Source organism: Verrucomicrobiota bacterium (genome assembly GCA_027622555.1).
GTDB lineage: Bacteria > Verrucomicrobiota > Verrucomicrobiia > Opitutales > UBA2995 > UBA2995.
The window spans coordinates 1-46,290 of sequence record JAQBYJ010000035.1; the positions used below are offsets into that span (position 1 = coordinate 1).

Consider the following 46,290-nt stretch of genomic DNA (forward strand, 5'->3'; position numbering starts at 1 on the left):
AACTCCTCGGACTTGTTCAACAAAGGACATAGATCATGCTACGATGATCTACGATCCTTTAACTGTTAGCCTGTTCGTATGGTAGTACGGTGATCGGAGGAAGATTTAACTTCCTACGCGCTTCAGGAAAATCTCTCCATACCCTTTCATAATATTCTTTTGATTGATTTTCTCTTATCCATTCCATCCTACCTATCCAGTATTCTCGGTAAGTTCCCCAAGCAGGGGGACATGGAACTCCTTCTACTTCATCTTTTAAAATATCCGAAAACATTGAAATACTGATTTCCGCCGATGGGCCTCCTGGATGGGCGCTGGCGACATCAGTTCCGCTCACAGTATCTTGTGGGAGTATCCGCAACCATTCGCAACCTGCAAAAAATGTACAGATTGGAATCAATAGTAGGATGACTGGGATAGATCTGATCATTTTCGGCTAACGCTAAGCGTATGAAAGGAGTAAGCGAAGAATGAGCTTACGCAATTTCATACCGCGCCTTGTTGTGTTCCGGTTGCTTGGAGTGCATATAAAAGGAGGAATCCGAGGGATACTAGAAAAGCTAAGTAGAATACTCGGAAAACGAGTTTGTCGCTCTTCGAAAGAACTGGAATTGCAATGGCTTCTATTAGATCGGGATGAACGCCAGATCCTGCATTGGCAGCCACAAGCCGGCTTAATAATCTTTCGGAAACCACAGACTCTCGAAGCAAGAGTAGAGTCCCTAGAAACACACTCAAAAATAAAGAAATTAGACACGCCCGAAATGACCAGATCGGAGCACCTATAAAGTTGGAATGAAACGTAATCAACACAGTGAATGCTCCTATCGAAAGGCCGGTTACGTACCTGATCCAAGAGAACTTCGCTCTAAACGCTTCTCTTCCGACTGTGTTTATGGCATCGATCTCTTTCATTTTAATTCACACAACAGTTATATTAAGCGTAACTCAGCTACACATATTACGGTTGAGGGTAATCGAAATAAATAAGGTGTCATGACTGGGGTTGACTTAATGTAGGTCTCAAAAAAACGGCAAGTCGAAAGTGAGTTCACTTTAATAAGCAAGGGGTTATGAATTCCATTTCCGTCGACCGGTATGGAGAGGGCTGGAAAAAGAATCTTAAAAATGCTCTGACGCATCGCGAATATTGAACCGGAAAAAGCGTAACTCAGCGCGGGATCGAAACTGAGTTACGTATATTCCGGAGAGAAAAGGGGCAAATATAAGGACGAGATCCTGGGGATTTAAGCTCTATGCCTACTGGTTCCAATGATAATACGAACCGATTATAAGAATACGTTGATTGTTATGTCATTATTGATCTGCAGGTTAAGAAGAATAGTGAACATGCGTTCACTTTTTTATTGCCAATCAGACTTTTTAGGTTTGGTGTTTTTAGCGTTGTGAATATTAAAACCATGAAAAGCGAAAGTCGATTGTCCTTTCCAGAATGGGCGAATGCGTTGTTGGCCAGTGATCTGGAGGAAGGAAAGAAGAAAAGTTTTGGGATAACCATCCGCTGGTACCTGGGCTGGTGCAGGCGGAACAAGACGCAGGGGACGGTAATGGGGGACGGTAATGGGGTCAGTCCAATTATTCATGATTTTAAGGGAGTCAGAACAGGGTCAATGTTCATATCTCATATTGCGGCATAGATCCCAAATTAGAATGATCTCAAGGCAGGTTTCGGCCAACCGTTTTCTTCAAGGTTCCCTTGAACCGGGCGGTGGCGCCCTGATTGTGCATCCATTGGTCGAGCTCGACGCGGAATTGGGCCAGGGTGGTGAGAACGGCAATTGAGTCAGTCCAATTATTCATGATTTAAAGGTCTATTCTCGCCCTCATTTTTCCACCCGAATTTGCTTGGGAAACGATCAGTTATGGGACAAACAACAGCATTCCCATCATCAACCAACCAACGATCTATTTCTAAGAAGGAGTACTACAAAAAATGGGAAGACATCGCCAGGTTCTGGTAATTGCCCTTTCACTCGGTCGCCCGATTCTTTTCTGATTATAATGAATAATTGGGTGGCGCCATCGCTTCCCCCAGGAAGGCTGCATGCCTCACAAGAGTTCCGCACGGCAAGCGGAAGGCCCGCGTTCAAAATAGAATTACGCAGGTCATGCCGATGTAATTGCCTCTTGATTTTAGCTGGGTCGCTACCAAACTTTTCCATCATGGGATTTGCGGAAATCAAAGAAAACGCCAAGGGCCTTTCGGAAAAAGAGCGAAGAGAGTTGGTTGCTTTTTTGGTGCACCTTGAACAATCGACGGATCCCGATTACCTGGACAGAATTACCCGGAAAATAGACGAAACGGAAAAGTTTGTCTGGTGGGATGACGTCAAGGGTGAGTTTAACGAAGACTTATGGGGGTCCTTTGAACTGCTGGTCCATTTGGAAGCACTGGAGACTCTTCGAAAGATACGAGGGGAAAATCGAAAACAAATCCGCCGATTCCTTTCCATACTGCCCACCAATCTCTATCTCCAGCCTGATACGACATTCGAGGACCGCAAGGGAAGGATCGTAAGTAAGGTACGTATTCGTAATTACATCCTTGAGTATATCATCGATGATCCCGTGCGGGAAATAATTTTGCAGATCAGGTTTATTTGCCTATATCACTTGGCAATCGTAAAGTGAGAACTGGCGGTCATCCGTTACAATCGGAATCCCACGGGCTTTGCTTTGAGCAATCAACATACGGTCAAAGGGGTCTCGATGATGGAATGGCAAATCTTTCAAAGCCACCGCATCCTGACAACTAAAGTCCAGCATTTCGAAACCACTTCCGGTTATTTGTTCCAAGGGGTCAAAATCTATAACGAGTTTACCCAAAGAAGCCTTGATCATCATCTCCACCACGCAAACGGAACTCACGTAAACAATGTTTGCCAACGACTCAATTTCCGCCCGTTTCTCCTTTGCAATACGCTGAGGATCGGACAATCCCCACAGAAAAATATGCGTATCGAGGATCAGCTTCATTTGTTTTTCCCATAAAACATTTCAAGAATATCCGGGTCTTCTTCAAAAAAATCCGCGGGCAAGGTGAACTTGCCTGCCAGCATGCCCAGCTTGCGCTTCCCCTTCGGTTTGTGAGGCACCAAATCCACAAGAGGAAGATTGTTTTTTGCAATCACCACTTCCTCTCCATGAAAGGCTTTATCGATGAGCTTCGATAGATTCGCTTTCGCTTCAGAAACATTGACTATCATGACTTCTCCTTTTGAAATATTATAGGTCTAATTAACCTTAGTTGGTCTAGTTGGTCAACTATATAAACGGTTTCGGAAAACTGTTAATTCCGGTGCCCTGGCCGTAGGGAACCCATGCTTGAGAAAGTCAGAACAAAAACAGGGCCAATGTTCATATCTCATATTGCTGTATTGATTACAAAACGGGCGCGATCTCAAGGTAGCTTTCCCTGAACCGTTTTCTTCAGGGTTCCTTTGAACCGGGCGGTGTCGCCCTGGTCGTGCATCCATTGATCGAGCTCGACGCGGAATTGACCCAGGGTGGCGGTATGGCGGGGATCGCCCGCCAGGTTGACCTGTTCTGCGGGATCTTCGGTCAGGTGATAGAGTTCCTCGGCGGGTCGCCAGTAATAGCGTTGCACCACGCGGGCCGCGCCGGGGTCGGATTGGGCCTTCTCCAGCCAACTGTCGAAATACTGGTCAGAGGTCACCTGGTCAATATGGGTGGTGTGGGCATGGCTGGGAAACAGGTTGCGGATATACTTCCATTCCTCCGTTCGCACTGACCGGATGGGATAGACATTGGCGTCGCCGGTTTTTTGCCCGGCATCCTCGGTATGGGTGGTAAAGATGCGGTCCCGATGGGACGTTTTTTCGCCCCGCAAGACCCCGGCGAATGAGGCCCCGTCCAGGTTTTGGGGTGGCGGTTCTCCGGCGACTTCCACCAAGGTGGGCAGGATGTCGGTCCAGTTGACGAAGGCATCGGTACGGGAGCCGGCCTTGATCTTCTCTTTCCAGACCACGATCATGGGAACATGAATGCCCTCATCATAAAGATTCCATTTCGCAAAGGGCCATTGGGCGCCATGGTCGGAGGTCTGCAAGATGAAGGTGTCGTCCCCCAGAACAGCGTCCACCGTGTCGAGCACCTTCCCGAAATCGCGGTCCATCTGGTCAACGGCCCCCAGATAATTGGCCCGCCAGGCCCGGGTCTCCGGCGTATCCACATGCTCGGGAGGAATTCTTATGTCGGCCGCCTGCCACCGGTGACCCTCCTGGGGCCAGGGCGTATGCGGCCAGTTGGTTCCGACGAACAAGGCCAGGGGCCGCTCGTCCCGCCGCCCGCGCAGCCAGTCAACCGCCGCATCGATACAGACATCGTCATGAAAGCCGGTGTGCTCAAAATGTTCGAATCCATAGAGCTTGGTCTGCAGATAATGCCCCACTTTTCCGAAGGCCACCACCTGGTAACCCAGCTCCTGCAAATACGATGGAAGCTTTCGAATATAGGCATGCGGAGCCTGATGGTTGGATTCCGCACCATGCCGGGCCGGCATCAACCCGGTGAGCAGGCTGGCCCGATCCGAGGCGCAGCTCGGCGAGGCCACAAAGGCCCGGTTAAAAGTCATGCCCGCCCGTGCCAGCCGGTCCATGTTCGGCGTCGGGACCTGTGAAGCGCTATAAACCGTACTGTCCCGCAGGCTGTGGTCATCGGACAGAAGCACCACGATATTGGGCCGGTCCGTCGCGCCCAGAAGCGCGCCCGTTTTCATAAAACCTGAGGCCACCATGAGAACGCCAACAAGGAAGGATATTTTTAACGGCCTAGCTGCAGAGGTGGGGGTCTTCCTACTTTGATTAAGTGTTCTTAGAGGACAACTAGGTTTCGTATCCTGCCCGCTTTTCTGCCTGACCTTTAGATTTTTAATCATGAATAATCGGATTGACCTCTGCTATGTGTGGAAGTCCGGGGAGACTTATCGCTTTTTCCAAATTTGCACGTCATCCACATAAGCGTTTTTGGCGACCAGCAATCGAAGAGGTCTTTTTGTTTTATGGTCGAATCCTTCGGAGCGGAAAGTTCCTGCAAGTTTCCCATCAATGGTACAGCTGAGCTCGTCGCCTTGGATCGTGGCGTGGACCTGATGCCAGTGATTGGTAGTCAGTTTGTAGGGAAAGATCTTCCTCTTTTTGGAGATGAGCTCCTTTTGGACTTCTGTGATTGAGTTGTCTTGCCTGGCGTTTCGGATTTCCAGGTTCATTTCACCGGTTTTTTGGTCGGTTATTTTTACGTCCTCTGTTCCTATTGTTGCTTTGAAAAGATGTCCGGCCCAGACCGTCTTTAAATCCATGTCGGCAAAGTTGAGCGTCAAAATATCGTTCTCATCCTCAAACATAAAACGGAGTCCCAGTATGCCGTCCTTGAATGCGAATGCGTGTCGAACCGAGGTGGCATGATTGGCTTCGGCATGGGTGTAGATATACATGTGTCCATCGCGCAGATCGACTTCCTTATAACTCTTGGCCGTCTTGTCGCTGCTGGTGGTCCATTCGTTTCCCGGTTCATCTTTGAGTTCCTGGGATTCGGTTCTTTCAAAGCTGTCTTCGAAAATCAACATTCCGAAATCGTTGCTGGATGCTTTGGCAGAGTTGAGGATTAACAAGGACAGAAATAAGAAATAGGGTTTTAGTGCTTTCATGAATGGGACGATCCGGGTGCAATTAAATTGAATAGCATGGCTGGTATTTACTGAAAGTCTCGCACTAAATAGGAAAGGGCGCATTTCGGAAATATTCATTATCGATAATTTTCAATATCATCTCCACCAACCAAATTGGAGAATATCTTTGCTGGATCGATTTTGAAATTAGTGTCTTGATACTAAGAGCATATGAAAATTCAGACGATAGAAACATTCCTGTTAGAGAGTTCAATTGATGAACCTTTTGCCTGGTCACAGGGTATGGCTGCGAAACGAGCTGCGCTAATCTGCAAGATTACCACCGACGATGGGTTGGTCGGTTGGGGTGAAGGAGGGGGCTCTCCGTCTCAAACGATTATCCACGATTATTTCGCTCCGCAGTTGCTCGGTGAGGATCCAGGCAATATTAACAAATTGTGGCACAAGTTATTTCACACGATTCACAACGATAATCAGGCAGGTGGATTCGGCGGCGGTGCGATTAGCTGTATTGATATCGCTCTGTGGGATCTCTTGGGTAAGTCCGTAGGTAAAAGTATCGCTGAGCTACTTGGCGGATCGGTAAGGGAGAAGGTCTCTGTTTACGCAACAGGACTCTATTATCGGGATGATGAAGGTTATGCCAAATTAACGGCGGAAGCTGAATCGTATGTCGAAGCTGGTTACCAAGGCATGAAGACAAAAATTGGAGGACTCAGCGTGTCCGATGATGTTAGGCGCGTAGCGGCCATTCGTGATGCGATAGGCGACGATCTCTTTTTAATGGTGGATGCGAATAAGGCCTACAATGTTTCGACCGCGATAGATATTGGAAACCGGTTGGCAGAATTGGATATCCATTGGTTTGAAGAACCTCTGATTGCGAATGATGTAGAAGGTTATTTGGATGTCAAAGCCGGGCAACCTCTGACCGTTGCCGGAGGTGAAGTTTGGTACAACCGTTTTGAGGCCAGGGACTTTCTGGCTCGCAGGGCACTTGATATTGCTCAGCCCGACGTTCGTTATATCGGCGGTATCACCGAGTTTCGAAATGTTGCCAGCACCGCTAATGCCATGGGAATTCAGGTCAACCCTCATGTATGGGGTTCGGCGATCATGATTTCCGCGAGCATCAGCCTGGCCTCGACTTTCGCTCCTTGTCCTTACGCCCGTATCCCCCGGCCCTATCAACAGGAGCCGGTGATGGAATTCGATCAGACCCCAAACCCCATTCGCAATGATTTGGCTTCGATTACGTTTGAGCAATCGGGAGGATTTGTGGAGATTCCACGAGGTCCGGGATTGGGTTTGGAGATAGATGAATTGGCCGTGAAGCGATTTTGCGTTCGACAAATGATCAGTAATTAACGGGAAATTTTATATCCCATTCAGACTTTAAGACATCAATCATGAAAGCAGCAGTTTATAAAGGTAATCGAACGGTAGGAGTAGGGGAGAGTGTTGTCATTCCTCCAGCAAAAGGTGAAGTGCGACTCGACGTCGCCTATTGTGGAATTTGTGGAACCGACATTCATATTTTCCATGGTCATATGGATCAACGGGTAAAAACCCCGCTACCAATCGGTCACGAAGTCTCTGCCGTTGTTGCAGAAGTGGGAGAAGGTGTTAGCAATGTGTCGGTGGGCGACCGGGTTGCTGTTCGACCGTTGTTATTTGGCGAAGCGTCGGACTTTGATAAGGGGCATGCTCATGTTGGAAAAAACCTGAAGTTTATCGGTATCGATTTGCCTGGCGGTATGCAGGCTTCCTGGACCGTACCTGCATACACCTTGCACAGTCTGCCTGACGATCTGAGCCTTGAGCATGGAGCCATGATCGAACCAGCCGCCGTGGCTTGTCATGATGTCCGCTTGGGAGAAGTGGTTGTCGGCGAAAACTGTGTGGTAATCGGCGGAGGACCCATCGGATTGCTTATCGCTTTGGTCGCGAAGGAAAAAGGTGCCCATGTCATTCTTTCGGAAGTAAATGAATCGCGTCTCAAGCTGGCCGCTTCGTTGGGGCTTGGTGCGGTTAACCCCCTTAAAACGAATTTGGTCGAGGCAGTTCGAGAAGCTACGAATGGTTCTATGGCTGACTGTGTATTTGAAGTTTCGGGATCCGGTCCCGGTGTTGAAGTGATGACTGAATTGCCCAATGTGCGGGGACGTATTGTGATGGTTGCCATCCACCCTCAACCCAAGCCGGTCAACCTGTTTAAGTTTTTCTGGTCGGAGTTGAAGTTGATTGGTGCCCGCCTCTATGAAGAGCGGGATTTTGACGAAGCCATAGCGCTTGCCGCTAGCGGAAAATTGCACCTCGAGAAGCTGATCACGCGGATTAGTCCAATTGATGTAGTTCAGGAAACGTTTGAAATCATTGAAGCGAATCCGGATGGCATCAAATACCTCATAGATTGCAGAAGTTAATTTCTATTAATCATGAGTATTCAAAACGGCTTTGATCTTTCGGGAAAAACGGCACTGGTTACCGGTTGCAAACGGGGAATCGGAAAATCCATGGCATTGGGATTGGCGGAGGCCGGTGCCGACATCATCGGTGTTTCAGCTACCCTCGAAACCAAGGGAAGCCAGATTGAAAAGGAGGTGACCGCCTTGGGCCGATCCTTTACAGGTTACCAGTGTGATTTTGCTGATCGTGGATCCGTCTATGCGTTTATCGAGTAGGGAAAAGGGGTCAGCCCTTGATGTTTGGTGTCGAGTTAACATGACGGCTGACGTTGCTTGGATCTCCCATGTTTAAGCGGCGGGCAATCCAGGGATTGCTTGCGCTGGTTTTACTTCTTAGTTCTTTTGCGAGTTCAATTTTCCAAGTGGCTGACTTCTTGTCTTGCGACACCTGCTGTTCTGTCTTTCGGTGCTTCCGAATCCATTTGGAAACCAGTGTTTCGTGGGTCAGTTCGTTCAACTCCCGGAGCTCCCTTCCTCCCCAGTCCTTGGCGGCTTCCATTTTTTTGAAATCTTTATGCAGTTCTTTCTTATAGTCCTCAGTCGCAATCGCCCAACCACGCAGGTATTTCTTTTGCATTTCAGTTTTTTTGCGCGGATCTCCTTCTTCCTGCAGATGTAGTAACTTTTCGTATTGGCGAATGCCTGAAAGGTTATCAGGCAAATTACATTCAGACAAAAACCCGCCGCGAACCAGTGGAGGCATGACGGAACGCTTGAATAATTTGGGATAGCTGGAGAGAGAAAATTGCTTCAACTGGTCGACGCCCAGAAGTTTGGCTCTTACCGGATTCAGGTGAATGTAGTTGACCAGTCCCAGCAAAGAACGTCCGGGCTCGACAAGAAGTGCTTTGTAGCGTCCCTGGAAAACATGGCCTTGCTCCCCTGTGAATTTATTAAATCGATTGCCGAAGGTGCCCTGAAGCCAACGCATACCTTCAACCAGGTTTCCAAGGGGAGTCTCCAGGGCCAAATGGTAGTGGTTGCTCATGATGACATAAGCGTGTAATTTCCACCCCCAACGCGCGCAGACTTCAAAGATCGCTTTTTCAAACTGCTCCCCAGTCTTCCCAATGGTAAACAGGTCCTTTCGATAGTTCCCTCTTGAGATCACATGATACAACGCTCCGCGGTATTGAATGCGAGGTTTACGAGCCATAACGCCAATCCAATCGAACTAGAGAAAGGCGTTAATACCAAACATCAAGGGCTGATCCTTTCCCCCTCGGCACTGCGCCGATAGATTGCGCGAGGGCGGCTGGGTGGCTTCTGCTTTCAGATCGCGATGCATGCGCTCATGGGAGCCGTTTTCATGCGGAGAGGCGGGTGTCATAAACTCCACTTGTATGCCCTGTTCTATCCACCATACGCTCAGCTGCGACAAGCCTCCCAAGGCGATGGAGGCAAATGGCGTGCCATTGTCCACGCGAATGATATCGGGCTGGCCATGGTGACGCATCAGCTTTTTACATAGGCGAAACGTGCCCTTGAATTGCTGGTTGGCGCAGGCATGACATCCAACCACATAACGACTGTAGCGGTCGCACACTGTAAACGGATCGCAGCGCTGGCCATCTTGCAGGATGAACCAGCCCTTGAAATCGAAAGTCCATACTTCGTTCGGCCGCGTCGGCTCGGTCAGATGCTCTGGGTGGACCCGATACACACCCGCCTTACGCTTGCGCTTCTGGCTCAGACCGTGGCGACTGAGGACCAAGGCAATGGTGCTTTCGTGGGGCGGGCGATCGATGCCATGAATCTTTATCAATAGATCGCGGAGCTTCTTCGGCCCCCAGGTCGGATGCTTCCGACGCTCCTTGAGTATCAGCTTCTCAACTCCATCAGCCGTCGTACTCGGACAATGCTTCGGACGGCGGCTGCGCTCCTTCAAGCCCTCCCGGCCTTCCGCTTCATAGCGCAATAGATACTTGTGACCGGTCTTTCGACTGATCCCAAAGTCCGTACATAAACTACTGATCGTAAAACGGCCCGTCTGGGCCAAGGTAACAAATCGCTCTTTTTCGGTCATCGGTTCGGTTTCTTTCCAAGGCATAAGTGCCAATAAAAAGTGTTACCGATGTCCTTAGAAGATCTGTTACCGATGTCCTCGGATCATACCCTCCATGACCCCATTGGCTCTCCCCCCATTGGCTCTCCATTGAGGCCAAGCTCAAATTGAAGGTGAACCAGGAAAAGAGCCAAGTGGTTAAAGCCCCCCAGCTCGAATTCCTAGGGTTTGCATTCAAAGGCAAACGAATCGTGTGGAGTGCCAAGTCACTGCACTCGTTCAAATACCGTATCCTTAAGCTAACGAGTCGAAGCTTGGGTGTATCCATGAAATGGCGACTAATGAAGCTTACGCAATACATGCGTGGGTGGATGGGTTACTATGGAATAAGTCACACCTACAAAGTGGTTCTTAGTCTGGATAGTTGGATACGGCGTCGTTTGCGTTGTTGTTATTGGAAGCAGTGGAAGACAATCAGTAACCGAATCCGCAATCTGATGAAACTGGGGATAGGTCGCAGAAATGCGACTCTCCATGGAGTCTCGGGTAAGGGTTGCTGGGTAATGTCTAAAACTCCTGTCATTAATGAAGCACTCTCCTCAGACTGGTTAAGCAACCAAGGATTATTATCTCTTAAAACATTGTGGATTCATATCCATTATCCAACTACGGTTCGATAGCGTTTCGGAACCGCCTAGTGCGGATCCGCATGCTAGGTGGTGTGGGGGCTGGGGGTTAGATTCCCTCAGCTACCCGATTTCTGATTTGATGCGGTCCGACAACCACATCTTCACGATGGATTGTCTGGTAACACCGACTCGTTTCGCTTCCTTGTCGAGTGTAGAAATCATCCAGACAGGAAGATCGACATTCATTCGTTTCTGCTCAAGTCCGGGACGCGTAGCTTTGCTCCAATCAAGGTATTTGCTTATGTCCTCTCCATCATCGAATCGTTGATCGAGTTCCTTAGCTGTTATGGTATCCTTCTTTTTCTTCATCTCTTGCCTTTCGTACCGATATTATTCTCAAGTTCGTTTCTCTCAGCGTGAATATGCACGTCCACAGACTCCCACGATAGCTCCCGATGAGGGCATAGCGCTCTTCGGTTGTGGATCGGGCAGGAACGATGAGGTGTCTTTCATCATCCCAGAGTGTTTGTGCTTCGTTGAAATCTATACCGTGCTTTTCACGATTCGATTCTGACTTTTCGGGGTCATACTCGAATTCCATTATGGTATAAAAAAGGAATAATTAAGGAATCGTCAACTTCTTTCTCAGAACGCTATATTAAGTAGCACTCAGTGCAACGTAACTTGGTTGAATGCCGAGATTATTTTGGAGTGTTTCATTCTTGAAACTCAATAAACATCGGGCGTGTAGGTAGAGCAAGGTGAAATATTTGCTCACTCCTTTTCCGTCGATTGTTGCAGTCACGTAGGTACTTTCCTCAAATTGCATCATATCCAGGTGAAAACAGTTGTTGATTACGGGAGAAAATCGCAGGATTTGGCGGTAATCGCATGCATTAATGTTTCAGTGAAATTGAAAAATTGAGTGCTCTAAACAACTGGTTTAAAGAAGTAATAAATGATAATGATATTATGTTCACTATTTTATTGCAAAGCTCAGAGTTTGCTTATGTGTATCTTACACTCTCATGAAGCAACACTTGGTTCGGGTAAAAGAGCTTTATAACAAGGATAGAGAAGCTGGTGTGCCTGGTGTGTATTTGCCTCCTGCCCTAGCCAGAAAATATCCGAAGGCGGGCGAGCAATGGATATGGCAGTGGGTGTTCCCAAGCCGTCAGCTTAGTAAAGATCCTCGGAGTGAGGTTGTGCGTCGGCATCATCTTACAAAAACGCCTTATCAAAGACAAATTACTAAAGCTGCCCGACGTGCTGGGATTAACAAGCGGGTGACATCACATACTCTGCGACATAGTTATGCCACGCACTTACTGGAAAACGGTGTGGACATAAGCCTGCAGTTTTCACCGGATGTGTCCAAACAGGTAATAAATATTTAAGATAATGTAGTTTAAATGTACAATCTGAATGCTACCTGTGGGTATATGGTTTAGACCCATCCTCGGGATGACATGCCGGTTGTTCCTCCCTCACGGCTGCGGTTACGCACAAAAGTGCGCGCCCTAACCTCTCCGTCGTCAAGCCCAACATCTCAACTCCGTGAAAACACCGGGCAGGAACGGTCCAGGAGCTACTCGGTCACAAATCCGTGGAGACTACCATGATCTACACTCACGTGATGGCCAAGCCGGGCATCGGAGTGCCCAGTCCGCTCGATGCGCTGGGATAACAGCCCCAAGGCAAAATATACAGAACCTGGAAGAATCGGGAGCCATTTCGACAAGCCAAGGAATACAAGCTCACTTCCTACAGTTCTGGTACCCGATTTTGAGTTTAAGTTTCCCAGCGGAAAGAAATAGCACGCAGGCGCGTACAGCCACCCTACCCTCCGGGTTGCAGGAGTTCATAAATTAAGCAGCCTGGTCGGAGAAGAGGCCGGGTACTCACCCACTTTTAGATACACCTTTAATCGGAAAATTGAAAAAAATTTGGTGGCAATCGAGCGCGAATCGGAAACAGTCTGTGTTTTCAGAAATTAATCCACTTATGAATATACATTTCTCACAACGGGTAGAAGCACTTGCTCCATCAGTCACGCTGGCCATCGATGCCAAGGCCAAGGAAATGAAGGCAGCCGGAATTGACGTGGTCGGCTTTGGAACGGGTCAGCCCGATTTCGACACTCCGGACTTTATTAAAGATGCCGCCAAGAAAGCCCTGGATGAAGGATTTACCAAATATACGGCTGCGGCCGGAATCCCCGAATTGCGCCAGGCGATCGCGGACAAATTCAAACGCGAAAACGGCCTAGATTATAAAGCGAGCCAGGTAGTGGTTTCCTGCGGTGGTAAGCACTCCATCTACAATGTGATGATGGTGCTCTGCGAAGAGGGCGATGAGGTAATCATTCCCGCACCCTATTGGTTGAGCTATCCCGAGATCGTAAAACTTGCCGGGGCAACTCCGGTTATTCTGGAGACGGGCGATGCAACGGATTTCAAAATAACACCCGATCAACTGCGGGAGGCTATAACTCCGAAGACCCGCTTGTTTATTCTGAACTCACCGAGTAATCCAACGGGAGCTGTTTATACACCCGACGAAATAAAAGTCCTGGGCGATATTTGTATCGAAAAAGAAGTGCTCATTATGAGTGATGAAATTTATGAACACCTTCTGTATGATGGAGCGGTTCATAAAAGCGTGGCCTCATTCTCCCAGGCCCACCAGGATCAAACCATTATTGTGCATGGATTCGCAAAAGCCTGGAGCATGACGGGATGGCGACTCGGTTTCATCGCCGCGCCTGAACCTATTGCCAAAAAAATTGCAGCTATCCAAAGCCACAGCACCAGCAATCCGACCTCCTTTGCTCAAAAAGGCGGAGTCGTTGCATTGGTCGAGCCGATGAACCATCTCGCTGGTTGGTTGGAAGCGTTTGCGGAACGAAGAGCCTACGCGTGCGATAAGCTTTCCTCGATTCCCGGGATGAGTTGCTACCGCAGCCAAGGTGCATTCTATCTGTTTCCCAATATTTCAAAATTCGGGCTCAACTCATCAGAATTTTGCAGCCGTTTGCTGGAAGAGGAAAGTGTTGCAGCTGTTCCCGGACTCGCATTCGGGGCGGACGAATACATTCGCATCAGTTATGCAACCAGCATGGAGCAAATCGTGAAAGGCCTGGATCGCATTGAACAGTTTTGCAGTAGGCTTGTTTGACCTTCACGGATATTTCGTCTTAGGTCCGAGATCCTGAAACAGAATCATCCTATGAATAGTGAATCCCCGAGAGACCACCTTCGCCCCAATTCTATAAAGGCGATAGAAGTGTTCACGATACCTCCCAGGTTTGCCCTGGTTCGGGTGATCACTGAGGAGGGTGAAAGCTATGGGGACATCACCCTGGAGAGCCATACCGTAACCGTCAGTGCGCTGGCTCGGGATATGGCTCCGTTCTTCGTGGGCAAAGATGCCAACCGTATTAGCGTGGTCCAGGATTTTCTCAGTCACGATTTTTACAGCAACAGTCCTGTTCAGCGAAGTGTGGCCGCAGGAATCGAAACGGCTCTGTGGGACATCCTGGGGCGTAGACTTCAAGTGCCGCTCTACCAATTGTTCGGCGGTTTGCTGCACACCAAAGGATTACCCTATTATCGATGGATCGGCGGAAATGTGCCGGAACCGGATTCGGCAGTGGAACAAGCTTTGAAAGTTATCGCGGAATCAAAGGTCTGTGCGCTAAAGCTCAACGCCTGCCCAGTCATGGGACCGGTGGATGTGCACGGTGGTATCAGACAGGCGACGGCAGTTGCCAAAGCATTATCGGAAGCGCTGCCTTCCTCCGTGTCGGTAGCCTACGATGGACACGGGCGTTTGAAACCGCCAACCGCACGTCGCCTCATCGATGCGCTTCGCCCTTACGCTCCCCTATTCATAGAAGAGCCTGTCGAGCCGGCTTACGAACATGAGCTGCCTGCGATTCGCCAGATGGCAGCCGGTATTTCCATAGCCACGGGAGAACGGATGTACTGCTCGAGTGACTTCTTTCGTTTAACAGCAAATAAAGGTGTAGACATCATTCAACCTGATATGGTCCACGTCGGTGGCATCACCAATTTACGCCGCATTGCTTCGATAGCAGATGCTGCCGGCATCGGGATCGCTCCCCATTGTCCTTTGTCTGCCATCGCGTTCATGGGTATTTATCAGGCGATGGTCACGAGTCGAAGTGCATTTCTTTTGGAGTGTGCCGATGGCATTCATTACAATGATCATGCAGCGCAGGAGCTCGGAGAGAACCCGTGGTTGTTTTACATCAGAAACAAAGAGATCTTTAAACTGCAGGACGATGGGTTAATGACACCCCCTACAGGTTCAGGCCTGGGAATTGATTTTGATACCGAGGCTCTTCAAAGAGGCAGCAAGATCCCTATTGTTTGGGAACGAAAGTCTCATTTTCTAAAGACTGGTTTGTTGGCCAGGTCTTGACTTTTACTTCAAACACCATCCCCCAAAAAGACGGTGGTGGGTCTGCCTATTATTTCTTGCTTACAAGCGCTGACACCTTTTTTCTCCACCTGTGCAAAATCTAATCAATGTGGCACATAGCTTCTTCAATAAAATGAAACACCCAAAGAAACCTACCTTACTGTTCTACTTTCTAATTTTTATTTGCGCGGCTTTTGTTGCATGCACGCCGTCAAAGGACTCCGCATCGGGGTCTTCGGGCGACGATCGAACGGTTATCGCGGCAATACCCAAAGCGACAGGGGGAGATTTTTGGGAAACCGTTGAAGTAGGCGCACGCAGGGCAGCAACTGAGCTGGACGTCGATTTAAAATGGGAAGGCACCGTTACAGAAACCGAGATCGCCGAGCAGACAAAGATTATCGAAAACATGATCAACCTGGGAGTCGATGCGATTGCTCTGGCACCACTCAACAACCAGGCACAAAGAAAGCCGGTCAAGTCTGCAGTGGATAACGGCATCCCCGTCGTCGTATTCGACTCAGATATAGACGGAGATGCCCATTCCAGTTTCGTTGCTACCGACAATGAACTGGGTGGCGCTTTGGCGGCACAATATATTTCCGAACGACTTTCCTCGAACGGTCGCATCATTGTTTTCCGTTACGTCCAGGGAACTGCCAGTACTACAAAACGCGCGGAAGGTTTTATAGCGTCAGCCAAAAAGGCGGGACATACGATTTTGGCCGATCCCTACTCTGAATCTGGTACGCTCGAAGGCTCAAAAAGCGTCGTCTCCAATACTTTTGAACGTTTCATTGAAAATGGCAAACTGGCAGTCGATGCTGTATTCGCCGCAAACCTGACCGCCACCCTGGGTGTTTCATCCGCAATCGACGATCTTAGAGATGGTGGTATCCAGGTGGACCTTACCTTTGTCGGATTTGACAGCTCCAAAAAACTGGTCGAAGAAGTTCAGTCCGGAAAGATTGACGCACTGATCGTACAGAGCCCGGAAAAGATGGGCTATCTTGCTGTCAAAACAGCCTATGCCGTTTCGAAGGGCCAACCAGTAGAACCCCATATCGATACCGGCGTAGAAGTCGTCACCGTGGAGCGATTGAAGAACGAGCCAGCCATTCGAACATTGGTTGGATTGAAATAAGCTTCGATGGGCTTTCTTTTAATCCGATTTTTTTGAAAAGTGATTTCTCCTCCACGACTGGAAATGCGGGGTATCGAGAAGCGCTTCGGTGCTACCCGGGCGCTTAAAGGAGTCGATCTCTCGGTATCGCCAGGAGAGATCATGGCTCTTGTTGGAGAAAACGGTGCGGGTAAAAGCACCTTGATGAAAGTACTGTCAGGCGCGCATTCACCTGACGGTGGCTCTCTATACCTGGACGGAGAACCCTATAAGCCAACCAATCCACTTCACGCCAGAGAATCCGGTGTGGCAATGATCTACCAGGAACTCTCACTCGCTCCTCACCTGTCGACGATGGAAAACATTCTACTGGGAGTGGAGCCGGCCCATCGGGGATTGATCAAATGGAAAGCGATGAAACAGCAAGCAAGAGAAGCGATGAAGGCAGTAGGTCTTGAATCGATAGATCCGGAAACTCCCGTGGGAAGGCTTTCAATTGCCCAGCAACAGTTGGTCGAAATCGCCCGTGCCGTTGCGCTCGAAAGTCGTGTTCTCGTCCTGGATGAACCAACAAGCTCGCTGGCTGCCAAGGACATTGAAAAACTTTTTGACCTTGTTCGTTCCCTATCCTCAAAGGGCATTTCCGTTATCTATATTTCCCACTTCCTGGAAGAAGTTCAATTACTCAGCCAACGCTTCACCGTACTTCGAGATGGAGAAAGTGTCGGCAGCGGAATAACCGCAGAAGCGTCCAAGGATTCGATCATAGCCCTCATGGTTGGCCGGAGTGTCGAAGAACTGTACCCGAGGAATGAGCACGTTCCTGGAGAAATTGTCCTGGAAGTAAAAAACCTCTCCGGGCCAAAGAAACCGGGATCATCCACATTTCAACTCAGAGAAGGAGAAGTTTTTGGCATAGCGGGTCTTATAGGAGCCGGCCGCACCGAGCTGCTTGAATCGATATTTGGCCTGGAGCCTGTTGCAGAAGGAACAGTAACCGTAAGGGGATACTCCGGCCCAAGCACACCTGCCCTGAGGTGGGAGCAGAATATAGGAATGGTGAGTGAAGACCGTAAAGAGCAGGGGTTGGCTCTCGGACTGAGCATAGCCGACAATATTACTTTACCAAAACTTCAAGAATTGGGGCCCGGCCGATTGGTGCTGCCTGTTCAACAAAAGGCTGCCTGCCAACCGTGGATTGAAAAGATCCCGATCAAGTGTGAATCAGCGGATCAAAGAACCAATGATCTTTCAGGTGGAAACCAGCAAAAAGTCGCCATTGCCCGACTCCTCCATGCCGATGTTAATATTCTCCTTCTCGACGAACCGACCAGGGGAATCGATGTAGCCTCTAAAGCGCAAATCTACCGGCTTATCGACTCACTGGCCCTCGGAGACGAGACGGCAAACCGCAAACCCAAAGCCATTCTACTAGTGAGCAGCTATCTACCGGAACTCCTCGGCATCTGTGACCGAATCGCAGTGATGTGTCGGGGAGAACTTGGCGAGTCCCGCCCAGTCGATGACTGGGATGAGCACCAGTTAATGACCGCCGCCATAGGCGCATGAACGACCCCGCTACATGAATACATCAAAAACAAATTCTTTTATTAAATCCATGTTATCCAAAACGTGGGTCAATATAGCCGCACGATTTCTCGCGTTGATCGTGGTCTTCTTATTTTTCGCAATCTTTGTCGAAGACGGAAAATTCTACTCGCTAAGGAATTTGGAAAACATCGTTCGCCAAAGCTCCGTCTACGCGACCGTTGCCCTGGGAATGACTTTTGTAATTATCACAGCGGGCATCGATCTATCGGTTGGATCCATCATCGCACTTGCTGTTGTCGTTGTCGCCTGGACACTTAATCTTCAAATAGATGGTCCCGCCGGCGAACTCGTTTACCTCGTTCATCAATACCCAACGGCAACTCCTATTCTAGCCTGTCTACTCGCCATAGGCGCATCGACCTGCGTTGGATTGCTCAATGGAGCGCTGATAGTTCGCTTACGAATAGTTCCGTTCATCGTCACACTCGGGTCTATGGGGATCATTCGAGGTTTAGCAAAAGGAATAGCCAGCGAACGGGATATCTATCCGCCGGAGGAAACCTGGATCGGAGGCCTTATGGACCCTACCCTCACCAACCAGGCAAAGAGCTGGATGCTATTTCCACCAGGAGTATGGATCTTGATCCTTTGCATCGCCATCGCATCCTTTATTCTAAGATACACCCGCTTTGGTCGACACGTATACGCCGTGGGCTCAAACGAAGAAACAGCTCGGCTGTGTGGAGTACCGGTCGGTCGGACAAAACTTATTGTCTATGGATTGACCGGGTTCTTTTGCGCACTCGCAGGCTTCATGCAGTTTTCCTATATTGGCGGGGTCGGCCAACCAACGACTGGAGTCATGTACGAATTATTTGTGATCGCCGCTGTCATCATCGGTGGTGCCAGTTTCTCCGGTGGCGAAGGTTCCATTTTAGGAACCATCATCGGAGCTCTCATCATAACGATACTCTACATGGGTGGCCAACAAATGGGCTGGCCAAAATGGGTTCAGGAAATGGTCATCGGGGGCATCATCATTCTCGCCGTAGCTGTTGACCGAATGAGACATCGGAAATTCGCCTAGCCTGGAAAACGTTTCATGCGCTGCCAGTTATCTCATCGCATTAGGCACGAACAGGACCAACTCCGGGAACAGAACCATCAATAGAAGCGTTCCAAGAAGGATCATTATAAAAGGAGTCAACTCGCGGACCAATGACCCAAACTTTACGCCTGAAATGCGCTGCATTATAAAAAGGTTTAAGCCGAAGGGTGGCGATAACAATCCGATCATAAGATTGAGAACTACGATTACTCCGAAGTAGACGGGGTCAATTCCGACAGCTGTCATAACCGGAAGGAAAACTGGTACCGCAATCGTTAATACAGCAATCAGCTCCATGAACATACCCATCACAAGGAGAACCACATTAATGATCAGCATGAGTTTGATCGGGTCGTCAGTGACCGATAGCAGGACTTCTTTAAGGGCTTGTGGGAATTGTTCTACAGAGATAAGCCACCCATAGAGCCCTGCAGCTGCAACAATTAGCATGATTGACGCGGTAGAGCTTCCCGCCGCAAACAGTATGGCTGGAATCTGGCGCCATTTTATTTCTCGATTTAGCACCAGACCAATAAGCAAGGAATAGACCACGGCTACGCCTGCAGCTTCGGTCGGACTGAAGACGCCTCCCCATATTCCTCCCAGAATAATAACCGGAAGTAGCAACGCCGGCAGAGACTGCCAGAAGACACGAAACAGTTCCAGAGATGACGGTCGTTGGGATCGGAAGCGGTAGTTTCTCTTGCGAGAAATAAAGGCGATTAATCCCATCATGCTTAAACCCATGATAATCCCTGGAACGATGCCACCGAGGAATAGTTCGGCGATGGATGCCCCGGAAATAACTCCATAAATAACCATAGGAACGCTGGGCGGGATTATGGGGCCAATCGTGGAAGAGGCTGCTGTTACCGCCGCACTAAAAGCGCGGTCATATCCTTCGTCGAACATGGCCTTGATTTCGATCATTCCCAGACCCGAAGCATCAGCAACCGCCGAACCTGACATACCGGAAAACAACATACTCGCCACCACATTCGTATGGCCAAGTCCCCCTGTGATGTGCCCTACCAAGGCATTGGCAAAGCGAAAAATCTGCTGTGTCGCCCCGGACCTGTTCATGACTTCAGCTGCGAGAATGAACAATGGAATAGCAAGCAGTGGAAAACTATCCAGGGTATTGGGTAGCCGCTGTGCGAGGATTAGCACAGGCAAGGTCCCTTTATAAAGAATCAGCGCAAAGCTTGATAGAAGAAGAGATGAGAAAACCGGTACTCCGATCAAGAGGAGAAACAACAGACCACCGATGAGAATTAGCGCTTCCATTCCTGCTTATTCGGGGTCCTCCTTTGAGACCGGCTCGCCTCTCTCCTCCCCTGAAACTGGGCCGGAGTTACTAAAAATAATCCGGGCGGACTTTCCAGAATGGATAAGCGTCCAAAAGGCCATGAGTACCGATCCCACAAAAACGGGTACAGTCATCAGCGCCATGGGGAGGCCGGTAGCTGGCAGCTTCATCCCAGCGATGTTTGGCAAAATCTGAAGCGAGCCAAAGGCAACCACTACCAGAACAAGGGAGGTAGCACTCAACCGAAGAAAGTGAAGGACCGCCTGGCGTTTTGGCACGGTCACCAGATGATCAATAAGATCGATGCCGATGTGATCGTTGTTTCTTGACGACACTGCACCACCAATGAATACCAGGTAAATAAACAACAATCGCGAAAGTTCCTCAGGCCAGGGCAATGGGTCGTTTAAAACAAAACGAAACGTGATTTGGAGAATCACGAGCAAGGTTATCAGTCCAAGCAAAAGTGCCACACACACGAAGACCAGCTTGTGTATCCAATTTTCAAGATGCTTCATCCATTAAACCATCGGAGTTTCGCGGATAGTTTCGCTAAGTGGCTCATTCCCATTCATCCATGATGTGATGGGAAAGTGCTTCTGAATAACCCACTTCCTTAGCGACCTTAGGAAATCGATTTCGGAATTCTTTTTTCCAAGCGGCCTTATTGACCGAGATCACGGTTACACCAGCAGCTTTGATACTCGCCTCTGCCTCTGCAATTTCCTGGCTCAATTGTTGGTTATGCCAGACGGCCACTTCTTGAGCTGCGCTCACAAGAATCGCCTGAACATCCCCTGGCAAAGCCTGGTAGAGTTTTTCCGAAATCATGATTCCGGTCTCCTCGTAGTTGTGCTCAGAAATTACCAGATGATCAACGATGGTATGATACTTGTTAAAGTAGAGCCAGTTGGACGCTTGCTCAGTGGCATCCACAATTCCCTGCTGCAACCCGGTGAACGTTTCGGCTAAAGCAATCGGTGTCGGGTTGGCTCCGGCAATTTTAAAGTTTGCGATCCAGCTTTTCTGTTCGGGCACGCGAACTTTTAGCCCTTTCAAATCTGTGAACTCCACCAGAGCTTTTCGGGAAATGAAATTACGGGCCCCGCGATCCCAATTCATTGAAATCAGTCGAATACCATTTTTCTCACGCATTGCTTCAGCCATCTCTGTGAATATCGGACCCTCGTGAACCTGTCGCGCATGCTCCTGATCGTTGAATACATAGAGGCAACCTGAAATCCAGAAATCTTGATCAAAGGCTCCAAGCCAGGTTGTGGCACCCACAAACATTTCAACCGTTCCCAATTTCAAACCCTGCAGCATGTCCATTGCGAAGCCCAATTGGGAAGCCGGGTATACTTCTATTTTTACGAGCCCATTGGTTTGTTGATTAACCAGGTCGGCATAACGCTGCGTCGCTACTACATCCAAATGACCAGGCGGATCGATCAATCCTGCCTTAATAATGATGGTATCTGACTTGGGCGAACAACTTACCAATTCGAAAGCCAGAACAGAGAAAAGGAGAAATTGAAAAACTGAATTCACAAAGGAGATTCGAAATAGATTAAGAAATATCAGTGGCCTTTCACATGAAGGTGTACCGCAGCCCCGCTTGTAAAACAATTAGGCGTACATAGAATACGGGGATCCTTTCCTGTAAATCGTTCGGCCACGCGAAGTGCTTCATCAAAATCCTTCACAGGCGTGTAACCTAATTCACGCGCATACCGGGGTGATTTCGCTCCAACCAAAATTACCCGCGAACACCATTTTTCGGGAACACTTCCCCCGCTCAACATGGACATGGCATGAAACGGATGGTAGGCGTATTCTTCCGAGTAAAGCCGACAGTATTCTTTATCCGTAGAAAGTCTTAACATGTCTTCGGAATCCAGGAAGTCAGTAACGGTGGTATACTCCTGCATCACCTCGAATGTTTTTTCATAGGATGGAAACCACTGTTCATTGAAGTCACCGTCACAGATCGCCGAAGCAATAATTACCCCACCCTCGCGGAATGCCTTCCAGCAGCGCGATAGCTGACCGGCGATAGCCAAGCTCAAAAGAATCGGGTTACTCCCCATCCCGGGACCGTAATGAAAATTCCTTGGAAGTCCCATCACCAACACATCGGCTGGTTCGGGCATATCCAGAGTAATGTTCGTCCACTGTTCTGCCAAGGGCCAGGTGGCTTTTTCAACCGCCTCAATCTCCCCCGCATGCACGGCCAGGACCTCAGCAAACTGTCCTATAACGGCATCCACCGCGAAAAACTTTTTGCCCATGGCTTTTTCCATGGCCTGGCCGATGGATTTAAACTGATGCCGCATATGAGAACTCGTCGAAGCTCCCAACCAATCCTTGCGGTGCATCGTCTTTGGACAGTGGTGGGACGCAATGGAACGCCAACCTGCCATTCCAGTAACAATCATTTTATATCCGCCGCTGAATCCACCGTAGGGATTGCCTGCACAATGTCCGATAACTATGGGTACATCAGCTTCTGCCATCAGGCGATTGCATTGGACTACGTTACCGTCTTGATCCTGGCCGAAATCACAGAGATCCTCGGCTTCGGCATCGTGATTGATCAGACGATCGGGATAAAATTTATCCACGATGTCTTTTCCCAAATAATCATTCCAGTCCTCCAGATTATTTTTACGATGCAGACCAATACAACAAAGCAGTGTGATATCTTCCAGCAAGGTGCCACCCTTTTGCAGCTCTTCAATAATCATTGGGATTGCTACTCTGCGATGGGCATTGTCGTGGCTACCACCTTTTACTCTGTCGGGAAATCCGATGACCACTTTCCTACCTTTTCCACCAAGCTCGCTTAGCGGCGGTGATCCGAGTGGATTTTCCAAAGCGATCCTTGTTGCCTCGCGCGAATCAATGGAAGGAAGCGAATGGTGCTCTTTTCCGTAACAAAACACATGGGCTGAATCAGGTAGAGAAACCTCGATCCGGGAATCTCCGTAGTCTAGTAGTACAGTTTGCATATCAGTTGATCCAAACCGTGAACCGATCCGGTTTTTTCTTCGAGCGAAAAATCAACCCTTCCCAAAACCTTCGAAATTCCATAGTTAAAGATCGAATAGAATTCAGACCTATAACCAACTATGCAAAATATTGGATTAATTGGTGCGGGAGTCATGGGCTTCACCGCCGCAGAAAAAATAATTGAAGCTGGCTACCCATTGACAGTCTTTGAGCCAAACCAAGCTTCAGCTGCAAGGGTGCAAGGGTTGGGTGCCAAATTGGTTACAAGTCCTGCAGAAGCAGCGAAACAATCAGATATTGTGATACTCTTTCTTCCAGGTCCAAGTGTAATTGAGGCGGTTGTAGCGGGAACCGACGGACTCCTTTCCACTATCCGGGAAGGTTCGGTGATCGTCGACATGAGCACGACCGATCCGGAAAGCACTCGCACATTAGCGACTCTGGCCAAGTCGAAGAATGTGGGATATCTCGACGCACCTGTATTAGGAAGGCCAGCGAGTATCGGCAAATGGGCATTACCTGTCGGAGGCGATACTGATGAGCATCTAAATAAATGCATGCCTGTCCTCAATATACTGGCAACACAGATTATGCCCATTGGAGAGTCCGGCAGCGGAAACAAAATAAAGCTGCTCAACCAACTCATGTTCGGCGCCATCAATGCCATGACTGCGGAAATGATGGCCATTGCGGATAAAGTTGGGATTTCTCCCGAGCTGCTCTACAACACCCTAACGGCTAGCCAGGCTGGAACGGTCAGTAATTTATTTAAGGAATTAGGCAAGAGCATCTCTGAGGATGATTATGCCACCCCCACCTTTTCAGTAGACTTGCTTTGTAAAGACGTGAATCTGGCGACGAAGTTAGCCAGGCAAAACGGAGCCAATCCCATTCTGGGAGAAAGCATTGAGGCCATTAACAAACTGGCCCAAGATCAAGGCTTTGGAAACAAAGATACATCGATCATGTGGAAGTGCTTTAGGCCTTTATGGGAAACAGGGGCTAACTAAATCGAAAATCAACTAAATCTTCTCGCCTAAAACAGAAGTGACATGAAACGAAGCGCAAGTACCTTCATTTTCCAACGATTCTAATTCCAAACTGGAGCCGATCACTTTCAGGAGTCGACGGGCAAGCGGTAGACCAATCCCGATTCCATCATTGCTTCGGGTCAATGAGCTATCGATTTGAGTAAACGGAATTTTGACCAGCTCAACCTGCTCAGGCGTCAACCCCGTGCCGGTATCGGAAACTTTAAAAAACAAATTGGACGGATCCTTACCGCTCGGTTGGACTGATATTTCAACAACGCCTGCCCGGGTAAACTTGATAGAATTTTCGAGGAGCAGTAACAACACTTTCTCAACCACGTTTGCAGGCAGATGATATTGATTTCGGATTGCCGGATCAATATCGATTTCGAGAGAAAGTTTCCTTTCCGCTGCACTTTTTCGAAGGTCTTCATCCAGAACGCCCTCTAACCATGCATTCAACTCTACCGCTATATTCACAGGATTAACCTCATCAGACCCAGCTTCATTGTAGGCGAGTACCCGGTTAACCAGTCGAAGCAATTGCTCACTACATTCCCGTGCTTCGGAAACGTACTCGATTTTCTCGCTTTCCGGATTGGGCTCTGAAAGTAAATCAAGGTAGCCAAAAATTCCGTTCATGGGAGTGAGCATCTCGTGACTAACATGATTTAGAAAATCTGAGTTGGTTTGCAATGCAGCCGTTAGTTGCTCTGTTCGAGAGGCAACGATTTGCTCCAAGCCTTCCATTCGAAGATCGGCAGCCTTTTTCAAATCCCATTTGTTTGTTAACGCATGGGCTAACTGAACCACCTCGATTTGATCAAATGGTTTTTTAACGACCAACCATCGGTCCCGTTCGGTGAGACTTCTCTGAATTTCTTTCCAGCTACGATCAGAGTAGGCAGTACAAATCACAATTTGGATATTGGAATCCACCCTCCAGATTTCCTCGATAGTCTTCAACCCATCCCAACCTGGAGGCATTCGCATATCGACAAAAGCAACCGCGTACGGATTACCTGCCTCACAAGCCGCTTTCACCTTATCCAAAGCTTCCTCGCCTTGAAGGGCTGAATCCAGCTCAAACGGCACTTCATCTGAATCGTCATCCACTTCCTCATTATAGCCAAACAAGGCAGCAGCATCTGCGTCCAGGTCGCGCGCCTTTGAATTGTCCCTCCATAAGACACGCTTGAAATCTTCATGGATAGAAGGATTGTCGTCTACTAACAGGATTCTTTTATTCGGGCTCAACAAATCGCTCATTGCCGTACGGGTTCAAGTGCTAATGGAATTGATAAAGTGAAAACGGACCCCTTGCCCGGTCCAGGACTTTGGACCTTCAACGATCCACCCATTTCTTGAGCACTGAGTGCACTCAGATGAAGTCCAAAACCATGTCCGTTTGCTTTGGTTGTAAAACCATGGTGGAAGATACTTGAAAGGTTTTCCTTTTTAATTCCAACCCCGGTATCTGAAACTGAGATGGCGATCATCTTATCATTTTCCTGAAATATCTTAACCGTTAATTTTCGCCGGTGAGCTTCAATGTCCAACATCGCATCTTTGGCGTTCGTAAAAAGATTTACCAATATTTGGATAATCTTATGCCGATCTCCAAGAATTTCATAAGCATAGTCATAGTGCCTAATTACAAAAATGTTATAGCCGGCAGTTATTCCATCATTCAATGACAAGGCTTCTTCGACTATCTCCGCAGGGTCCAGGTGTTCCTTAACACCGAGCACTTTTGCAAAACTTTGCTGAGTGGATACGATTTCCTTGATGTGCTCAACGTTGCCAATCAATCCAGACATTTCAGCACGAAGCTCTTCATTTTCAGTTTTCAAATGGTTGGTAACTTTAGCGAGAAAACCAGGAATAGCTTTACCGCGGGAATCATCCGTGAGGAACATCCCCAGATCCGTACCATGTGCCTGCAATAAGTCAACAATCTGGCCGAGGTGACCAAGGCGAGTAGATTCAAGTCGATCCTGAACACTTTGCACTGACAGATTTACAGTATTAAGAACATTACCTACGTTGTGCAACACGCCGGTGGCAACTTCCGCCATTCCCGCTGCGACACGGGAGGTTTTACCCAAATCATCTTGCAGTCGCTCCCTTACTTTTATCTCAGCCTGCAATTGAGAATAAGCCTCCCGAAGAACCATATCCGAATCTTCGATTTGGCTAAGCATGTCATTGAAGTTGGAAGTGAGAACACCGATTTCATCAGTACCCTCGACCGTAGCTCTCAAGGAATAATCGCGCTTGGTTGCCACTTCATAAGTTATGGTTACCAGATTCTTAATCGGTTCAATAATAACTCCACGAAAAGCACCTACCGTTAGTACTGCTATGAGGACACCAATGATAAGGACAATCATTAGGGCAAAACTCATACTCAATATACTGGATGAAAACACTCGCGAAAAGTCAGCCGTGATCAATAGCCAGGCGTCCGCCTGACCAAGTACTTTAATCGGTCGTGATACCAGCAATTTCCAGCCGTCAAAAGTTTCAATATCATTTTCAGGGACTTCAGTCCATTGCAGCGCAGTTCGATCAAGCTGTGCAAAAATGGTGCCATTACTCAAGCGAATCTCAGCCGAGGTGATATCGAGATTTGATCTAAGCGTAGACAATACTTCCTCGACACCTGCTTGATCTCCAAACGCAACAGGTGCCTCCACAAAACTCGACACCACATCGGCAACCGCGATCACATTGTCACGGAACTGTGAACGCAAATTAAACATGTGGTAAGAAAAGAGGGCACCTCCAATTACAAACGTACTTACGCCGGAACAAACAGAAACCAGCAGAATTAGTTTCCGGTTAATGGAAAGGTCGCGAAACTTTCTGAGTTTTAAATTGAAGGATCTCATTCTCTGTCCTCCACTAATTCGGACAAACTCGCGAGCTTTCCACTGATTACAAGTCCGGCTCTTTTTGCCCTGGCAGGATTAATTTCAAGTCTGAGATTCTCCTTTTTCTTCACAAAACCGATGATCCCATGGTTGCGGGCAAAGTCTTTATTCTCACCGATGACCAATACCGGACTTTCGGCCAGCTTAGCTGCAAATTCTGCGTATGAATTGGTAAAATTATCGGTGATAAAAATTACATGGTATCCTTCCGATTCCATTTCAGGTTGGAACCGAGTTATCTCAACAGGTCGTCCATCAACGCTTTTTCCGGTCAAGGTTTTCCTAATCAGCCGTATCACGGCAGGGTCAGCCATGACTCCGATCTTCCAAGAACCGGAATTCGAAATAATCTCCCCAGGCCAGGAAACAAACGTCAGAAAGTTAAAAATAAATCCTGCTTTCACCTGGTATTCTATTTGGTCGGGACTGGAAACTTGACTATACGACAGATTGCCTAAATTTCCCATCAAGAGGAAAATCCCTAACAACAATGCAAGTCTGTGAGTTCTTTGTGGCATCAAAAATTGATTAAAATTTCCAATTCGCTCTGAGGTAGTAGGAACGGGGAATTCGTTTTAGTTCTCCTCCCAAAAAAGTAGGCGGAAATTCGTAGTGTTCGGATTCGAGTAAATCACGTCCGACAATAGATAATTCAAAACCCTTGTTGGGTTTCCAGGCCAAGCGGGAATCCAAAGCCGTATAGGAGTCAATTCCAGGGCTGACGAGTTTACTGCTGTGATGCCCTATCACATCGAACAACCAGTTTTCCGTAATATCGTACATCACACGAAGTCCAAGCTGCGTTTCCGGGGAAGAGCCTTCATAGGCTCCTACGGATTCCGTATCCAAACTCCCTTCATTGTTTTCGAGCTTATATTTTAGTATACTCAAGGTTCCTTGCATTCGCAGCCTGGGTGTCGGTTGCAGATTGGTGGTTATTTCCACGCCGTAGGTTGATCCCTCAATTCCGTTACCAACCAAGGAAGTAAACCTATTGTGGGGAACAGACGTAAAATCCTGGGTAACGGCTCCTGGCTCAATGGAACGCAGGTGTTCATATTGATTATAGAACAGAGCTGTATCTATAGAAAACCCATCTCCCTTTGAAAGGCGGTGACCTACTTCCAGGGCTACCAAATCCTCTGATCTGAAATCGGAATTACCCTGAACAATTGCTTTCGTCGGAATGGGTGACAAAGGATTGGGAGGAATAATGGCTCCAGTGATAAGGGCCGTACGTTCAGCTCGAGATGGCGTTCGGGCAGCTCGCGCAATAGAAGCCCAAAGGGCTTGATTTTCATCGGGCCGGAAAAGTACCCGAAGGTTGGGTTGGAATTCGAAATTCGCGTATTTGGTGTGTTCAACTTTCGCGCTAACAGTGACATGCAATTTATCAGGTATCGCCTTAAACTCGTTTTGAAAAAATGCACTGAGTAGCCATCGCTGATCTTCTGAGGGAAGAAAAAGAAATCGTTCGGAAGCTTCCAATTTGTCATCGTAAAATCGAAAGCCTACGCCTGTAACAAATTCATTATGCTCACTCGTCACTTGTCTGAGTTGCGCATCGAGGTCCGCAATAAATTCATCGTTTCCAAAAAACGTTAAATCTTCATTGGCAAAATCGAGATATCCTTGAACGGATAATTCACCTTCTTCACCAACGGGCTTTGACCATCGCGACAACAGGTAAGCCATAAACGAAGTTCCTGAAGAAAGCATTTCAGCTCCAAAAGGAGGCACGAGACTGAAATTCTCAGAAATTGAATTCGTCTCACCATATAAAAGGTCACCCTGAATAGTAAGCCGCCCACGTTCTCCACCTTCCCAGTCATAACGAAATCCGACCAGGCTTTGTTCAATTGAATGTTCCAAATCTCCAAGAGGAGAATCTGAAGGGGACTTAGCTTGGCGAATATGCTTTGCGTAGAACCGGATATAGCGATCATTCCCTAAATCTTCTCCATGTCGGCCGACCGCTTGAAACTCTAGAAAATCTCCAAGCAACACACTGGCGAAACTTCCCACGGTATCTTTGGAGCTTTTGGTCGTAATATTGACCACCCCGTTAACGGCGTTGGCTCCCCACAACGATGCTCCAGGTCCACGAATGACTTCAATTCGATCCAGATCCTCCATGATGATTTGTTGATCTATCCACTGGACACCCGAAAAAAGAGGTGAATACACGCTCCTTCCATCTGTCATTACCAACAGCTTATTTGAGGAAACATCGTTAAAACCCCGGGAAGCCACAGCGACATTTGTTTCATCAACTCGCCCCACATGGAGTCCCGGGCTCATTCTGAGGGTCTCAGCAAGGCTCGTCATTCCTGAACGTTTCACATCTTCATTCGAAATTAAGTGGACAGCAGCCGGTGCTTCAAAGAGGCTTTCAAATTTTCGCGACACGGAGTTGATTTCAACATGCATCAATTCATCGATGCTCAACTCGGTATAATCGACGGCTATGATTGGAGTGCTACCGATGAATAGGGTTAGAATCAGTAGGAACCCAGTTGGAAATGGTCGGATCGTTGACCAACTCAGAAAACAAGGCGTTAACCAAGAACGTAGCTTACCATTTAGATATGGAAGATTCATAACTATTGGTGTAAATAAAGTGAGCCAACATGCTGATATGTGGAGAGATAGATTGGTTGATAGAAAACTAAGTAAAATAGCCTGGTTATTCATTTGAGCATTCTAGGAACTAGTACTGTTAAAAATAATGAAATCTGATCCAGGCTGATTTAAACGGTTTTTTACGAACAAACCCGCGAAATTCCTATGAATTACCTTAATACGAGGCTCAATCCCCTTACCTTCACTCTAATAATCCCCACCACCTAAAAGTTAACATTCTAAAGCAACACTATGGGTGACGATTTATTCAGCCATCACTTCAACTATTTACATAAGTAGAATCTCAGTCATACCCTAAGACAGTTATGACTGATTTCGCCTCCGAAAATAAGAAAACAAGGTTGATGTCACTCGATGCATTGCGGGGCTTTGATATGTTTTGGATCATTGGCGGATCTGGCATGGTAGTCGCGCTCGCAGAACTGTTGGGATTTCCTGACAGCTGGGTGGCGACACTGGCTCTACAAATGGAGCATGTGACATGGGACGGATTTCGCTTCTTCGATCTGATTTTTCCGCTGTTTGTATTTATTTCAGGCGTAACTGTCCCCTACTCCGTCCTGTCACAAAAGTCTAAAGGAGTACCGGTAACAAAATTACAAATCGGAATCATAAAGCGATCCTTCATCATTGTACTGATAGGACTTAGTTTTAGTTTCTTCAGATTCGAAGAAGGAACACTTCGGCTCTACACCGTCTTGTGGATGATTGGGATGAGCTATATGATTGGTGCCAGTCTGACTTTGCATGTGGAAAGCTGGAAACACCGACTCATTATTTTCTTTAGCGTGCTGGTAATCTATCATCTCGCCATGCAGTATCTGCCCTACCCGGGAAAGGGAGACGGTATCACCCCGGAAAACAATTTGGCAGCCTGGTTGGACAGAAACCTGGTTACCACGAATCTTTATCGCGAGGTTTGGGATCCGGAGGGAACCATCCGCGTGTTGACCGGCGGTATGCTTGGATTACTTGGTGGCCTGATTGGACAACGAATCAAAAGTTATAAAACGGCCGATCTCCGCTGCAGCGGCGAATTGCTTGCTGCCGGGCTTGCTTGCCTTTTGTTGGGTTGGATCTGGAGTTTCTTTTTCCCAATCATAAAGTCTCTCTGGTCACCCTCGTTTATTTTGTGGGCTGGTGGTTGGTCGCTACTATTGCTCTCACTTTTTTATACCGTAATCGATGTATGGGGAAAAAAGTGGATTGGCTGGGTTTTCGTCCCCATAGGAATGAACGCAATCACCATCTATGCTTCTCAGTGGTATGTTCCTCTGGACGCCAGTCGAAATTTCTTTTTCAAAGGCCTGGCAAACCTGTTCAGCAATCCCGCGGCTCAACAGTTCATTCTGTATGGTGGCCTGATTCTCATCCAGTGGCTCTTTCTCTATTGGCTATACAGAAAGAAAATTTTCATCCGAATATAAAACCTGATTAACTCCTGGTGGTCCTCAATCCCGTGGAAGAGAGATTCATATTCACGAATCTGGCAGTAGCATTGAGAGGATTCTCTTCGAAGGTCTTTCTAATTCGAAGGGCTGCTTCCGAGTCTTTGGCCAACATCAATAAATAGCCACCGCCTCCCGCCCCAAGAAGTTTCCCGCCGTATATCAGGTCATCGATTGATTCTATCAGCTTAGCAATAACAGGAGGATTCGTGCCAGAATCGAGTTGCTGATTCAGTTTCCACGTTCTTCGAATACTACGCCCAACCGCTGGGAAATCGCCGGATTGAATGAGCCCTTGTAGTTCAGCGGTGTGATGCTGCAGGGCATTTAGTGTCGAAAGCGTTTCCTTTTTATTGAGAAACATACCGCGGACAATTTCCCCTAAAAGGTCTTTTGCCACCCGAGTGATTCCCGTGTAATAGAGAAGCAAGTTGGGTGTATATTCAGGATCAGTAAAAAGATGATCCGGCAACCAATGAACGGTAGGAATCTGGTTCAGACCAGCCCGGGTTTCCAAATGTTTGATGCCGTGCAAAATCCCTCCATACTGATCCTGCCATCCGCCACCCGTAGTGAGCATCTGCTCAATGACCAATGTCCTTTGCGCGATTTCAGTCTTGTCCCATGCCAGGCCGCATAATTCAGACAGTGCCCCAAGAACGGTCGCAGCGAGAATGCTACTCGTACCCAATCCAGAACCTTTGGGAATCGCACAGAGTAAAGTAATCTCAATACCACCACCAAAATCATCCAATTGTGATTTCAAGTCCGGAAATTTTTGCAATCCATTGAAGTCGGGGTGAAAACCGGCCAAAGCCAAGGCTGCCTTTGGAATTGAAAACCCCGAGCCCACTTTTGAGAACTCAGCAATCTGATCATAGCTGTGGATCGTCTCGCTAACCCCCAGGTCAATTGATCGAACAACCACCTGTTTTTCTGGAGATACTCTTAGAAACACCTGGATGGGGGGCTGCCCATTCAACTCAACTGCCAGATTAATAACTCGTCCGCCGTTTAAAAAGCAGTATGGAGGCGTATCCGTCCAACCACCTGCCAGATCGAGGCGAATCGGAGACCGCGACCAAACCACCTGATCCGAAAGAACCTGGTTGCCAGGAGAAATCAACTGGCCGCGATAAGGGACGATCACCGTTTCGCGGAGCGCGCTGAACGCTTTTTGTTCGAAGCCACGGCCATCCAGGCCCCGCAAACGCTCAACGTTGGACCGAAACATTAAGTCGCGAATGTAAGGAAATATTCGAAGTCCAGAATCAGGATGATTACCCGGAAGCGGGTGGGCCGTATCAGCAAATAGCTTCGAAGCATGATCGAGATCCACTTGAGAAAATACACTGCGGTCAGAATTTCTAGCAAGAATGGGAAGTGAGTCAGTGAGCAATTGTTGTTGCTGCTTAAATAAGCGATTTAAATTCGCATCGGAACTGATCGCATCGGCAGACAATCGCTTGCCGCTTAGATACAACTCCCGTATCTCGTCCGAATTCTCCAGCTCGACACCGATCATCCATAATATCAATTGCTCGGCATTCATTAGGGAATCTACAACTGGAAATAGGTCGGCAAATTGAATATCCACATTCGTATCGTCCACCAACCCTTTCAGGTCGATCTTTCGTTGCGTACACCATTCCAGAACACCCGTTCCCATCCACTGAGTATCTGGTGAATTCATCGATCCTTTGAATGCATCATCGAACCCGTAGGGTCTCAGCGTCCAGCCGCACTCTCCAACTGGAACCATGTCAATGCATATCCCACGGGGCAGACGGATACACCAATTGTTTTCCGGAATACCACTTAGGACATGTTGTTCGTTTAATTGCCATCCATCTCCGATGTAGGAATTCTCAATCCACAATTCATGATTGTCCTTAGACAATCTGGTTTCCCATCGACAATTCTGAATAAAAATGGACGGGTGAGGTTTTACCATCGGACTTAGGATTCGCTGAGGATCCTGTACACGATTCTGCAGTGCCAGTGAAGAGCGAATGATATCCGAATTCCGTCCAAAGTGATAGAATTCTGCCTTCGGAAGCAAAAGAACTCCAGAGCTCAACCTTGTGATAGCAGGATCCGGTTTTGTCGGCGTTTCTCCCAATGCGAGCCCAAACTCTGAATACAGGTCGTAGTAGTCCGGAAGGTTATTTTCGAAACTCTTGTTATCAGCGTTCCACCCCGATTTCTCCAAAACGGTCAACATTGCCCGCGTACTCAGTATCCAGATACCCACATCAATGAGAAATAAAGATTGGGCCGACCTTGCGGCTATTTCAGCCGGGCTGGGTTTTTGAAGCATGGATTGCAGTTTGGTCGGATCCTCCCGGGATACAAAAAAAACACCATGGCCAGAAGCCGTCTCTGGAGATTCGGGAATTCCTACACATAAGACATCCACCTCAGGGATTTCAGGCAGCGATCGATTGTGCCACACGAGGACATCTCCACTAGCAATGAGCCACTTTTGATGCTCTGAAGATTTTTCGAGTAACCTCCGCAGAAGTGGCAATTGCAGATCCAGAAGCGATTGATCGATTCTTTGCCCGGACATCCACCTGAAAACAGGAACCGGGATCGTGGCTTTTCCAGAAGGAGCGTAGGCTGGCAGTCGACGACTCTGCCCGCCAGAATGAACGATCACTCTTTTCTGGGTATTCGACCATTCTTCGAATCCGAGATCCCCGGAGTCCTTCCTATACGCCTCCACAATGAGGTGAGCAGTACCACCACCCGAGCCTAGCTTTTTATCCTTGGGATCGTGGGTTACAAATACCCCATCTCCGAATTTCTCCGAAAAAGTGTGAGACTGAGCCACCAAAGCTGGCGGAACCGAAAGCAAGGTATCCATTGGCCCATTGATGAGAGCAAAGCGAGGTGATGCAAATGAATTTATATTTCAGGCTTTTAAAGAAAGTCAGGGCAGATTAAACCTGAATTGAATCACACCTACCATGAATACAACTACCCCACTCAAATTTACTTTCCTGATAAGCAGCCTTACATTGCTTTTGTGGTCACCACTCAAAGCAGTGCTGCTGGATATGAGCGAGGCGGCACCGGAGGAAATGCTTTGCGTAGGCAACCATTGGACACCCAATGAAGCCAACCTGATGATGAAGGAATTTGCCTCCACCTGGGATAACAAACGTTCCTGGGAAAAACGGGCTGACATGATTCGCCAAGGAATCCTGGAAGGACTCCGCTGGGATCACATGCCGAACATCAAGGGACATTTTAATCCCATTATTCACAGTCGTCGCGAGATGGATGGATACGTGGTCGAGAACATCGCCATTGAGAGTTTCCCCGGCTTCTGGATTACCGGGAATTTATACAGCCCCCTTATACCGAAAGCCAAAAACCCGGCCATCCTCAACCCCCATGGCCATTTGGCCAACAAGCGGTTTACCGACTATATGCAAATACGCTGCGCAGCCTTCGCCCGCATGGGTGCCATCGCGTTTACCTACGACATGGTCGGTTATGCCGAATCCACCCAGACAACCCACAAAATGCCCATCGCGGCTCTGCTTCAGACTTGGAACAGCACTCGCGTCCTGGAATACCTTTTATCCCGACCGGATGTCGACCCGGACCATATCGGTATGACAGGCGGGTCCGGCGGAGGGACACAGACATTTGTTCTGACAGCCATTGATGATCGCATCACTGTGTCCGCACCGGTAGTACAAGTTTCAGCACACTTCTTTGGTGGCTGTGTCTGCGAAAGCGGCATGCCCATCCACAAAAGCAATCAGCACCAAACCAATAACGTAGAATTGGCCGCCATGGCTGCGCCACGCCCGCTACTCCTGGTATCCAACGGAGCTGATTGGACCCGTAACACTCCACGAATTGAATACCCGTATGTCCAAAGCGTTTATGCCCTCTACAATGCGGAGCACAACGTGGAGAATGTACACCTTCCCCTGGAAAGCCACGATTACGGTTTTTCAAAACGTGCTGCGGCCTATGGATTCTTTGCCCACCATCTGGGTCTTGGCAGAAAAGGCATTCCCTACAATGAAGGCTGGGACGAAAGCTTTGTTACGATTTTGTCGACAGATGAGCTACGCGTGTTCAACGACGCACATCCTCGCCCGACCAACATCCTAATGGGCGACGAGGCAGTGATGTCGCATCTGGGTTTTAAATACGAATCTCCAAAATAGTGCTACTATCGCCAGGGGAACTGAATTGATGCCTGCGGGCCGATTTTTGTTACACGTAACTCTTTATTCTAGCGAACTATACACTGCTTCCCGAAGCCGTTTCTGAAAACCTGGACTCACACCTCGGGCGCGACTCATGAAAAGCCCAAACATGTTTTTCTCAGGATCGATCCAGAAGTGAGTGTTATGATAACCGGACCAGCCGTATATGCCTTTGGAAGCACCGACACCATCGATCGCAGGGTTCTCTAAAACGAACAAGGAAAAGCCATAATAAAAACCCAGTTTATTCGTTCCCGCGTACTCTTCGAACGGATATCCTTCTGACCGTTTTTTGGTCATGATTTCAATGCTTTTTGGGGTGATGATTTTCTTCCCCTCCAGGCTGCCACCGTTCAAAAGCATCTGACAGAATTTGGAATAATCCGTAATGGTTGAAACCAATCCTTCACCACCATAGTAGGCGTGATTATCTTCGGCATAGCTCAATTCGTTCAGTTCGAAAGTGAAACCTTTTAAAGTACCAGTATTTATAAACAAAGGCTGAAAACGGTTGGCTCTTTCATCTGCGGTTAAATAAAATTTTGTACTCTTCATCTCAAGTGGATCGAAGATCGTTTTCTTGAGATACTCATAAAAGGTTTCGCCTGTTATCACTTCGACCACCCGACCCAGAATAGCCTGGTTCAGTCCATACAAATACTTTTTTCCCGGTTCAAACGCGAGGGGGACTTTCGCAACATCTTCAACAAAGTCTTTCAGATTGTTGTATTTAATTGTGCTGGTGGTTCCGGTGTGATCTGGAACACCCCGATAAGAATAACCCGATCGATGAGTCATCAGATGAATAATTTTGAGTTCATTGACGCAGTCATAGACACCATCAGGCCCCAGGCACGGGACATCGGCAAACTGCGGAATGTACTTCGACACCGGATCCTCGAAATCTAACAATCCTTTTTCATACAAGGTCATCATCGCAACGATGGTGATTGGCTTGGACATGGACCAAATGGGAAAAATGCTATGCTGCGTTACATCTTTATCGCCAGGTTTTGAGGAGTTTTGTGCATGAAAGTAAACGACCTGCTCATCCTTGAACACCATCGCCACATTGCTACCCGTTTCTTCCTCCTGGATGATGTTTTTCTGAAATTCGGTCAGAGCTTCGAAGTTGGCGTTTAAGACTGCTCCTGAAAGGACAAATAAAATGGTTAGAATTGTTCTCATATTGAATTCGCCAGGTTTGTGAATGAATTGGTTATTTTGATCGGAACCGCTCATCCTGCGTAATGTGATAGTCCGATTCCAGGAGCAAAACTCGGATGAAATACTCGGTGCTCGCCAAGGTCATGACAACTATTATTGTCAGTCACAATATGATGAATCGATTTCTTGCTCTCGTAATTGCACTGACCATTTTCTCGACCAGACCAGTCGCTGCAATTGACCCCCACATCCCCTCCCACTGGACTGAAGGCTGGGTCGTAGCAAACAATATTCGCATGCACTATTGGCGCACCGGCGGAGAGAAGCCTCCCTTAATGATGCTGCATGGTTACTCGGACGATGGTCTTTGTTGGACGGCCATAGCCAAAGAACTTGAGCACAAATACGATATCATTCTTCCTGATGCACGTGGATTCGGATTAACCGATCCGCCTTCACAGTCTGAACCTGCGGACATTCAGGTTGAAGATCTTTCCAACTTGATCAAAGCGTTAAAACTTCAAAAGCCGATCCTTATGGGTCACTCGATGGGTAGCTCATCCGTAGCTTGGTTTTCAGCCCGCCACCCCGAAATCCCAAAGGCCTCAATTCTTGTAGACCCTCGACTCGTATCCAGTCCGACAACAGAACCGACAGACCGAAATGCAGGCGTCGAGAAAAGAGTAGCTGACATTCTTGCACGCAACAACACCAGCTATGAAGCATTGTTCGATGGTCAAAAAGCACGCAACCCACATTTCAGTTTTCTAGAGCTCCATTTCTGGGCATTATCGAAACAGCTTTACCATCCGAACACGGCTTACCGAAGTCCCGACGATAGACCAAGCATGAGCGAACTCTTTGCCAAAACGAACTGCCCTACCCTAATATTAAAAGCGGATGACCAAGGGGAGCTGAGAGAGAAAAATAAAGAAGTAGCCGCACTCCTCAAAGAAGGTCAGCTCGTTCATGTCAAAGATGCAGGCCACAGTGTTCACCGCGATCAACCAAAACTATTTCTCGATGCTTTAAACAGCTTCCTCGACAAAATCTAACTTCCACGTTTCAATCCCAATTTCTAAAATTCCAGTTTCTCACCTTTACATAATATGATGAATCGTCGCAAATTTCTCGCCGCATCCGCTATCGCAGGAGCCGGTTCGGCTTCTCTACTCCACGGGAAAGCTCACAAGGCCAGTGAACAACGCTTCCACGAACTCATTCGTTTCGAAGTGCTGAACAATGCCAAACGAGGCAGACTGGAAAAATTCCTGGGCGATGTTGTTATTCCTGGCCTGAATAAACTGGGTTGTAGCCCCATTGGCGTATTCAGGCCCAAGTATGGAGCACATGGCGAGGAGGTCTATATGCTGGTGCCGCACGCTAATATTGAATCATTCTTAACGGTGTGGGATAAACTGGTGGATACCCCTGAATATCAAGCGGCGGCGGACACGGAAATGTCCGACCCTCTTTACGATCGAATGGAATCCTCTCTAATGAAAGCCTTCTCTGGAATGACTGAAGTAGAAGTGCCTACTGCGATCGTCGGACACAAAGATCGAATATTTGAGATGCGGACTTACGAAAGCCACAACCGTATGAAAGGTATCCGTAAAATGGAGATGTTTAACAAAGGTGGAGAAATCCAGATCTTCCGCGATACGGGTCTTCATCCAGTGTTTTTCGGTCAAACCGTAGCTGGCCCGCTTATGCCAAACCTCGTTTATATGCTCGCGTTTACCGATATGGTACAACGAGACAAACATTGGCAGCAATTCTCCAGCAGTCCTGATTGGGCGGAGCTCAGAAAAGATACCCGCTACAAAGACACAGTATCCACCATCACCGATGTGATCTTGTCAGCGTCTTCCATTTCGCAAATCTAAAGATTTTTTGAAGACAAGGCGACGCCCTTAACCGATGCTTCAGAAGTTAGTAAACTTCAGAGCCAGCTTTCCTGTTTGCCTGCTTCATTTTAATCAAAACTCGGGCGATCCGTTCTTCGAGTTGATCCGCAAATTCCGGCATTTTCCCAAAGGCCAGTCTCTCTGCTTTACGATAGGAATTAAGAGCCATAATAAATTCGTTCGTTTCTTCGTAAATAGTTCCCTGAGAATGGTAAGCTCCAATAGCGCTGTCGGGCAGTTGGATTAAAATGCGTTCTGTTATAGCTAGAGCCATATCAAATTTCTCCTGCTGCCTGTAAATATTGATCAGAGTTATATAGGCATGAACGCTTTCAACTTTCAGTTGTGTAGCTGCATCGAGATCTCGAATGGCGTGGTCAATTTTATTTAACCCATAAAAGCTCATTCCTCTTTGATAGAAAGCATCCGCATACCTGGGATATTCAGCAATCGCTTCAGTGAGATAAACACTCGCATCAGCAAGGAAACCCGCCTGGTTTTGCTTAACTCCCAAATCATACAATTCCTTTGCTTTTTCATACTTCCCAAAGACAGAACTGCTTAACAATAAAAGGATGCCTATAATTTGGATTTTCATTTCAACCTTAGTGATGGATTCATTTTGCAGGAATCACCCAATAGGTTGGATGAGCTTGCAGCGAGGCACTATCTAGCCTGAGAGATCCCACTTACACAAGAGCAATGCCCTCAGTTATAGTAAAACAAACGTACAATAGAGGACGTTTAGACCGTGGCTCAGGAAAGAGCAGTTCAACTAAGCGAACAATGCAGAAACACGCTCAGCCTTCACCAACTCGCGTGGCTGATTGAGGTGATTGTGCACAATGGTCGCCGGATCAATTCCCATGGCATGGTAAACGGTGGCTAATATTTCGGTTGGATGAACCGGATCTTCTGTCGGAGCCGATCCTGTTTTGTCGGATTTGCCATGAACGTATCCGCGCTTGATTCCTGCGCCGCCGATAACGCTGGTATAACAGTAAGGCCAATGATCACGACCATCGGAACTGTTCGTGTTGCCTGACGTTGAAACTCCTTTTTCCGGACTGCGTCCAAATTCACCTATGGCGACTACCAGTGTTTCATCCAGTAACCCTCGATCATCCAGGTCCTCAAAGAGTGCGCTAAGACCTTGGTCAAGCATGGGCCCCGATTGGCTCTTCATGCGTTTACTCAGGCCAACATGATGATCCCAACTATGGTTATCGGAATTGGCAACTTTGGGCCAAATAACCTCGACCACTTTCGTTCCAGCCTCAACCAGACGTCGTGCAAGAAGACAACTTTGACCGAAAGTGTTGCGGCCGTAGCGATCGCGCATTTTTTCGGGTTCGGCCCCGATGTCGAATGCGTCTCGAGCGCGGCCACTGACGAGTAGATTCAAAGCCTGTGAATAAAATTCGTCGATGTTATATTCTTCAACCGCTTTATCGATGAGTGGCATCTGCGCATTGATTGCCTCGCGTAAGTTTGCACGACGACGAAGTCTCGCTGAGAATACGTCCGGACGCAGTTGAAGGTCATCAACCTTAATCCCATCCATCTTATCCAGCATCATGTCATCTCCTTCCGGGAAGAGATAATATGGATCGTAAGCTTTTCCAAGGAACCCGGCGGTGCCTCCCTTGTTTACAACATTGGATTCCTGAAGCGGACGAGGAAGCATAACAAACGGAAGCATGGGTTCATCCGTTGGTTTAAGGCGTGTAATGTTCGACCCGAAGTTGGGGAAATCTTTAGGAGAAGGAGGCTCCAGCTGACCGGAAGGACTGACCTTATCGGTCGTATAACCGGTCATGATCTGGTAGATAGCGGCAGTATGATTAAACAACCCATCGGGCGTGTAACTCATCGAACGAATCATAGTGAACTTGTCATTCACCTTAGCCAGATTGGGAAGGATGTCCGTAAACTGAACACCCGGAATTTTGGTGGAAATATTATTAAACTCGGACCGCACATTGTCCGGCACGGAATCACGCTGTTTCGGGTCCCATAGGTCGAGATGACTGGGACCACCCTGGAGGTAAACCATGATAACCGACTTCGCTTTGCCCCAACCGGGTCCCCCGGAGAATGCGCTGCCAGTAGATGTGGATTGCGCACGAAGAATATTGTTGAGCGTCATGCCGAGCATGCCTGCCCCACCCACTCGAAGGAAGTCGCGGCGGTTTATTCCGAGATGTGAATCGCAGAGATCTTTTCCTTTTGGTCCTGGTATTCTGAACATGGTGTTATCCTGGTTTAATGATTGAAAATGAATGCCGAATTATTGATCAGTGCCCAGGCAAGGTCCTGGGCTGCGGTTAGTCGACGATTGCCATTCTGCTGAACGGAATACAGCACATCGCTACGCATTTGAACGAGAGCCGGGGCGTCGGGAACCGGACGTTCGGCCCACCCAAGTGCCATCTTGAGCGATTCCATCTTTTCGTCGACTGGGAACGGGTTTTGCGCTTTTACCCATTCAAATCGTTTGGCCAGGTAGTCGGGATCCTGATACTTATACCATTCGTTGATTGTGGAAATTTCGTCTTCCTGTCTAAGTTCCGGCGCTTTGCCAAGGATGGCTGATATACCTGACGGTAAACCTAAATTCAGAGGGTCGGTTGAGTCGGTTGTAAAGATGCGAAACTTTCCAATTGGAAATTCACCGTCAGAATAACGACAGTCAATGGTGACAGTTAAAAGGAGACCTTCTTCGTCTACGACCAGTGGCTGATCCAGTTTCAGACGAATCCAATGGGGACGTCGTTCCTGCCCTCCGATAGCCCAGGCCTTGTCGTTTCGTTCCCGATCGCCGTTGATGACGTTTTTTGCAACAAATCCTTCTTCAGTATAGTCGGCAGTAACATCAACAAACTTTAAAGCGGTACCTTTCGCAGCTTCCGGATCCTTTCGATAATCGACACTCATTTCAGACAGAACAAAATTTCCGCTTTCATTGAGACCAGGTCCAAAGCCCGGTAACGAATCATCTACCAAAGCTTCCAGCATGAACCCGCTGATCGTTTTATCCTTAACAGGAATGGTTAACGTATAATCGATATTTTTCCCAATTTCTCCTGAAGCCAGAAGGGAGGCATCTTTATTGATCGTGAGCTTGATACCTTTAGGATTCGCTTCGGCCTTCTCGGGGACTAATGGATCCCATCGTGTCAAAAACCGATCGTCGGTCAGCGCGTCGAATGCAGTGGCTTGGTTGGATGGCAATTGATTATACTCAAAGTCGGCCAAGGATTTTTCAGTGATCGCAATCTGTTTGTTCCGCTCTTTTTTCGCTGTGGCTTTTTTCGCTGTGTACTCCGGCGTATACTCATCCACATCGAATTGCGCGTGACTAATATTTTGAAAACGTTGAGCATCCAATGCGGCCTTTCGATACACCCAATCTCTTTCCATTTCAGCGAGTTGATCAACCAGGGTAATGTGGTCATCTTCAATGAGGCTCCAATTGTTTTGAACCACCTCTATCTCCGTTTCGCTGGGATTTCGGTTCAGCACACGCAGGTATAATTTATCGATCAGCTGTCGATCGTCAGGCTCCGTTTTTACCAATTTTGAAATCGCGTTCCTTGGATCGCCAACTGCCTCTGCAATAGAGGGACCGCTCAGAAGAGACATGACTGCCCCGAGCTGGACGTCGTTTTGGCGGTCACACTCACAGGCCGACTCGCGGGACGGACGTCCCAGGGTGGCGAGAAATCCGCTTTGAGTATCAAGCTGGGCATCGGCAAGCTGCGCGGCCCGCATACCCGGCTTGGCTCCTGGAATGTTGGGTGTGGCACCGGTTACTGAGTAGACAGCATCAAAGATAACTTCGGCAGGAAGTCGACGAGCTTTACCGTGGGAGTAATTGATCTCATCGTCCTCGTTAAATGAATTTGTGCGGAAGGAAAGCTGGTAGATGCGTGAGTTACAAATCTCGCTTATCAACGCGCGAACATTGAATCCGGAATCTATTAAAAACCCGGTCAGGTAATTTAGTAACTCGGGATTAGTGGGTGGGTTTCCTGCGCGAATGTCGTCTATGGGTTCGATGATACCCGTGCCGGTAAGGTAACCCCAAATTCGGTTGGCATAACTCTTGGCAAAAAATTGATTGTCTTCCGCAGTTATCCACGCAGCTAACTGCTCCCGACGCGAGGGTTCCCAGGATTTTTTATCACCCAAAGCATTGGTAGAAATAGTCTTGGGGGTAGCTGGAAACGGGAAGGTGGGTTCGGCGATTTCTCCGGTGACAATGTTGGTAACACTACCTTTCAAAATATCCGAAATTACTTCATAGAGCGGTGTTGCATTATCGACGGCGCTTCCGCCGATATCCTCTTTTGCCGCATTCTTTTTATCACGGTCCAATCCGATCTGCGAAAAGAAAGCTGCGGTCTGATAATAATTATCCACATTCCATTTCTCAAATGGGTGGTCGTGGCATTTGTTGCAATTGAAGCGCGTTGCTAGAAAAAGGTGAGTGGTATTTTCAACCAACTCTTCAGGTGTGCGAAGGATCTTGTAGTAGGAGGCCGGTGGATTTTCTTTATTCGATCCCGTCGCAGTAAGGATGGAATAAACAAAATCATCGTATGGTTTGTTTTCTTCGACCTGGCCACGAATCCAGTCGCGAAATAATTGAGCGCCTTCCTTTCCAAGAAACTTCGAATTGACCTGAAGCATGTCGGCCCACTTGTTGCTCCAGTGGTCGACAAAGTCGGGGGACCCAATTAACGAATCAATAACCGCTGCCCGTTTTTCTTGCGAAGGACGTTGATCCGCCAGAAACGTTGTAACTTCGTCGGAGCTGGGTGGCAGCCCGGTCAAATCAAGATGGATACGGCGGATAAACTCGGAATCAGTGGTTAACTCAGAAGGCAAGATCTTCAGTCGTTTCCATTTGGAAGAAACGAGTTTATCTATTTCATTCCAGGTTTCCGGTTCTTCCCATACGAAGCCAGTCCGGTCACCCATCACCGTAACCGTGGTAGCAGCGTAGGCTCCTTCGTAACGGGCCAATATCGGTGCCTCGCCTCGGCGAATGGTTGTAATAAGTCCGAAGTCGTCCGCTTCAGCGACTTCGATGTTTCCAATTTCGATAAAGGATTCCTGAGTAACATCCCGCTGAGATCCATTCGCGTAATGCGCAATAATGCGCATCTGCTGGCTGGACCCGATGGTTTGAATAACGGGGTTTTGAGGCAATAGCTCGATCCGGCTTACCTTTTCAGATTGGGTATTCAAAACGGCGCCATTGGAAATCCAATTACGAACAGTCTCGTAGTAATCAGAACCCACCTCGGTCACCATACCTCCCTCGTGCGGAACGGCGCCTGTTGATTTAAGAAGCATCAACGAATCGTCCGGGGAGGCGAAGTTTAGCCGGCGAGCTGCGTGATCGTCGCTAAAGGCACGAACATCATACACGCTGTCGTACCCGCGCAAACTAAGCTTGAAACCTGCCTTGCCATCCTTGGCCCCGTGACACAGCCCAGCGTTACAACCGAGTCGGGTCAGGATAGGATTTACATCAACCAGAAAGTCCGGGTGGTAGGTCGTTTCAAAACCGGTTGAGTTCACCTTGGCCATGGCCTTCTTTCCTTTAATTGAAGCGGTAAGAGTCGCGCTGCCAGCAGAGTCCGGACGAATAATACCCCGCTTATCAACAGTCGCCACGGAACGGCTGATCGACCATTCAACTTCGCGGGTAAGGTCTATTGAATCTCCAGATGCCAGTTTTCCCGTAACGAGGATCTGGTTATAGGTCATCGGACCGGTTAATTCGATAGTCGCTGGAGAAATGGAAATGGAGCTCAGTCGTTGAGCATCTGCTAAGACGTTTGAACCGACACTCGCCTTCCCTTTTTTTAAATTGATGGGATTGTTGGGACGTTTAAGCTCAGATTTTGCCAGGGTAGCGGAATCGGTGACCTGCACTGGAATCCATGTTTTTAGTAACTCTCCTTTCAGCGCATCTATTAAGCGGATACGCCCATCGGATGTTCCTGCAGCGATCGTTTTACCATCGGGTGAAAAAGCAACCGAGAAGACTGGTGAATCCACATTCATTGAGTGGAGTAATTCTGCTCCCTTGGTGTGGAATGCTTCGATCTCAGGTTCAATATTTTTTGTCCCGTCGGGATTTCTTCGTGCGGTTTCAAAAAGCTCCTTCAGTTCTGGAGTAATGCTAGCATCGTAATCGGACTTATAGATATTGATCTGCCCTTTGCCGTTTAAACTGGAAACGGCGGCGAAGCTCTTGCCATCGGGTGCAAAGGCAGCGCTCCAAATGCGACCAATCATGGCCGGATACTTCCTAATAAGGTTGGCGTTGTCTCCGATCTTTCGATGCGTTTCACGATGCATGCGGTAGATTTGTGGAATGCCATCAGAACCACCTACCAGGATATGGTCCCACACGGGATGCGAATCGATGGCGTTCATTCCTCCTTTTAGAGCACCAGGTGTAATTGAAGTAATATTGTCGATGAACCGCTCCGTTTCCACATGCGTAAGCTTGGCACTCATATCTCGGCCAACCGACACAAGATGATCTCCGTTCACGGACCAAGCCGTATCCAGGATCCAATCGTTGTGACTGCCCATAAAGAGAATCTCTTCACCATCGGAAACATCGAATGCATGAACCGTGTTGTCCGGTAAACCGTAAGCCAGATAGTTTCCATCTGGAGACCAGCTGGCTCCATAGGCGGTATCGTAACCCACCGGTTTGGACCGTATAAGTTTACTCTCGGCAACATCCCAAATCTGGATCTCGCCCATACGGCCTGGAAGTCCACCGGCCACGGCCAGCATTTGTCCGTCAGGAGAAAAACGAGCACTTTCAATCCGCTCAGACAATCCAACAAGCCGCGTTATCAATCCTGTACCATCCGCCTTATGGATGAGCACTTCATGAAAACCTGCGACAGCCAGCATTTCGCCATCTGGAGAAAAATCGAGAGAAGTAAGGACCGGAGGCACTGCGTATTGTGGAGGATGATCTCTGTCATATCGTTGCTTCGCGTTCTCAGGAGTATCGTCTATGGCGCCTTCCTCAATCCACTTGGTAACCAGTGAAAGTTCGTAAGGAGTAAGTGGTTCATCCTTCTCAGGCATTTCCGGACGTTCATCACCTTTCTGAAGCGTAACCAGGTCAATCAGGTAACTGAGTTCCGGTTGGTGTGGCACGATAACAGGCTCACCGCCTTCACCCCCAGCGATCATACTGGCAACGTCGGTAAGAATATAATCTGCTTTAGACCGTGCAGGCTGGTGGCAACCCTGGCACTTCGCTTGGAAAACGGGGCGGATATGCTCGTAGTAGCTTATGCTATCCGGAAACCCGACTTCAGGCGTCTTTGCCCAATGAGTAAGAGGAGTAAGAAAAACAATTAGAAATAAGAATCTAAAGTTTTTAGATTTATCGGAGAAAATCATAGTGGGTAGTACTGCAATAGGGTAACAGACAGACCTATTCAATTGTGCGATTCTCCGAATGGACACAAGGCATTTCTAGTTAGACCCTGTTCGAAAAGCCGCTGGTTGTCCGTAAAATGCGCATGATAAAGTTTTGGAAAACCAGTATT

Annotated in this window: 39 protein-coding genes and 2 pseudogenes; 18 read left to right on the forward strand and 23 right to left on the reverse strand. The window is 48.1% G+C overall.

Going from position 1 to position 46,290, the window contains the following annotated elements:
- Positions 1-486: 486 nt before the first annotated feature.
- Positions 487-915 carry a hypothetical protein gene (locus O3C43_11065; protein MDA1067034.1) on the reverse strand — a complete coding sequence of 143 codons (429 nt, stop codon included), beginning with the start codon at positions 913-915 and terminating at the stop codon, positions 487-489.
- A gap of 506 nt (positions 916-1,421) precedes the next feature.
- Here O3C43_11065 and O3C43_11070 point away from each other — a divergent pair.
- Entirely contained in the window at positions 1,422-1,658 is a 237-nt protein-coding gene (locus O3C43_11070; GenBank protein MDA1067035.1) for a hypothetical protein, read from the forward strand.
- Between the two features lie 19 nt (positions 1,659-1,677).
- On the opposite strand, the gene O3C43_11075 is transcribed toward O3C43_11070, so the two are convergent.
- On the reverse strand, positions 1,678-1,821 hold the full coding sequence (locus O3C43_11075; protein MDA1067036.1) for a hypothetical protein: 144 nt from the start codon (positions 1,819-1,821) through the stop codon (positions 1,678-1,680).
- A gap of 363 nt (positions 1,822-2,184) precedes the next feature.
- Here O3C43_11075 and O3C43_11080 point away from each other — a divergent pair, with 363 nt between their 5' ends.
- Entirely contained in the window at positions 2,185-2,652 is a 468-nt protein-coding gene (locus O3C43_11080) for a hypothetical protein (protein ID MDA1067037.1), read from the forward strand.
- On the opposite strand, the gene O3C43_11085 is transcribed toward O3C43_11080, so the two are convergent.
- From O3C43_11085 to O3C43_11100, 4 genes are all read right to left on the reverse strand, one after another.
- Positions 2,626-2,997 (reverse strand): type II toxin-antitoxin system VapC family toxin, encoded by a 372-nt coding sequence (locus O3C43_11085; GenBank protein ID MDA1067038.1) that lies wholly within the window; start codon positions 2,995-2,997, stop codon positions 2,626-2,628. The genes O3C43_11080 and O3C43_11085 overlap by 27 nt on opposite strands.
- Positions 2,994-3,227, reverse strand: coding sequence for a type II toxin-antitoxin system prevent-host-death family antitoxin (locus O3C43_11090; GenBank protein MDA1067039.1), 234 nt, complete (start codon positions 3,225-3,227; stop codon positions 2,994-2,996). The genes O3C43_11085 and O3C43_11090 overlap by 4 nt, the downstream gene beginning before the upstream one ends.
- 194 nt (positions 3,228-3,421) lie before the next feature.
- Positions 3,422-4,759, reverse strand: coding sequence for a sulfatase (locus O3C43_11095; GenBank protein ID MDA1067040.1), 1,338 nt, complete (start codon positions 4,757-4,759; stop codon positions 3,422-3,424).
- A gap of 204 nt (positions 4,760-4,963) precedes the next feature.
- A complete protein-coding gene (locus tag O3C43_11100) occupies positions 4,964-5,686 on the reverse strand; it encodes a hypothetical protein (GenBank protein MDA1067041.1) in 723 nt (240 codons plus the stop codon).
- Positions 5,687-5,878: 192 nt separating this feature from the next.
- Here O3C43_11100 and O3C43_11105 point away from each other — a divergent pair, with 192 nt between their 5' ends.
- The 3 genes and pseudogenes from O3C43_11105 to O3C43_11115 all read left to right on the forward strand — a co-directional run bounded on the left by O3C43_11105 (position 5,879) and on the right by O3C43_11115 (position 8,349).
- Positions 5,879-7,036 carry a mandelate racemase/muconate lactonizing enzyme family protein gene (locus O3C43_11105; GenBank protein MDA1067042.1) on the forward strand — a complete coding sequence of 386 codons (1,158 nt, stop codon included), beginning with the start codon at positions 5,879-5,881 and terminating at the stop codon, positions 7,034-7,036.
- 41 nt (positions 7,037-7,077) lie between these two features.
- Positions 7,078-8,094 carry an alcohol dehydrogenase catalytic domain-containing protein gene (locus O3C43_11110; GenBank protein ID MDA1067043.1) on the forward strand — a complete coding sequence of 339 codons (1,017 nt, stop codon included), beginning with the start codon at positions 7,078-7,080 and terminating at the stop codon, positions 8,092-8,094.
- A gap of 12 nt (positions 8,095-8,106) precedes the next feature.
- Positions 8,107-8,349, forward strand: a pseudogene (locus O3C43_11115) (SDR family NAD(P)-dependent oxidoreductase).
- A gap of 13 nt (positions 8,350-8,362) precedes the next feature.
- On the opposite strand, the gene O3C43_11120 reads toward O3C43_11115, so the two are convergent.
- Positions 8,363-9,292, reverse strand: coding sequence for a transposase (locus O3C43_11120; protein ID MDA1067044.1), 930 nt, complete (start codon positions 9,290-9,292; stop codon positions 8,363-8,365).
- An 18-nt stretch (positions 9,293-9,310) separates the two neighbouring features.
- The gene (locus tag O3C43_11125; protein ID MDA1067045.1) at positions 9,311-10,186 is read right to left on the reverse strand and encodes a helix-turn-helix domain-containing protein; all 876 of its coding nucleotides are present in this window, start codon (positions 10,184-10,186) and stop codon (positions 9,311-9,313) included.
- A gap of 149 nt (positions 10,187-10,335) precedes the next feature.
- On the opposite strand from O3C43_11125, the gene O3C43_11130 reads away from it, so the two are divergent.
- Positions 10,336-10,821: a maturase gene (locus O3C43_11130; GenBank protein MDA1067046.1), complete on the forward strand. Its 486-nt coding sequence runs from the start codon at positions 10,336-10,338 to the stop codon at positions 10,819-10,821.
- Positions 10,822-10,890: 69 nt separating this feature from the next.
- Here O3C43_11130 and O3C43_11135 read toward each other — a convergent pair whose 3' ends face one another.
- Together O3C43_11135 and O3C43_11140 are read right to left on the reverse strand one after the other, a co-directional pair.
- On the reverse strand, positions 10,891-11,139 hold the full coding sequence (locus O3C43_11135; protein MDA1067047.1) for a CopG family antitoxin: 249 nt from the start codon (positions 11,137-11,139) through the stop codon (positions 10,891-10,893).
- Positions 11,108-11,371, reverse strand: a complete 264-nt coding sequence (locus O3C43_11140; GenBank protein ID MDA1067048.1) for a BrnT family toxin — start codon at positions 11,369-11,371, stop codon at positions 11,108-11,110. The genes O3C43_11135 and O3C43_11140 overlap by 32 nt, the downstream gene beginning before the upstream one ends.
- A gap of 427 nt (positions 11,372-11,798) precedes the next feature.
- On the opposite strand from O3C43_11140, the gene O3C43_11145 reads away from it, so the two are divergent.
- The 7 genes and pseudogenes from O3C43_11145 to O3C43_11175 all read left to right on the forward strand — a co-directional run bounded on the left by O3C43_11145 (position 11,799) and on the right by O3C43_11175 (position 18,977).
- Positions 11,799-12,167, forward strand: coding sequence for a tyrosine-type recombinase/integrase (locus O3C43_11145; GenBank protein ID MDA1067049.1), 369 nt, complete (start codon positions 11,799-11,801; stop codon positions 12,165-12,167).
- 179 nt (positions 12,168-12,346) lie between these two features.
- Positions 12,347-12,457: pseudogene (locus O3C43_11150) on the forward strand (tyrosine-type recombinase/integrase).
- Positions 12,458-12,780: 323 nt separating this feature from the next.
- Positions 12,781-13,947, forward strand: a complete 1,167-nt coding sequence (locus O3C43_11155; protein MDA1067050.1) for a pyridoxal phosphate-dependent aminotransferase — start codon at positions 12,781-12,783, stop codon at positions 13,945-13,947.
- 51 nt (positions 13,948-13,998) lie between these two features.
- Entirely contained in the window at positions 13,999-15,216 is a 1,218-nt protein-coding gene (locus O3C43_11160) for a hypothetical protein (GenBank protein ID MDA1067051.1), read from the forward strand.
- Between the two features lie 133 nt (positions 15,217-15,349).
- Positions 15,350-16,360, forward strand: a complete 1,011-nt coding sequence (locus O3C43_11165; protein ID MDA1067052.1) for a substrate-binding domain-containing protein — start codon at positions 15,350-15,352, stop codon at positions 16,358-16,360.
- 63 nt (positions 16,361-16,423) lie between these two features.
- Positions 16,424-17,908, forward strand: coding sequence for a sugar ABC transporter ATP-binding protein (locus O3C43_11170; GenBank protein ID MDA1067053.1), 1,485 nt, complete (start codon positions 16,424-16,426; stop codon positions 17,906-17,908).
- A 49-nt stretch (positions 17,909-17,957) separates the two neighbouring features.
- Positions 17,958-18,977 (forward strand): ABC transporter permease, encoded by a 1,020-nt coding sequence (locus tag O3C43_11175; GenBank protein ID MDA1067054.1) that lies wholly within the window; start codon positions 17,958-17,960, stop codon positions 18,975-18,977.
- Positions 18,978-19,004: 27 nt separating this feature from the next.
- Here the strand turns inward: O3C43_11175 and O3C43_11180 are convergent, their stop codons facing one another.
- Genes O3C43_11180 through O3C43_11195 form a run of 4 tightly spaced genes read right to left on the reverse strand, consistent with a single transcriptional unit; the run spans position 19,005 to position 23,318 of the window.
- On the reverse strand, positions 19,005-20,285 hold the full coding sequence (locus tag O3C43_11180) for a TRAP transporter large permease (GenBank protein MDA1067055.1): 1,281 nt from the start codon (positions 20,283-20,285) through the stop codon (positions 19,005-19,007).
- A gap of 6 nt (positions 20,286-20,291) precedes the next feature.
- Complete coding sequence (locus tag O3C43_11185) at positions 20,292-20,825, reverse strand: TRAP transporter small permease (GenBank protein MDA1067056.1); 534 nt, start codon at positions 20,823-20,825, stop codon at positions 20,292-20,294.
- Positions 20,826-20,868: 43 nt separating this feature from the next.
- Positions 20,869-21,858: a TRAP transporter substrate-binding protein gene (locus O3C43_11190; protein MDA1067057.1), complete on the reverse strand. Its 990-nt coding sequence runs from the start codon at positions 21,856-21,858 to the stop codon at positions 20,869-20,871.
- A 29-nt stretch (positions 21,859-21,887) separates the two neighbouring features.
- A complete protein-coding gene (locus O3C43_11195; protein ID MDA1067058.1) occupies positions 21,888-23,318 on the reverse strand; it encodes a lactate racemase domain-containing protein in 1,431 nt (476 codons plus the stop codon).
- 120 nt (positions 23,319-23,438) lie between these two features.
- On the opposite strand from O3C43_11195, the gene O3C43_11200 reads away from it, so the two are divergent.
- A complete protein-coding gene (locus O3C43_11200) occupies positions 23,439-24,329 on the forward strand; it encodes an NAD(P)-dependent oxidoreductase (protein MDA1067059.1) in 891 nt (296 codons plus the stop codon).
- 12 nt (positions 24,330-24,341) lie between these two features.
- Here O3C43_11200 and O3C43_11205 read toward each other — a convergent pair whose 3' ends face one another.
- Genes O3C43_11205 through O3C43_11220 form a run of 4 tightly spaced genes read right to left on the reverse strand, consistent with a single transcriptional unit; the run spans position 24,342 to position 29,887 of the window.
- Positions 24,342-25,619 carry an ATP-binding protein gene (locus O3C43_11205; protein ID MDA1067060.1) on the reverse strand — a complete coding sequence of 426 codons (1,278 nt, stop codon included), beginning with the start codon at positions 25,617-25,619 and terminating at the stop codon, positions 24,342-24,344.
- Positions 25,616-27,244, reverse strand: coding sequence for an ATP-binding protein (locus O3C43_11210; protein ID MDA1067061.1), 1,629 nt, complete (start codon positions 27,242-27,244; stop codon positions 25,616-25,618). The genes O3C43_11205 and O3C43_11210 overlap by 4 nt, the downstream gene beginning before the upstream one ends.
- On the reverse strand, positions 27,241-27,804 hold the full coding sequence (locus O3C43_11215) for a YfiR family protein (protein ID MDA1067062.1): 564 nt from the start codon (positions 27,802-27,804) through the stop codon (positions 27,241-27,243). The genes O3C43_11210 and O3C43_11215 overlap by 4 nt, the downstream gene beginning before the upstream one ends.
- A 10-nt stretch (positions 27,805-27,814) precedes the next feature.
- Positions 27,815-29,887, reverse strand: a complete 2,073-nt coding sequence (locus O3C43_11220) for a TonB-dependent receptor (protein MDA1067063.1) — start codon at positions 29,885-29,887, stop codon at positions 27,815-27,817.
- Between the two features lie 347 nt (positions 29,888-30,234).
- On the opposite strand from O3C43_11220, the gene O3C43_11225 reads away from it, so the two are divergent.
- Positions 30,235-31,356, forward strand: coding sequence for a DUF5009 domain-containing protein (locus O3C43_11225; GenBank protein MDA1067064.1), 1,122 nt, complete (start codon positions 30,235-30,237; stop codon positions 31,354-31,356).
- Between the two features lie 7 nt (positions 31,357-31,363).
- Here the strand turns inward: O3C43_11225 and O3C43_11230 are convergent, their stop codons facing one another.
- A complete protein-coding gene (locus O3C43_11230) occupies positions 31,364-34,246 on the reverse strand; it encodes a bifunctional fucokinase/fucose-1-phosphate guanylyltransferase (protein MDA1067065.1) in 2,883 nt (960 codons plus the stop codon).
- Between the two features lie 103 nt (positions 34,247-34,349).
- Between O3C43_11230 and O3C43_11235 the strand changes: the two genes are divergently transcribed.
- A complete protein-coding gene (locus tag O3C43_11235) occupies positions 34,350-35,570 on the forward strand; it encodes an acetylxylan esterase (protein MDA1067066.1) in 1,221 nt (406 codons plus the stop codon).
- Between the two features lie 63 nt (positions 35,571-35,633).
- Here O3C43_11235 and O3C43_11240 read toward each other — a convergent pair whose 3' ends face one another.
- A complete protein-coding gene (locus tag O3C43_11240) occupies positions 35,634-36,800 on the reverse strand; it encodes a serine hydrolase (GenBank protein MDA1067067.1) in 1,167 nt (388 codons plus the stop codon).
- Positions 36,801-36,895: 95 nt separating this feature from the next.
- On the opposite strand from O3C43_11240, the gene O3C43_11245 reads away from it, so the two are divergent.
- Entirely contained in the window at positions 36,896-37,834 is a 939-nt protein-coding gene (locus tag O3C43_11245) for an alpha/beta hydrolase (GenBank protein MDA1067068.1), read from the forward strand.
- A 54-nt stretch (positions 37,835-37,888) separates the two neighbouring features.
- Complete coding sequence (locus tag O3C43_11250; protein ID MDA1067069.1) at positions 37,889-38,668, forward strand: NIPSNAP family protein; 780 nt, start codon at positions 37,889-37,891, stop codon at positions 38,666-38,668.
- A gap of 46 nt (positions 38,669-38,714) precedes the next feature.
- Here the strand turns inward: O3C43_11250 and O3C43_11255 are convergent, their stop codons facing one another.
- The 3 genes from O3C43_11255 to O3C43_11265 all read right to left on the reverse strand — a co-directional run bounded on the left by O3C43_11255 (position 38,715) and on the right by O3C43_11265 (position 46,141).
- Positions 38,715-39,287, reverse strand: a complete 573-nt coding sequence (locus O3C43_11255) for a hypothetical protein (GenBank protein ID MDA1067070.1) — start codon at positions 39,285-39,287, stop codon at positions 38,715-38,717.
- Positions 39,288-39,464: 177 nt separating this feature from the next.
- Positions 39,465-40,940, reverse strand: a complete 1,476-nt coding sequence (locus O3C43_11260; GenBank protein MDA1067071.1) for a DUF1501 domain-containing protein — start codon at positions 40,938-40,940, stop codon at positions 39,465-39,467.
- A gap of 14 nt (positions 40,941-40,954) precedes the next feature.
- Positions 40,955-46,141 (reverse strand): DUF1549 domain-containing protein, encoded by a 5,187-nt coding sequence (locus O3C43_11265; protein MDA1067072.1) that lies wholly within the window; start codon positions 46,139-46,141, stop codon positions 40,955-40,957.
- Positions 46,142-46,290 lie beyond the last annotated feature (149 nt).

Excerpts from the sequence above, each read along its gene's own strand:
- O3C43_11065 (MDA1067034.1), bottom strand. The coding sequence starts at position 915 with ATGAAAGAGATCGATGCCATAAACACAGTCGGAAGAGAAGCGTTTAGA.
- O3C43_11070 (MDA1067035.1), top strand. The coding sequence starts at position 1,422 with ATGAAAAGCGAAAGTCGATTGTCCTTTCCAGAATGGGCGAATGCGTTG.
- O3C43_11075 (MDA1067036.1), bottom strand. The coding sequence starts at position 1,821 with ATGAATAATTGGACTGACTCAATTGCCGTTCTCACCACCCTGGCCCAA.
- O3C43_11080 (MDA1067037.1), top strand. The coding sequence starts at position 2,185 with ATGGGATTTGCGGAAATCAAAGAAAACGCCAAGGGCCTTTCGGAAAAA.
- O3C43_11085 (MDA1067038.1), bottom strand. The coding sequence starts at position 2,997 with ATGAAGCTGATCCTCGATACGCATATTTTTCTGTGGGGATTGTCCGAT.
- O3C43_11090 (MDA1067039.1), bottom strand. The coding sequence starts at position 3,227 with ATGATAGTCAATGTTTCTGAAGCGAAAGCGAATCTATCGAAGCTCATC.
- O3C43_11095 (MDA1067040.1), bottom strand. The coding sequence starts at position 4,759 with ATGAAAACGGGCGCGCTTCTGGGCGCGACGGACCGGCCCAATATCGTG.
- O3C43_11100 (MDA1067041.1), bottom strand. The coding sequence starts at position 5,686 with ATGAAAGCACTAAAACCCTATTTCTTATTTCTGTCCTTGTTAATCCTC.
- O3C43_11105 (MDA1067042.1), top strand. The coding sequence starts at position 5,879 with ATGAAAATTCAGACGATAGAAACATTCCTGTTAGAGAGTTCAATTGAT.
- O3C43_11110 (MDA1067043.1), top strand. The coding sequence starts at position 7,078 with ATGAAAGCAGCAGTTTATAAAGGTAATCGAACGGTAGGAGTAGGGGAG.
- O3C43_11120 (MDA1067044.1), bottom strand. The coding sequence starts at position 9,292 with ATGGCTCGTAAACCTCGCATTCAATACCGCGGAGCGTTGTATCATGTG.
- O3C43_11125 (MDA1067045.1), bottom strand. The coding sequence starts at position 10,186 with ATGCCTTGGAAAGAAACCGAACCGATGACCGAAAAAGAGCGATTTGTT.
- O3C43_11135 (MDA1067047.1), bottom strand. The coding sequence starts at position 11,139 with ATGAAGAAAAAGAAGGATACCATAACAGCTAAGGAACTCGATCAACGA.
- O3C43_11140 (MDA1067048.1), bottom strand. The coding sequence starts at position 11,371 with ATGGAATTCGAGTATGACCCCGAAAAGTCAGAATCGAATCGTGAAAAG.
- O3C43_11145 (MDA1067049.1), top strand. The coding sequence starts at position 11,799 with ATGAAGCAACACTTGGTTCGGGTAAAAGAGCTTTATAACAAGGATAGA.
- O3C43_11160 (MDA1067051.1), top strand. The coding sequence starts at position 13,999 with ATGAATAGTGAATCCCCGAGAGACCACCTTCGCCCCAATTCTATAAAG.
- O3C43_11165 (MDA1067052.1), top strand. The coding sequence starts at position 15,350 with ATGAAACACCCAAAGAAACCTACCTTACTGTTCTACTTTCTAATTTTT.
- O3C43_11170 (MDA1067053.1), top strand. The coding sequence starts at position 16,424 with ATGCGGGGTATCGAGAAGCGCTTCGGTGCTACCCGGGCGCTTAAAGGA.
- O3C43_11175 (MDA1067054.1), top strand. The coding sequence starts at position 17,958 with ATGTTATCCAAAACGTGGGTCAATATAGCCGCACGATTTCTCGCGTTG.
- O3C43_11180 (MDA1067055.1), bottom strand. The coding sequence starts at position 20,285 with ATGGAAGCGCTAATTCTCATCGGTGGTCTGTTGTTTCTCCTCTTGATC.
- O3C43_11185 (MDA1067056.1), bottom strand. The coding sequence starts at position 20,825 with ATGAAGCATCTTGAAAATTGGATACACAAGCTGGTCTTCGTGTGTGTG.
- O3C43_11195 (MDA1067058.1), bottom strand. The coding sequence starts at position 23,318 with ATGCAAACTGTACTACTAGACTACGGAGATTCCCGGATCGAGGTTTCT.
- O3C43_11200 (MDA1067059.1), top strand. The coding sequence starts at position 23,439 with ATGCAAAATATTGGATTAATTGGTGCGGGAGTCATGGGCTTCACCGCC.
- O3C43_11205 (MDA1067060.1), bottom strand. The coding sequence starts at position 25,619 with ATGAGCGATTTGTTGAGCCCGAATAAAAGAATCCTGTTAGTAGACGAC.
- O3C43_11210 (MDA1067061.1), bottom strand. The coding sequence starts at position 27,244 with ATGAGATCCTTCAATTTAAAACTCAGAAAGTTTCGCGACCTTTCCATT.
- O3C43_11215 (MDA1067062.1), bottom strand. The coding sequence starts at position 27,804 with ATGCCACAAAGAACTCACAGACTTGCATTGTTGTTAGGGATTTTCCTC.
- O3C43_11220 (MDA1067063.1), bottom strand. The coding sequence starts at position 29,887 with ATGAATCTTCCATATCTAAATGGTAAGCTACGTTCTTGGTTAACGCCT.
- O3C43_11225 (MDA1067064.1), top strand. The coding sequence starts at position 30,235 with ATGACTGATTTCGCCTCCGAAAATAAGAAAACAAGGTTGATGTCACTC.
- O3C43_11230 (MDA1067065.1), bottom strand. The coding sequence starts at position 34,246 with ATGGATACCTTGCTTTCGGTTCCGCCAGCTTTGGTGGCTCAGTCTCAC.
- O3C43_11235 (MDA1067066.1), top strand. The coding sequence starts at position 34,350 with ATGAATACAACTACCCCACTCAAATTTACTTTCCTGATAAGCAGCCTT.
- O3C43_11240 (MDA1067067.1), bottom strand. The coding sequence starts at position 36,800 with ATGAGAACAATTCTAACCATTTTATTTGTCCTTTCAGGAGCAGTCTTA.
- O3C43_11245 (MDA1067068.1), top strand. The coding sequence starts at position 36,896 with ATGAAATACTCGGTGCTCGCCAAGGTCATGACAACTATTATTGTCAGT.
- O3C43_11250 (MDA1067069.1), top strand. The coding sequence starts at position 37,889 with ATGATGAATCGTCGCAAATTTCTCGCCGCATCCGCTATCGCAGGAGCC.
- O3C43_11255 (MDA1067070.1), bottom strand. The coding sequence starts at position 39,287 with ATGAAAATCCAAATTATAGGCATCCTTTTATTGTTAAGCAGTTCTGTC.
- O3C43_11260 (MDA1067071.1), bottom strand. The coding sequence starts at position 40,940 with ATGTTCAGAATACCAGGACCAAAAGGAAAAGATCTCTGCGATTCACAT.
- O3C43_11265 (MDA1067072.1), bottom strand. The coding sequence starts at position 46,141 with ATGATTTTCTCCGATAAATCTAAAAACTTTAGATTCTTATTTCTAATT.